General features: G+C 72.3%; 52 protein-coding genes, 2 tRNA genes, 1 pseudogene and 1 riboswitch (2 of these 56 running past the window's edge). Of the genes and pseudogenes, 36 read left to right on the top strand and 19 right to left on the bottom strand.

Annotation, left to right across the window (positions count from 1 at the left end; all coding sequences use genetic code 11):
• Positions 1–2,812 carry the 3' portion of a 2Fe-2S iron-sulfur cluster-binding protein gene (locus ACZ6X9_RS16065; protein ID WP_469778582.1) on the top strand. It extends 254 nt beyond the left edge of the window, so only the last 2,812 of its 3,066 coding nucleotides appear in the window; its start codon lies beyond the left edge, outside the window; the stop codon is at positions 2,810–2,812.
• 5 nt (positions 2,813–2,817) lie between these two features.
• Positions 2,818–5,184: a xanthine dehydrogenase family protein molybdopterin-binding subunit gene (locus tag ACZ6X9_RS16060; protein WP_469778669.1), complete on the top strand. Its 2,367-nt coding sequence runs from the start codon at positions 2,818–2,820 to the stop codon at positions 5,182–5,184.
• 276 nt (positions 5,185–5,460) lie between these two features.
• Here the strand turns inward: ACZ6X9_RS16060 and ACZ6X9_RS16055 are convergent, their stop codons facing one another.
• The 4 genes from ACZ6X9_RS16055 to ACZ6X9_RS16040 are packed head-to-tail and all read right to left on the bottom strand — an operon-like array spanning position 5,461 to position 8,594.
• The gene (locus tag ACZ6X9_RS16055; protein ID WP_469778581.1) at positions 5,461–5,862 is read right to left on the bottom strand and encodes a hypothetical protein; all 402 of its coding nucleotides are present in this window, start codon (positions 5,860–5,862) and stop codon (positions 5,461–5,463) included.
• 9 nt (positions 5,863–5,871) lie between these two features.
• Positions 5,872–6,984: a hypothetical protein gene (locus ACZ6X9_RS16050; protein ID WP_469778580.1), complete on the bottom strand. Its 1,113-nt coding sequence runs from the start codon at positions 6,982–6,984 to the stop codon at positions 5,872–5,874.
• Between the two features lie 4 nt (positions 6,985–6,988).
• Positions 6,989–8,251: a putative T7SS-secreted protein gene (locus ACZ6X9_RS16045; RefSeq protein ID WP_469778579.1), complete on the bottom strand. Its 1,263-nt coding sequence runs from the start codon at positions 8,249–8,251 to the stop codon at positions 6,989–6,991.
• Positions 8,252–8,300: 49 nt separating this feature from the next.
• Positions 8,301–8,594, bottom strand: a complete 294-nt coding sequence (locus ACZ6X9_RS16040; protein WP_469778578.1) for a hypothetical protein — start codon at positions 8,592–8,594, stop codon at positions 8,301–8,303.
• A 364-nt stretch (positions 8,595–8,958) separates the two neighbouring features.
• On the opposite strand from ACZ6X9_RS16040, the gene ACZ6X9_RS16035 reads away from it, so the two are divergent.
• The 3 genes from ACZ6X9_RS16035 to mycP are packed head-to-tail and all read left to right on the top strand — an operon-like array spanning position 8,959 to position 12,306.
• Positions 8,959–9,396: a hypothetical protein gene (locus tag ACZ6X9_RS16035; RefSeq protein ID WP_469778577.1), complete on the top strand. Its 438-nt coding sequence runs from the start codon at positions 8,959–8,961 to the stop codon at positions 9,394–9,396.
• A gap of 1 nt (position 9,397) precedes the next feature.
• Positions 9,398–11,074, top strand: a complete 1,677-nt coding sequence (locus ACZ6X9_RS16030) for a hypothetical protein (protein ID WP_469778576.1) — start codon at positions 9,398–9,400, stop codon at positions 11,072–11,074.
• 29 nt (positions 11,075–11,103) lie between these two features.
• Positions 11,104–12,306, top strand: coding sequence for a type VII secretion-associated serine protease mycosin (mycP, locus tag ACZ6X9_RS16025; RefSeq protein WP_469778575.1), 1,203 nt, complete (start codon positions 11,104–11,106; stop codon positions 12,304–12,306).
• Here mycP and ACZ6X9_RS16020 read toward each other — a convergent pair.
• The 4 genes from ACZ6X9_RS16020 to ACZ6X9_RS16005 form a co-directional block, all read right to left on the bottom strand.
• The gene (locus ACZ6X9_RS16020) at positions 12,290–14,431 is read right to left on the bottom strand and encodes a protein kinase domain-containing protein (RefSeq protein WP_469778574.1); all 2,142 of its coding nucleotides are present in this window, start codon (positions 14,429–14,431) and stop codon (positions 12,290–12,292) included. The two genes, mycP and ACZ6X9_RS16020, sit on opposite strands and share 17 nt — an antisense overlap.
• Positions 14,432–14,540: 109 nt before the next feature.
• Positions 14,541–14,891, bottom strand: a complete 351-nt coding sequence (locus ACZ6X9_RS16015) for a hypothetical protein (RefSeq protein WP_469778573.1) — start codon at positions 14,889–14,891, stop codon at positions 14,541–14,543.
• A 408-nt stretch (positions 14,892–15,299) separates the two neighbouring features.
• Positions 15,300–15,371: transfer RNA gene (locus ACZ6X9_RS16010), tRNA-Cys, on the bottom strand.
• A 112-nt stretch (positions 15,372–15,483) separates the two neighbouring features.
• Complete coding sequence (locus tag ACZ6X9_RS16005; RefSeq protein ID WP_469778572.1) at positions 15,484–16,422, bottom strand: alpha/beta fold hydrolase; 939 nt, start codon at positions 16,420–16,422, stop codon at positions 15,484–15,486.
• Between the two features lie 88 nt (positions 16,423–16,510).
• Here ACZ6X9_RS16005 and ACZ6X9_RS16000 point away from each other — a divergent pair, with 88 nt between their 5' ends.
• The 7 genes from ACZ6X9_RS16000 (at position 16,511) to ACZ6X9_RS15970 (ending at position 25,853) form a co-directional block, all read left to right on the top strand.
• Complete coding sequence (locus ACZ6X9_RS16000; protein WP_469778571.1) at positions 16,511–17,416, top strand: LysR family transcriptional regulator; 906 nt, start codon at positions 16,511–16,513, stop codon at positions 17,414–17,416.
• Positions 17,417–17,546: 130 nt separating this feature from the next.
• Entirely contained in the window at positions 17,547–18,101 is a 555-nt protein-coding gene (locus tag ACZ6X9_RS15995) for a cysteine dioxygenase family protein (protein WP_469778570.1), read from the top strand.
• A 124-nt stretch (positions 18,102–18,225) separates the two neighbouring features.
• On the top strand, positions 18,226–19,422 hold the full coding sequence (locus ACZ6X9_RS15990; protein WP_469778569.1) for a YeiH family protein: 1,197 nt from the start codon (positions 18,226–18,228) through the stop codon (positions 19,420–19,422).
• Positions 19,423–19,736: 314 nt separating this feature from the next.
• Positions 19,737–21,221, top strand: coding sequence for an MFS transporter (locus ACZ6X9_RS15985; RefSeq protein ID WP_469778568.1), 1,485 nt, complete (start codon positions 19,737–19,739; stop codon positions 21,219–21,221).
• 1,028 nt (positions 21,222–22,249) lie between these two features.
• On the top strand, positions 22,250–24,037 hold the full coding sequence (locus ACZ6X9_RS15980) for a DEAD/DEAH box helicase (RefSeq protein WP_469778567.1): 1,788 nt from the start codon (positions 22,250–22,252) through the stop codon (positions 24,035–24,037).
• A gap of 327 nt (positions 24,038–24,364) precedes the next feature.
• The gene (locus ACZ6X9_RS15975) at positions 24,365–25,006 is read left to right on the top strand and encodes an IclR family transcriptional regulator (protein ID WP_469778566.1); all 642 of its coding nucleotides are present in this window, start codon (positions 24,365–24,367) and stop codon (positions 25,004–25,006) included.
• Positions 25,007–25,049: 43 nt separating this feature from the next.
• Positions 25,050–25,853 carry a hypothetical protein gene (locus tag ACZ6X9_RS15970; RefSeq protein ID WP_469778565.1) on the top strand — a complete coding sequence of 268 codons (804 nt, stop codon included), beginning with the start codon at positions 25,050–25,052 and terminating at the stop codon, positions 25,851–25,853.
• A 227-nt stretch (positions 25,854–26,080) separates the two neighbouring features.
• Here the strand turns inward: ACZ6X9_RS15970 and ACZ6X9_RS15965 are convergent, their stop codons facing one another.
• Positions 26,081–26,548, bottom strand: coding sequence for an Lrp/AsnC family transcriptional regulator (locus ACZ6X9_RS15965; protein ID WP_469778564.1), 468 nt, complete (start codon positions 26,546–26,548; stop codon positions 26,081–26,083).
• A gap of 121 nt (positions 26,549–26,669) precedes the next feature.
• On the opposite strand from ACZ6X9_RS15965, the gene hppD reads away from it, so the two are divergent.
• Positions 26,670–27,815: a 4-hydroxyphenylpyruvate dioxygenase gene (hppD, locus tag ACZ6X9_RS15960; RefSeq protein WP_469778563.1), complete on the top strand. Its 1,146-nt coding sequence runs from the start codon at positions 26,670–26,672 to the stop codon at positions 27,813–27,815.
• A gap of 146 nt (positions 27,816–27,961) precedes the next feature.
• Positions 27,962–29,329: an FAD-binding oxidoreductase gene (locus ACZ6X9_RS15955; RefSeq protein ID WP_469778562.1), complete on the top strand. Its 1,368-nt coding sequence runs from the start codon at positions 27,962–27,964 to the stop codon at positions 29,327–29,329.
• Positions 29,330–29,391: 62 nt separating this feature from the next.
• On the opposite strand, the gene ACZ6X9_RS15950 is transcribed toward ACZ6X9_RS15955, so the two are convergent.
• The gene (locus ACZ6X9_RS15950) at positions 29,392–29,808 is read right to left on the bottom strand and encodes an SsgA family sporulation/cell division regulator (RefSeq protein ID WP_469778561.1); all 417 of its coding nucleotides are present in this window, start codon (positions 29,806–29,808) and stop codon (positions 29,392–29,394) included.
• A 151-nt stretch (positions 29,809–29,959) separates the two neighbouring features.
• Here ACZ6X9_RS15950 and ACZ6X9_RS15945 point away from each other — a divergent pair.
• Positions 29,960–30,331: pseudogene (locus tag ACZ6X9_RS15945) on the top strand (DUF2510 domain-containing protein); the annotation flags it as partial.
• A 636-nt stretch (positions 30,332–30,967) separates the two neighbouring features.
• On the opposite strand, the gene ACZ6X9_RS15940 reads toward ACZ6X9_RS15945, so the two are convergent.
• Complete coding sequence (locus ACZ6X9_RS15940) at positions 30,968–31,333, bottom strand: hypothetical protein (protein WP_469778672.1); 366 nt, start codon at positions 31,331–31,333, stop codon at positions 30,968–30,970.
• A gap of 27 nt (positions 31,334–31,360) precedes the next feature.
• On the opposite strand from ACZ6X9_RS15940, the gene ACZ6X9_RS15935 reads away from it, so the two are divergent.
• Both ACZ6X9_RS15935 and ACZ6X9_RS15930 read left to right on the top strand, forming a co-directional pair.
• Positions 31,361–32,071 carry an RDD family protein gene (locus ACZ6X9_RS15935; protein WP_469778668.1) on the top strand — a complete coding sequence of 237 codons (711 nt, stop codon included), beginning with the start codon at positions 31,361–31,363 and terminating at the stop codon, positions 32,069–32,071.
• 255 nt (positions 32,072–32,326) lie between these two features.
• Complete coding sequence (locus ACZ6X9_RS15930; RefSeq protein ID WP_469778560.1) at positions 32,327–33,007, top strand: RDD family protein; 681 nt, start codon at positions 32,327–32,329, stop codon at positions 33,005–33,007.
• Between the two features lie 37 nt (positions 33,008–33,044).
• Here the strand turns inward: ACZ6X9_RS15930 and ACZ6X9_RS15925 are convergent, their stop codons facing one another.
• Positions 33,045–33,311 carry a hypothetical protein gene (locus tag ACZ6X9_RS15925; RefSeq protein ID WP_469778559.1) on the bottom strand — a complete coding sequence of 89 codons (267 nt, stop codon included), beginning with the start codon at positions 33,309–33,311 and terminating at the stop codon, positions 33,045–33,047.
• 423 nt (positions 33,312–33,734) lie between these two features.
• On the opposite strand from ACZ6X9_RS15925, the gene ACZ6X9_RS15920 reads away from it, so the two are divergent.
• Complete coding sequence (locus ACZ6X9_RS15920) at positions 33,735–34,064, top strand: hypothetical protein (RefSeq protein ID WP_469778667.1); 330 nt, start codon at positions 33,735–33,737, stop codon at positions 34,062–34,064.
• 111 nt (positions 34,065–34,175) lie between these two features.
• Here the strand turns inward: ACZ6X9_RS15920 and ACZ6X9_RS15915 are convergent, their stop codons facing one another.
• Together ACZ6X9_RS15915 and ACZ6X9_RS15910 are read right to left on the bottom strand one after the other, a co-directional pair.
• Complete coding sequence (locus ACZ6X9_RS15915; RefSeq protein ID WP_469778558.1) at positions 34,176–34,763, bottom strand: isochorismatase family protein; 588 nt, start codon at positions 34,761–34,763, stop codon at positions 34,176–34,178.
• 317 nt (positions 34,764–35,080) lie between these two features.
• Positions 35,081–36,409 carry a nicotinate phosphoribosyltransferase gene (locus tag ACZ6X9_RS15910; RefSeq protein WP_469778557.1) on the bottom strand — a complete coding sequence of 443 codons (1,329 nt, stop codon included), beginning with the start codon at positions 36,407–36,409 and terminating at the stop codon, positions 35,081–35,083.
• Positions 36,410–36,578: 169 nt separating this feature from the next.
• Here ACZ6X9_RS15910 and clpS point away from each other — a divergent pair, with 169 nt between their 5' ends.
• The 8 genes from clpS (at position 36,579) to ACZ6X9_RS15870 (ending at position 42,707) form a co-directional block, all read left to right on the top strand.
• On the top strand, positions 36,579–36,881 hold the full coding sequence (clpS, locus tag ACZ6X9_RS15905) for an ATP-dependent Clp protease adapter ClpS (protein ID WP_223771435.1): 303 nt from the start codon (positions 36,579–36,581) through the stop codon (positions 36,879–36,881).
• Complete coding sequence (locus ACZ6X9_RS15900; RefSeq protein ID WP_469778556.1) at positions 36,881–37,486, top strand: DUF2017 domain-containing protein; 606 nt, start codon at positions 36,881–36,883, stop codon at positions 37,484–37,486. The genes clpS and ACZ6X9_RS15900 overlap by 1 nt, the downstream gene beginning before the upstream one ends.
• A 409-nt stretch (positions 37,487–37,895) precedes the next feature.
• On the top strand, positions 37,896–39,371 hold the full coding sequence (locus ACZ6X9_RS15895; RefSeq protein WP_469778555.1) for an amino acid permease: 1,476 nt from the start codon (positions 37,896–37,898) through the stop codon (positions 39,369–39,371).
• Between the two features lie 162 nt (positions 39,372–39,533).
• Entirely contained in the window at positions 39,534–39,956 is a 423-nt protein-coding gene (locus ACZ6X9_RS15890) for a M67 family metallopeptidase (RefSeq protein ID WP_469778554.1), read from the top strand.
• 178 nt (positions 39,957–40,134) lie between these two features.
• Positions 40,135–40,422: a MoaD/ThiS family protein gene (locus ACZ6X9_RS15885; RefSeq protein ID WP_469778553.1), complete on the top strand. Its 288-nt coding sequence runs from the start codon at positions 40,135–40,137 to the stop codon at positions 40,420–40,422.
• 2 nt (positions 40,423–40,424) lie between these two features.
• Positions 40,425–41,375, top strand: coding sequence for a PLP-dependent cysteine synthase family protein (locus tag ACZ6X9_RS15880; RefSeq protein WP_469778552.1), 951 nt, complete (start codon positions 40,425–40,427; stop codon positions 41,373–41,375).
• A gap of 134 nt (positions 41,376–41,509) precedes the next feature.
• The gene (locus ACZ6X9_RS15875; protein WP_469778551.1) at positions 41,510–41,716 is read left to right on the top strand and encodes a hypothetical protein; all 207 of its coding nucleotides are present in this window, start codon (positions 41,510–41,512) and stop codon (positions 41,714–41,716) included.
• A 238-nt stretch (positions 41,717–41,954) separates the two neighbouring features.
• Complete coding sequence (locus ACZ6X9_RS15870) at positions 41,955–42,707, top strand: MBL fold metallo-hydrolase (RefSeq protein WP_469778550.1); 753 nt, start codon at positions 41,955–41,957, stop codon at positions 42,705–42,707.
• A gap of 272 nt (positions 42,708–42,979) precedes the next feature.
• Here ACZ6X9_RS15870 and ACZ6X9_RS15865 read toward each other — a convergent pair whose 3' ends face one another.
• Together ACZ6X9_RS15865 and ACZ6X9_RS15860 are read right to left on the bottom strand one after the other, a co-directional pair.
• Positions 42,980–44,401, bottom strand: coding sequence for a PTS transporter subunit EIIC (locus ACZ6X9_RS15865; protein ID WP_469778549.1), 1,422 nt, complete (start codon positions 44,399–44,401; stop codon positions 42,980–42,982).
• A 234-nt stretch (positions 44,402–44,635) separates the two neighbouring features.
• A complete protein-coding gene (locus ACZ6X9_RS15860; protein WP_469778548.1) occupies positions 44,636–45,955 on the bottom strand; it encodes a PTS transporter subunit EIIC in 1,320 nt (439 codons plus the stop codon).
• On the opposite strand from ACZ6X9_RS15860, the gene ACZ6X9_RS15855 reads away from it, so the two are divergent.
• The 4 genes from ACZ6X9_RS15855 to rdgB all read left to right on the top strand — a co-directional run bounded on the left by ACZ6X9_RS15855 (position 45,837) and on the right by rdgB (position 48,433).
• Positions 45,837–46,382, top strand: a complete 546-nt coding sequence (locus tag ACZ6X9_RS15855; protein WP_469778547.1) for a PTS sugar transporter subunit IIB — start codon at positions 45,837–45,839, stop codon at positions 46,380–46,382. The genes ACZ6X9_RS15860 and ACZ6X9_RS15855 overlap by 119 nt on opposite strands.
• Before the next feature lie 98 nt (positions 46,383–46,480).
• Positions 46,481–47,212 (top strand): ribonuclease PH, encoded by a 732-nt coding sequence (rph, locus tag ACZ6X9_RS15850; protein WP_469778546.1) that lies wholly within the window; start codon positions 46,481–46,483, stop codon positions 47,210–47,212.
• A 96-nt stretch (positions 47,213–47,308) separates the two neighbouring features.
• Positions 47,309–47,728, top strand: a complete 420-nt coding sequence (locus ACZ6X9_RS15845) for a hypothetical protein (RefSeq protein WP_469778545.1) — start codon at positions 47,309–47,311, stop codon at positions 47,726–47,728.
• Between the two features lie 102 nt (positions 47,729–47,830).
• Positions 47,831–48,433 carry an RdgB/HAM1 family non-canonical purine NTP pyrophosphatase gene (gene rdgB, locus ACZ6X9_RS15840; RefSeq protein ID WP_469778544.1) on the top strand — a complete coding sequence of 201 codons (603 nt, stop codon included), beginning with the start codon at positions 47,831–47,833 and terminating at the stop codon, positions 48,431–48,433.
• Positions 48,434–48,546: 113 nt separating this feature from the next.
• Here the strand turns inward: rdgB and ACZ6X9_RS15835 are convergent.
• Positions 48,547–48,619, bottom strand: a tRNA-Leu gene (locus ACZ6X9_RS15835).
• 419 nt (positions 48,620–49,038) lie between these two features.
• Here ACZ6X9_RS15835 and ACZ6X9_RS15830 point away from each other — a divergent pair.
• The gene (locus tag ACZ6X9_RS15830; protein ID WP_469778543.1) at positions 49,039–49,527 is read left to right on the top strand and encodes a hypothetical protein; all 489 of its coding nucleotides are present in this window, start codon (positions 49,039–49,041) and stop codon (positions 49,525–49,527) included.
• A complete protein-coding gene (locus ACZ6X9_RS15825) occupies positions 49,527–50,798 on the top strand; it encodes a sensor histidine kinase (protein ID WP_469778542.1) in 1,272 nt (423 codons plus the stop codon). Before ACZ6X9_RS15830 ends, ACZ6X9_RS15825 begins: the two co-directional genes overlap by 1 nt.
• A gap of 40 nt (positions 50,799–50,838) precedes the next feature.
• Here ACZ6X9_RS15825 and bcp read toward each other — a convergent pair whose 3' ends face one another.
• Entirely contained in the window at positions 50,839–51,306 is a 468-nt protein-coding gene (bcp, locus tag ACZ6X9_RS15820) for a thioredoxin-dependent thiol peroxidase (RefSeq protein ID WP_004951099.1), read from the bottom strand.
• Between the two features lie 171 nt (positions 51,307–51,477).
• On the opposite strand from bcp, the gene ACZ6X9_RS15815 reads away from it, so the two are divergent.
• The 3 genes from ACZ6X9_RS15815 to ACZ6X9_RS15805 all read left to right on the top strand — a co-directional run bounded on the left by ACZ6X9_RS15815 (position 51,478) and on the right by ACZ6X9_RS15805 (position 52,849).
• Positions 51,478–51,804 carry a DUF3618 domain-containing protein gene (locus ACZ6X9_RS15815; RefSeq protein WP_469778541.1) on the top strand — a complete coding sequence of 109 codons (327 nt, stop codon included), beginning with the start codon at positions 51,478–51,480 and terminating at the stop codon, positions 51,802–51,804.
• 269 nt (positions 51,805–52,073) lie between these two features.
• Positions 52,074–52,376, top strand: a complete 303-nt coding sequence (locus ACZ6X9_RS15810; RefSeq protein WP_051072711.1) for a GroES family chaperonin — start codon at positions 52,074–52,076, stop codon at positions 52,374–52,376.
• Between the two features lie 55 nt (positions 52,377–52,431).
• Positions 52,432–52,497: riboswitch (guanidine-III (ykkC-III) riboswitch) on the top strand.
• 31 nt (positions 52,498–52,528) lie between these two features.
• A complete protein-coding gene (locus ACZ6X9_RS15805) occupies positions 52,529–52,849 on the top strand; it encodes a DMT family transporter (RefSeq protein ID WP_469778540.1) in 321 nt (106 codons plus the stop codon).
• A gap of 63 nt (positions 52,850–52,912) precedes the next feature.
• Here the strand turns inward: ACZ6X9_RS15805 and ACZ6X9_RS15800 are convergent, their stop codons facing one another.
• The gene (locus tag ACZ6X9_RS15800; RefSeq protein ID WP_469778539.1) at positions 52,913–55,192 is read right to left on the bottom strand and encodes a transglycosylase domain-containing protein; all 2,280 of its coding nucleotides are present in this window, start codon (positions 55,190–55,192) and stop codon (positions 52,913–52,915) included.
• Positions 55,193–55,499: 307 nt separating this feature from the next.
• Here ACZ6X9_RS15800 and ACZ6X9_RS15795 point away from each other — a divergent pair, with 307 nt between their 5' ends.
• A protein-coding gene (locus ACZ6X9_RS15795) for an ABC transporter permease (protein ID WP_469778538.1) crosses the window boundary here: on the top strand, positions 55,500–55,530 show its 5' end (the start). Its footprint extends 770 nt past the window's final position; the window shows 31 of its 801 coding nt (coding positions 1–31); its start codon is at positions 55,500–55,502; its stop codon lies beyond the right edge, outside the window.

Below are 55,530 nucleotides of genomic sequence, written 5' to 3'. Positions count from 1 at the left end.
CGGGCCGGGGCACGCGCAGGGCGGTCACCAGCCGGGTGGTCATCAGCCGGGGGGTCACCACCAAGGCGGCCATCCGGGCGGGCAGGAGACGGCCGGCCGGCCCGGGGCGCAGCAGCAGACGGGCGTGCAACAGCACTCGGGAGCACAGCCGCACTCGGGTGCACAGCCGCACTCGGGCATGCAGCAGACGGGTGTGCAGCAGCAGCCCGGTGCCCATCAGTACCAGACGGTGCCCCACCAGTCCGTGGCGCACCATCAGCAGCATCAGCAGGCGGGCGCGCACCAGCAGGCGGATCCGCAGCGGCACCAGGGCGCGTCCGTGCCGCAGCAGGGCGGTGCCCGCCCCGGGGACGCCGGGAGTGCGGCGCCGGCCGAGCAGGACGACTGGCCGGCCGGCCCGTACGTCTCCGGCATGGTCGACGGGCCGGCGGAGTGGGCGGCGCCCGCGGACGCCTACGGTTCCGGTGCCTCCGACACGTACGGCTCCGGTGTGCCCGGCGGCGACGGTCACGGCGCGGACGCCCACGCCGCCGAGGCGTACGGCGCCGAGGCGTACGGAGCGGACGGGTACGGCTCCGGCACCTACGGCTCCGGCGTTCCCCTGGCCGGCGGCCCCGCCGGCTCCCCGGCGCCCACCGCGCCGGACGCCTCGGGTGCTCCGGGCGCCTCGGGTGGGCCCGACGGCTCCGGTGGGCCCGACGGCTCCGGTGGGCCCGACGGCTCCGCCGGAGTGCAGGACACCGCGCAGTGGCCGCTGCCGTACCTCCCCGGCGTGGAACCGGACGCCGCCGCGCAGAGCGGCTCCACCGGCCGGTGGTCGGTACCGGCGGCCGGGGACGACCCGGTCGACGAGTCCGGCGAGTACGCGCCGCACGCCGCCCCGCGCCCGGCCGTGGAGTGGCCCGCGCCCGCGCCCGGTGACACCGCCACCGGGACCTGGCACCAGCCCGCCGATGGCGGGCCGGAGGGACCGGAGGGCACGGCCGGCCCCGAGGGGTCGACCGGGCAGTGGTCGGTGCCGGCCGCTCCTGCGACGGCGGGCGACACGCCCGACGCGTCGGGGGAGTACCGGGCGAACGTGTACGCGGGCGACGGGTTGACGCCGCGGCCCGGTACGGACGTCACCGATACGGGCGATCAGACGGCCAGTGGCGCGTGGGAGGTGGTGACCGACGGTCCGGGCGCCCCTGCCGCCGCTCCGCACGCCGACGGGCACCCGCAGCACACGGACGCGCATCCGTCCCACGCCGGTCCGTCCCACGCCGGCGCGCCCGCGCAGTACGCCGCCGCGCACCCGCACGCCGAGCCGCTGCCGCACGCCGTGCCCCAGGCGCACGGCGGCCACGGGAGCGGTGACGACGCCGCGCGCACGGACGCCCGGCAGGACGGGCACCCGAACGGGCACGCCGACGGGCAGTTGGGGCAGGACGCGTACGGCGCGTACGAGCAGCACGACGCTCCCGCGTACGAGCAGCATGACGTTCCGGTGGCGCACGCCGGGGCCGCCGCCGACGGACAGCCCTCGTCCGTCGGGCCGTCCGCCGCGCACAACGCCCCGGGCGCCGTCGAGGCCCCCGGTACCCCCGAGACTCTGGCTTCGAGCCCGCACGGTGGCCCCGTCGCGCCCGCCACCGCGTCCGTACCGCACGAGCCCGAGCGGCACGCGCCCGCGGGCAGTGCTCCGCAGGCGGGGTACGAGCCGACGACCGGGCCGGAACCCGTGCGCGGCCGGGACCCCATGGCCGGACCGGACGCCGGGCCCGGGACGGAGCCGACGTACGACGCGCACGCCTCCCACGACGCGCACGCCTCCCACGTCCAGGACCCCCCGCACGACGCGTCGGCCCCCGCCGAGCGCGCGGAGCACCTGACCGCTGAGCACCTGACCGCTGAGCACCTGCCCGCGGAGCACCTCCCCGCGGAGGGCGCGCCCGCCGTCTCGCAGGACCGGCCGGTCCACGCCGGCGGGGAGCCGTCCGAGCGGCTTGACGAGACCGAGCGGACCGGTCAGCCGGATCAGTCCGGTCAGTCCGGTCAGCCGGACTGGCACGAGCAGCCGGAGCCGGCGGGGACGTTCGACGACGCCTCCGCCGTCCCGCCGTCCGATGACCCCGGTCTCACCGAACCCGGCGAGCGCACCGACCGCACCGACCTCACCGACCCCGCTGATCCCACAGCCCTCACCGGCCCGTCGGCGCTCGACGAGCCGCAGGCCCCCGCCACCGAGCACCCCTGCGCCTCGTACGTCCTGCGCGTCAACGGCACGGACCGCCCGGTCACCGACGCGTGGATCGGCGAGTCCCTGCTCTACGTCCTGCGCGAGCGGCTCGGTCTGGCCGGCGCCAAGGACGGCTGTTCGCAGGGTGAGTGCGGCGCGTGTTCCGTGCAGGTGGACGGCAGGCTCGTGGCGTCCTGCCTGGTGCCCGCCGCGCTGACGGCCGGTTCCGAGGTCCGGACCGTCGAAGGGCTGGCCCAGGACGGGCAGCCCTCCGACGTCCAGCGCGCGCTCGCCGACTGCGGCGCCGTGCAGTGCGGCTTCTGCGTGCCCGGTCTGGCCATGACGGTCCACGACCTCCTGGAGGGCAACCACGCCCCCACCGAACTGGAGACCCGCCAGGCCATCTGCGGCAACCTCTGCCGCTGCTCCGGCTACCGGGGGGTCCTGGAGGCCGTCCGCCAGGTCGCCGACGAGCGCGCCGAGGCGGCCGCGGCGCTCGAAGAGCAGGTCTCCGAGGAACAGGACGCGGCGACGGGACGCATCCCGCACCAGACGGGCCCGCACGACGGCGGCAGTGGAAAGGCGACGGCATGACGGGGATGGGCGGCAACGCCGGAGCGGGCGGCTCGGGAGGGCCGGACGACGTGACGGGTGTGCTCGGCGCCCTGGTCACCTCCTCCGTCACCGCGCCCGCGCCGGTCCCCGACGGCCCCCCGCAGGGGATCGGCGCCTCGGTGCGGGCCGTCGACGCCGCGGCCAAGACGCAGGGCACCTTCCCGTACGCCGCCGACCTGTGGGCGGAGGGCCTGCTGTGGGCGGCCGTGCTGCGGTCGCCGCACCCGCACGCCCGGATCGTCTCCATCGACACCGCCACGGCCGCGGCCATGCCGGGCGTGCACGCCGTCGTCACCCACGCCGACGTGCCGGGGGACGCCGCGCACGGGCGACGGGTCGCGGACCGCCCTGTGTTCGCGTCCGACGTGGTGCGCCACCACGGCGAGCCGATCGCCGCCGTCGCCGCCGACCACCCGGACACCGCCCGGCTCGCCGCCGCCGCCATCGCCGTCGAGTACGAGGTGCTGGAACCGGTCACCGACCCCGAACTGGCCTTCTCCGCCGAGCCGCTGCACCCCGACGGCAACCTCATCCGCCACATCCCGCTGCGCTTCGGCGACCCCGAGGTCACCGGCGAGGTGGTGGTCGAGGGGCTGTACCGCATCGGCCGGCAGGACCCGGCACCCATCGGCGCGGAGGCCGGCCTCGCCGTGCCCCGGCCCGACGGCGGCGTCGAGATCTACTGCGCCTCCACCGACCCGCACGCCGACCGCGACCTGGCCGCCGCCTGCTTCGCCCTCGAACCGGAACGCGTCAAGATCGTCGTCACCGGGGTGCCCGGCGCGATGGGCGACCGCGAGGACTCCGGCGTCCAACTGCCGCTCGGCCTCCTCGCGTTGCGCACCGGCCATCCGGTGAAGCTCGCGGCCACCCGCGAGGAGTCGTTCCTCAGCCACGCCCACCGCCACCCGACGCTGCTGCGCTACCGCCACCACGCGGACGCGGAGGGCAAGCTGGTCAAGGTCGAGGCGCAGATCCTGATGGACGCCGGCGCGTACGCCGACTCCTCGTCGGACGCGCTCGCCGCCGCCGTGGCGTTCGCCTGCGGCCCGTACGTCGTCCCGCACGCCTTCGTCGAGGGCTGGGCCGTGCGCACCAACAACCCGCCGTCCGGCCACGTCCGCGGCGAGGGCGCCATGCAGGTCTGCGCCGCCTACGAGGGCCAGATGGACAAGCTGGCGGCCCGGCTCGGCATCGACCCCGCCGAACTGCGCATGCGCAACATCCTGGCCACCGGTGACATCCTCCCCACCGGCCAGACGGTCACCTGCCCGGCACCCGTCGCCGAACTCCTCGCCGCCGTCCGCGACTTCCCCCTCCCGGCCCTCCCGAAGGACGACCCCGAGGAGGAGTGGCTGCTCCCCGGCGGCCTGGAGGGCGCCGGCGAACCGGGCGCCGTCCGGCGCGGCGTCGGCTACGGCGTCGGCATGGTCCACATGCTCGGCGCCGAGGGCGCGGACGAGGTGTCCACGGCCACGGTGAAGGTCAGCGGTTCCGTCGCGACGGTCATCTGCGCCGCCGTCGAGACCGGCCAGGGCTTCTCCACCCTGGCCCGACAGATCGTCCAGGAGGTCCTGGGCATCACGGACGTCTACGTGGCGCCGGTCGACACCGACCAGCCCCCCTGCGGCCCGGCCGCCCACGGCCGCCACACCTGGGTCTCGGGCGGCGCGGTCGAGCGCGCCGCGCGCATGGTCCGCACACAGTTGCTGCAGCCGCTCGCCGCCCAGTTCGGCATGTCCACCGAGCTCCTGACGATCGCCGACGGGAAAATCACCTCGTACGACGGCGTGCTCAGCACCACCGTCGTCGAGGCCCTCGACGGCAAGGAACTCTGGGCCACCGCCCAATGCCGCCCCCACCCCACCGAGCCGCTGGACGAGACCGGCCAGGGCGACGCCTTCGTCGGCATCGCCTTCTGCGCGGTACGGGCCGTGGTGGACGTCGACGTCGAACTCGGCTCCGTCCGCGTCGTCGAGATGGCCGTCGCCCAGGACGTCGGCCGCGTCCTCAACCCCGCCCAGGCCCACGCCCGCATCGAGGCCGGCATCACCCAGGGCCTCGGCGCCGCCCTCACGGAAAACCTCCGCACCTCGGCCGGCCAGGTCCGCCGCCCGGACTTCAGCGGCTACGCCCTGCCCACCTCGCTGGACGCGCCGGACATCCGAATCGTCAAACTCGTCGAGGAGCGCGACGTCGTCGCCCCCTTCGGCGCCAAGGCCATCAGCGCCGTCCCGGTCGTCACCTCCCCGGCCGCCATCGCCTCCGCCGTCCGCGCCGCCACGGGCCGCCCGGTCAACCGCCTCCCGATCCGCCCGCAGGCGGCGGTGGCGGCGCCGACGGGGGCGTGACGGCGGGGCGGGTGGAGGGAGAACCAGTCGGCGTCGTTCGCTGCCGCGTCCGGGATTCCTTGTAGCACCGGAAGCGGCTTTGGCCGGCGTACCCATCGCCCCAGGACAGTGGCGGTGGCAAGCAGACACCGCCTCTTGTCGCGGCACTCGCCCTTGTCCGTTACACCCTCGTCGTCGGGTACGGCCGGTGACTCCGGCGGTCGGCAAACGGCTCGGGTACGAGTGCCTTTCAGGATGCCGGTGGTGTGTGTGGGCGCGTGCCGGTGGGAGCCGGCGTCAGCGCTGCCTCTTGCGGGCCTTTCGCGCGAGGTTTTCGCGGGCCGTTTTCTCGTCCTGAAACATTTCCTTTAAGACAGGAGAAAGCTGGGGAATCTTCGCACCCTCCTCCTCGGCGTCCACCAGGCGCCGCACATAGTCGCGGGCTTCTCCGGACAACGGCCGCAGACGGAAGGCGCGCCGGATGGCGAGGGTCCACAACCAAATCACGACAGGGGCGAGCAGGAAGGCTGCACGGCCTTCCGGGAAGTCCCTGCTGAAACCGAGCAGGGCGGCTATGAGGGGAAAAACGGCCAGAGTGCATCCTGCTTCGTCGTACCATCCCCCCTTGCCTGCGATCTGTTCATATGCGGCGACGTTCTTCGATTTGCTCGGGACCTGGCCGTTGAATTTCTCTGACATGGAGACCTCTCAAGCCTTGTCGATCGACGAGCGGTGTTCCGCCGGCGCCGCAGCCGGTCTCCGGCATGGACCTAGCACTTTGACGAGGACCCGTTGATGATCACCGGGAATGGGAGTCACGCCAAGGCGGTACCCTGAAGCGTGTGAGGCCGAGAAAAGATGATCCGTTGTCGCCCATGGATACTTCCGCTTCCATCCGCGTGACAGTAGAGCGCGTTCGGCGCGCCGGATCACATCGCTGGCGTTATCCGAAGTCGTCACACCGTTCACGGACCACTCATGCAAGAGGGAACACGGAACCGCGCCGTCTATCGATTGGCAGTCTGGGCAGACAACCTGGCTCAAGCGGTCCTCAGGACTGACTGATCCGTGCGCGGCCAAGGCATCCAGAACATTGCTGGATTGCAGGTATATCTCTTGCGCGGCAGCGGTGGACTTGTCGTCGGTGAGGGGGAACTCCTGAGACGGTGCCGTGAGGAAGAGTAGATCTTCCTCGGTCGACCAGGCCATGGTTTGGACAATGCCGGCGAACAGTTCGGAATAGAAATCCCAGTCATCCATGGCTGGAGTCCCGAGTTCCAGTACTATCATCTCGGATTCGTCGGGTGACGGGGCGTAGATCTGGATCACCCCCTTAACCAGTTCGACGGGGGTGCCAACGCCCGAAAAATCTGAAGGGACATGGAACGGTTCATCTCCTATGCGCACGACGACTCTGCCGCAGGGGAGATCGGAGAAACGTATGTCATCACACGGGTAGGTCTCCTGCAGAACCGCGGCCGTCTGGTCGAGGAGGCCCGTGGGTTGATAACCCTCAAGCGCGATTCGATACGCAGCCAAGGAGGCGGTGCTCTGCCTCCCCCCGCCCATATCCAGGGCGCAGAAGGCCACATATTCGGCTCCTGCATCACTGAAGCCTTCAAGGAGGCATCCGTAACCCACGCACATCCGGAGCCTCTCCTCAGCGGTGCCGGATGGCAAGAGGCTCTCGGCCAGAGAGTGAAGCCTGGCGACTGCCTCTTCGGCATCCGCGGAGTCCAGCGGAAGAGGGTGGAAGAAGGCAGGAGGTGCCCAGGTCATGTAAAGGTCGCCGCGTGCAGTCTCGGCCGTGGGAGTTTTCATCCGCCTAATAAGTGGCCAGCGCTTCGTGGAACCTGGCGGGTGTGCCTCTTCTGCCTGCGTAGGGAGCGGGTGCTTGGATGAGCGGTTCCCTCTCGCGGTGGCTGGAATATTCGCCATGTGTGATCAGCTTTTCGAATCCGTGTGCGGCGGACAGTGCCTTCACCGTACCGGAGATCACTGCAGGTTCGACCTCGGCGCCTTCCTCGATCTTTCCAATGATGTTCCTTCCCGAGATTCGGTTTGTGGCAGCGCCGGCTCCCTTGATACTGAGAGGGTTATTAAATCCTTCCAGGAGTCCATCCCTTGCCTTCTCGGACATTTTGAGCGCCTTTTCGCCCTTGACGCCCATCCTTATCCCTTGAATGGCCCCCTTGCCCGCTCCGAAGGCGGGGAGGAGGCCAAAAAAGTCCATTCCCATTTTAGTGAAACCCGTCTTGGTGCTGATGAGCCCGCGCTGCCATGCCATGTAGTGTCCCGCCATCGCCGCGCTGGCACAGGCAACCGACAAACCGCCAAGAACGGCTCCAGCGGGCGGGAAGACACTGGCCACGATGGCTGCCAAGGCCAATGCATTCGACATTGTGGAAAACAGGTCTGCGTGCTTGACGAGGAAGTTCTTGAAACCCTTCCAGGCCTTGTTGAGGCCGCCCGATATTCGCTCCCACACGCTGATGTCCGGCGGATGGTTCTTGGCGGCCTCGCGTATCGCCTTTGCGGCTTCCTCCGAGTGGCGCTCCCATTTCTCCCGTAGGCGCTCGGCCTCAGCGATGACCAGGTCGAGCGCGCGTGCGGCCTTGCTGGCCTCCGAGGCGGCCTTGCTGCTCTCGGCCGTCAGTTTGTCGGCTTCGGCTTTGGAGATCTGCACATGATTGCGGTTGATGTCGTCGATCTTTTGATTGATGGTTTTACTGGTTTCGACCGTCTCCTTTACTCTTGATCTCGCGGCAATCGCGTCGGTTTCCAGCCTCTTGGCCGTCTCCTGGTGGGTGTGGAGGTGCTCGCGCCACTGCTTGAGCGCGCGCGAGCAGTCATGCATGGACTTACTGCCCTGCTGTAAGTAGGTAGGCAGCTTGCCGAGCTGGCCTCTGAAGGCTGTGGCTGCCTCGCCTTTCCAAACTTTGTCCGACTTGCCGATCTTCTCTATCAGGCCGTGGAGTTCTTCGAGTTCGTCTGCGACTCGGCCGACATCGTGTGCAAGCCAATCGGTCGTTCTCACGCTGCCTTTCGCCGGGTTGAACCCCAGGCCAGGCCATGCGGAGTCGGACATGTCTCTCCTGTAGGTGGATTGCGCCTGTCGGACGCGTGGTGGCGACGGTTCACCGTTCCCGGGTACTGAACCCCTGACGTAGGCCGTGTTCGTATGCCGTGAACTCCTTCGAGGCCTCCTTCAGGGCGCTGTGGATGTGTTTGGAACCCTTGGCTATGCGCTTGATGCCGTCGTGCCAGTTGTCTTGGAAGTGATAACAGGCGGCGTCGAGCCCTTGGGTTCCCAGCCCCTTCGGTCCGACCTTTTTCAGGGCAGCGCAGGCATCGTGCATGCGCTCCGTCACCTCGTTCAGTCTCCGCAGCAAGTCCGCCATGCCGTCATCAGCGTGGCCAAAGTCGGACATCTTGCCTCCGCGGCTGGGTAGTTGGCACTGTCCATTTCCGTGGTGGTACGGCGATGCTCCCGCATGCGAGAGGTGACTGTAAGTCAACCGACTTCGCTGGGGCAAGGATTTGGCAGAGTCTGACAGTTTGGCGGTGTTGGGTGCGTTTCACACCAAGTACGCGCCCGTCTGTCACTTCGCTGACGGCGTTGGCTCGCCGACGGCGAGGGGTGTTGGTGCCTGATGGCCGGGCCGAGGTGCGCAACTCGTCCCACGTGACGGTGCAGTTACGGATGGCCCTGGTGTACACGTCAGTACCTGTCGGTAGGCTGGCGTGGCTTGATGTAGGGCTCACTGATGTGGCAGGCGAGGGGTGGGGACGGAAGTGGGGGAGCAGCCCGCGGGCGACAAGCTGAAGGTGGAGCTCGACACGCTGAAGACCTTCAAGGGGCGCATCGATGATGCGCTGGTCAAGCTGGTCGGCTCGGAGGCGGGCCCATCGCGCATGGTGGAGGCGACGTTCGACCAGGGGCATCTGGGCAAGGACTTCGACGCGGTGGGCGCGTTGTACGGCGCCTACCAGGCCGTCCACCAGGACCTGGCGACGCTCTCGAAACTGCTCGCAGACCAGATCGAGGCCATGAGCCTGGCCGTGCAAGGGGCCCGCAACGACTACCGGGAGACGGACCTGGAGCACCAGCGCCGCATGTGGAGGATCCAACGGGAGATCGAGAAGCACTACGACCCGAAGCTGGATCCGCACGCGCCCAAGGGCGGCGATCCGGAGCACTCGGGTGGCGACCACGACAAGGGGGGCATGTGACATGACGGGACAGGAGAGGAAGGGCGCGGGCGCCGAGTCGGCGCGGCCCACGTTCACCGCCGCGCCGGTTCCGGACTTCGGTACGTACTCCCACGAGCAACTGCTCGCCATGGTCGAGCACGCGAACGAGCACCGGATCAGGGCCGTAGGCATCAGGTTGCAGGAGGCAGCCCAGACGATCGGCGAGGTGGGGCAGCAACTCAAGGACCACATGAGCCGTCTGGAGTGGGACGGACCGGGGGCCCACGCCTTCCGTACCTGGGGCGCCGACATGTCCAACGCCACCCTGGACCTGAGCAGGTACAGCGAGAAGGTCGGCATGTGGGTCTGCGCCGCCGCCAACGCCCTGAGCGCGGCGCAGAAGATGCCGCCTTTTCCGGCCGATGCCAAGGCGAAGGTGGATGAGTTCGACCGTCTCCATCCCGGGCTTCGTGACAATCCCGCCAAGTTCAACGACGCGCGGTCCAAGGACGGTCCCAGCCCCGCCGCCGTCACGGCCGCGCTCAAGCAGCTCCGCAAGGAGCACGACCAAGCGGCCGAGGCGATGACACGGCTGGCCCAGGCGTACAACGACTCCGGTGACGAGATCACCAAGGGGGCGAGGCCGAACTTCCCACCGATGCCCGACGCGATGTTGCCCTCCCAGGGCAGGGCCGATTCCGAGGACGTCACGCTCGACGGACCGGGGGGCGGAGGCGGCGGTGCCGGCGGTGGCGCAGTTGCCGCCGGCATGGTGGATTCCGTCGGCCGCGGCGGGGCTCCCGGGGGAGGTGTCGCCGTGTCGAGCGGTCCGGTGACGGGTCATGAGTCGGGCGGGCAGGGCGGCGGCGCGTCCGGTGGTACGACGACCGTTCCGCCCGTCGACCGCCCCGACACCTCGACCAAGGTGGACGGTGGCGTGCCTGTTCCCACGGTTCCCACGATCCCGGATGGTGGACAACCGGCACCCACGCCGCCGCGTCCGGCGCCCACAGGGCCGACTCTTCCCCCGCACCACCCCACTGGGCACCTCCCCGGCGTCCCCGGAATGCCGCCGACGTGGCCCGGCCGAGTACCGCCGCTACCCAAGCCGGGCGGAGGCATGGGGCCCGGGGACACTCGGCGTGGACCTGCTGCCCCGACCGGGAGCGGCCCGGGAGCCGGACGCGCGGGCGTACCTGCCTCCCGTACGCCCGTTGTGCCGCGGCTGCCCGGAGGCGGTGATGTGCCTCCCTTCGCTTCCCGTGGGCCCGCCGACGGTGTGGTGGGCGGGCGGCCGAGTCCCAGGGGCCCTGGGCAAGGGCTGCCGGCGGGGCCTCGGGGCACGGTGGTCGGGGCGGAACCCGGCGTCGGTGGAACGGCGGCCGGCCAGGGGCGTCCGGGCATGGGGTACGGGCCCGGTGTCGGCGGCGCCTCGGGAGGACTGGGCACCGGACCGGGCAACGTGGGCGGGAGGACGGGCGGTCGCCGTCTGGCGTCCGAGCGCGGCGGCGTGGTGGGCGGCGGTCGGACGGCTCAGGGGGCCGTCTCGGGTGGGCGACCCTTCACCCAGGGCGGGTCGGGGCTGCTCCGCGGCTCCTCGGGTGCCGGCACCGGACGGGAAGGCGGTTCCGGCGGCCGGCGTCCCTCTTACCTGGTCGAGGAGGAGAATCCGCAGCCGCGAGGCGAACACGGCACCGTCCCGCCTGTCGTCGACTGAACCCGCGTAAGGAAGAGGGCATTCCGCACATGAGTGAACGCAGGCGCCGGTGGTGGGAGACGGCCGTGGGTGCCCTCGCCACGGGTCTCTTCCTCCTGCCTGCCACCACTGGACCGGCCCGGGCCGACACGGTACGGGATCACCAGTGGTACCTCGACGGCATGCACGCCGAGGAGATGTGGCGTACCAGCACGGGGACCGGGATCACGGTGGCCGTCATCGACTCGGGCGTCGACGACAGCCTTCCGGACCTCCGCGGACAAGTGCTCCCCGGAAAGGACTTCCTGCCTTCCGCGACCGGCTCCCACAAGGACGCCATCGGGCACGGCACCTCGATGGCGATGCTCATCGCCGGGACCGGCAAAGGGCCGGAGAAGTCCGCGACCAAGGGTCTGGCACCAGGGGCGAAGATCCTGCCGCTGCGCGTCCTGAGCCGCGCCGACGGGTGGGGAGCCCAGAGCGAGGCCGTCGTCCGAGCCATCCGCCACGCGGCCGATTCCCCGGCCAAGATCATCAATATGTCGTTCGGAAACCCGGGTCACGGTCGCGAGGTGGAAGAGGCGGTGCGGTACGCGCTGTCACGCGGCAAGTTGTTGTTCGCGTCATCGGGAAATGACGGGCGCGAGGGGAGCCCCGTCGAATACCCGGCGGCCTACCCCGGAGTCGTGGCCGTCAGCGCGATCGACAAGGATGCGCGCGTGACGGCCGAATCGGCACACGGGCCGCAGGTTTCGTTGGCAGCCCCAGGCGATGACATCTTCCACAGTTGCCTCGGAAGCACCGGCATCTGCCGAAGCCACGGCACCAGCGCCGCCAGCGCCCTTGCCTCCGCTTCCGCCGCCCTCCTCTGGTCCGTCCATCCCGACTGGACGGCCAACCAGGTACTCCGCGTCCTCATCAATACGGCCGGCGGCCCCAAGAGCGGTGAGAAACGCAGCGACACCCTCGGCTACGGAGTGGTCCGGCCGCGCATCGCGCTCAAGGACCCGGGCGATCCCGGGCCCGCAGACGTCAATCCCCTTACCGGGGCCACGGGTTCGGGGACGGTTTCCCGGCCGGTGCCGCGCCGTACAGAAGGTGGGGCCGGGGACGAGGCCGAGGCGGCCGGTCGTGGTGGGGGGACGAATGCCATGACCTGGGTGTTGGTAGCTGTCGGCGGTGCCGTGGTCGTCGGGGCGGGCGCCGGAGCCCTGGTCGTCGCGCGGCGGCGCCGGTTCATACCACCGGCATAGCTGTCAGGCCGCCGTCCGCTGACAGGAAGACGCGGTTGCCCGAGCCGATCAGCCAGGGGGAGAGGCTGCCGCGCCAGGGGTGGGACCAGAGGGGTTTGCCGGAGCGTTTGTCGAGGGTCAGGGCGGTGGCTCCGGTGCCTCCGGTGGCGAGCCAGAGGGTGTGGCCCTGGACGGCGGGGGGTGTGAGGGGCGGGTAGGGCCGGCCCTCGAGGTGGTGGGTCCAGACGGTTTCGCCGGTGCGGCGGTCGAGGCAGTGCATGAGGTCGAGGTCCAGGGCGTAGAGGAAGTCGCCGTCGACGAGTGGGGCCGACCAGCCGTTGTAGGCGTTCTTGCCGCCCATCGTGGGGCCGACCCGGTAGGAGGCCGAGGGGAGGGACCAGATTTTCTCCCCGGTGTCCAGGCGGTAGGCGGCGAGGATCTTGCCGCCGGCGTAGACCGTGTCGTCGCGGACGGCGGGCAGCAGGCTGTCGTGGGACTCGGGGCGGTGGTGGGCCTTCCACAGGGTGCGGCCGGAGGAGGTGTCCAGGATGTGGAGGACGCCGTCGCGGCCGTAGAGGACGAGGCGGTTTTTGACGGTGACGGTCAGGGTCGGGTCGATGGTCGACACTTCCGTGTCCGGGTGGGGCACGGTCCAGCGGATGCTCCGGGTACGGGTGTCGTAGGCGCAGAGGTTCTTCGGTTTGCGGTCCCGGTCTCCGTCGGCGAAGTACGCCGTCGTGTCGTCCACGGCGTGGACCTGGTCCGCGTCGACGTCCGCGCTCCAGCGTTCCTCGCCGGTGAGGCTGTCGAGGCCGACGAGGCGGCCGTCGAAGCCGAACGTGGTCACCACGGTGTCGGAGCGGCCTGCGAACCGGCCCGTCTGCTGGCTTTTCACCTGCCACTTGCGCCGGCCGTCCCGGACCGAGAAGGCCGCGAGGCCGTCGGTCCCCATGGTGATGACCAGGTCGTGTATGGGCAGCGGGGCGGGCGCGGAGTAGTACGTGGCGACCGGACCCCACAGCTCCGCCGGCGGGTGGCCCTCCTCGTACTGGCCGGCCGTCAGGGGCTTGGCGTCCCAGGGCTGGGGAGGGGGCGTGGGGTCGCCCTTGAGTGTCTTGCGCCCGGAGTTCCCGCCGTCGCGCAGGAACCACCACGCGCCGGTGCCGCCCGCCGCGGCCACCGCGGCGCCGCCCGCCACGAGGGCGGTGACGAGCCGGCGGCGGGAGGGGCCGGCGCCGGGGGCGGCCGTGGTGGCGCCGGTGAGGGTGGTCAGCTTCCGGGCCTCGGACTCGCGCCGGGTGACGTCGGCGGCGAGGGGGCCGCGGCGCCAGACGCGGTCGGCGCCCTTGGGCGGGGCCATGGCGGTGGCGATCAGCGCGGGCGGCGGCCGGTGTCCGGGCTCGCGGGCCAGGCAGGGCGCGATGAGGGCGTGCAACGGCGCCGGGAGACCCGCCAGGTCCGGTTCCTCGTGGACGACCTTGTACTGGACGGATGCCACCTCCGTACCGTCGTACGCCCGCCGGCCGGTGGCCGCGAAGGCCAGCACGGCCCCGAGCGAGAACACGTCGCCGGGCGGGCCGACGCGCCGGCCGAGCACCTGCTCGGGGGCGCCGTATCCGGGGGTGACGGGGTTCATGCCGGTCGCGGTGAGGGTGAGGCCGTGCTCGGGGCGGGCGATGCCGAAGTCGATGACGCGCGGGCCCGAGGACGTCAGGACGATGTTGGACGGCTTGATGTCGCGGTGGACGAGCCCGGCGGCGTGGATGTCCCGGAGCGTCGCGGCCAGCGCGGCGCCCAGCGCCCTGACCCCCGCCTCGTCGAACGGCCCGTGCCGCTCCACCGCCTCGTCCAGCGTCGGCCCGGCCAGGAACTCGGTGGCGATCCACGGCCGCCCGCCCTCCGTCCACGCCCCGAGCACCCGCGCGACGCCCCCGCTGGTCACCGCCTGCGCGGCCTGCGCCTCGCGCACGAAACGCCGCGCCATGTGCGGGTCGTGCGCCATCTCCGGGTGCAGCACCTTGACGGCGGCCATGCCCCCGGCGGCGTCCTGCCCGAGGTACACCTTGCCCATGCCTCCCGCGCCGAGCACGCCGACGAGACGGTGGGGACCGAGGCGGAGGGGGTCGCCGGCGGCGAGGGGATCCATGGAATGACGGCCTGTTCGAGCGGGGGCGGCGCACACGAGGTCGCCTCTTGCGCGGCCGATTCTCCCGGCGGCCGTCCGGGGGCGGGTGGGCGGGGGCGTCCCCGCGCCCTCACCGAGCGATCGAGAGGACGGCGAACCACGTCGCCATCAGCATCATGAAGGCGATCATCCAGGCCACCGGGCCGTTGTCGCGGCGGGAGGCCAGGCCCCAGGTGCCGAGGACGGCGGCGGCGGGCGCGACGAGGATGGGCGTCCAGACCACGGCGTTCTGACCCGCGCTCGTGCAGATCACACTGGTGTCGCCGGTGTCGCAACCGTCGCTCGCCATCACGGAGATGGGCAGGGCCGTGAAGGTGAAGGCGGCGAAGAGCCACAGCGCCACGCCGCCGAGCAGCTTGAGGAAAGCCGTGCCGGCGCCGGACGCGCCGTCCGGTGCCTGGTGGGTGTCGGCCGATGTCATGACCGTCACGCTACGAGCGGGGGGTCGACCCGGGCATCCGTACGATCGCCTGAGGGTGGGGGCTCGGCGTGAGTACGGGTACTCAGTCGCCCGGAGTTCCTCGGAATGGGAACGGGTTGAGGCCACGGCCCGGGACCGAACCGGTGGGACGGCGGGGGACCCACGCGCCTTCCGGACGCCGCCGCAGCGCGTTCGCCTTGAAGTACGCCGCCACGCGTTCGCCCTGAAGTACGCCGCCGCCATGCGCTCGCCGTGAAACACGCGACCGACTGGTGCCCCACCGCTTCGGCGAGGGCGACAAGCGAGGGCGACAGTCGAGGGCGACATCGCCGACGCAAGGTCATGTGCGACGTCCCGCCCCCTGGTGACACGGCACCAGGGAGGCCGGTTCGACGCTTCTGACAGAAGAGGCCGTGGCGGGAATCGAACCCGCGTAACTCGCTTTGCAGGCGAGTCCCTGAACCACTCGGGCACACGGCCGTGTCGTGCTCCGTCATCGACGATAGGGGGGGCCGGCGGCGGGTCACAACGGCCTTGCGCGGCGTGCCATATGACCGTCATGCGCCGTTCACGAGCGAGCGGGCGGGGACGTTCACGAGCGAGCGGGCGGGGACGTTCGGTGGTGCGGCTCGGGGTGGGGGCGGAGGAAGTCCTCGACGATCGGGCGGAACATGTCCGGTTCGTCGACCCAGGGGTAGTGGCCCACGCCGTAGAGCGTGCGGACCTCGGTGCGGGTGGTGGCGGGGAAGGACGCGGCGACGAGCTCGCCCGCCCGGACGCCGGTGATGGCGTCGCGGTCGCCGGTGAGGACGAGGAGCGGGAAGGCGGCGGAGCGGAGGTGTTCGAGGAGGGCGCGCCGGGCCGCTTCGTCCACGCCCTGCCAGAAGGCGATGCGGGGGACGGGGTGGAGCTGGCCGTCCTCCGTGGCGGCGTGGGCCTGCTGCGGGGCGTCCCAGCGGCCGTAGCCCATGGGGGCGGCGCGCCGGAGGAGGGCGCGGGCCTCGGGGAAGTCGTGGGTGTCGGCGAGGGAGTGGACGGCGACGTAGGCGTCCACCCACCAGTCCTCCGTGGCGCGTGACTCGAAGATCTCCTCGGCGTCCGTGGGGAGTTCGCCCTGGAGGCGGGAGCCGGGGGCGACGAGGACGAGGTGGCTGACCCGGTGCGGGTAGAGGGCGGCGTACGCCTGGGCGGTGGCGCAGCCGGCGTCGTGGGCGAGGAGGGCGAAGCGGTCGAGTCCGAGGTGGCCGCGGAGGGCCTCGACGTCCTCGGCGAGGGCCGGGAAGGCGTAGCCGCGCGGGTCGTCGGCGGGAGGCGAGTCGCCGGTGCCGCGGCTGTCGGGGATGACGAGGGTGTGCCGGGCGTTCAGGCCCCCGAGGTCGCCCAGGTAGGCGGCGTCCCGGCCGGGGCCGCCGGCGAGGCAGACGATCGGCGGGCCCGGGGCGTCGGCGGTGCGCGCTTCCAGGACGCGGTAGGCCAGTTCCGCCGCGTCGTAGGAGACGTAACGTGCCGGATGAGCTGCGTGAGCCGCCATATGTCCACCATGCCCCAAAAGTCCGTTGATCCAGAAGTCATTCAAGCCGGATCTGCCCGCTACCCCAAATTCCGCTTATGATTCCGGCGTGTTCGACTCGCGGCACATCAAGACGTTCCACGCGGTGGTCCAGGCCGGCTCGTACTCCGCCGCCGCGCGGGCGCTCGGCTACACCCAGCCCGCGATCACCCAGCAGATGAAGGGCCTGGAGCGGGCCGTCGGCACCCCGCTGTTCACCCGGGTCGGCCGCCGGATGCGGCTCACGGAGGCGGGGGAGGCGCTCGCGCGCCACGCCGAGACGATCCTGGACACCCTCACCGTCGCCCAGCAGCAGATGAGCTCCCTGACCCGGCTGCGCGCCGGGCGGGTCCGGGTCTGCGCCTTCCCCAGCGCCGGTGCCACCCTCGTCCCGGAGGCCCTGGCCCGCCTCGCCGCCGACCACCCCGGCGTACGGGTCGAACTGCTGGAGGGCGAGCCGCCGGACTCGCTCCGGCGGCTGGTGCGCGGCGAGTGCGACATCACCCTCGCCTTCACCTACCCCGGGCTGCACGACGAGGTCTCGGACGAACTCGCGGAGATCCCGCTGCTGGAGGACCAGCTCACCGTGCTGCTCCCCGCCGGGCACCCGCTGGCCCGGCGCCGCGCCGTGGGACTGGCCGACCTGGCCGACGAGCGGTGGATCGCCGGCTGCCTGCGCTGCCGCACCAACTTCCTGCACGAGTGCGCCGAGGTCGGCTTCGCCCCCGACATCGCCTTCACCACCGACGACAACCTGGTCGTGCAGTCCCTCGTCGCCGAGGGGCTGGGGGTGGCGATGATGCCGGGGCTGGTGCTGTCGTTCCTGCGCCACGACCGGATCACCGGACGCGCGCTCGACCCCGCCTCCCGCCGCCGGGTCTCCGCGTACGTCCTCCGCGACCACCTGCGCGTTCCCGCCACCGCGCTGGTCCTCGACGAACTCAAGGCCGCGGCGGCGCGGCGCGAGGGGTGCTGAGCGGACGGCCGAGGGCGTCCGGTCCGGCCGGCCCCCGCCCGGCGCATCCGCGGGATCCATAAGCGGAAATTTGCACCCGACCAACAAACTGTCGTTGGACGTGATGGATCACGGCCTCGACCCTGCCCGTATGACCACTCCTACCGCAGCCCCGACGACCGCCCGCCTCCGCGGGCTCATCGACGACGTCCGGGAGGCAGTGGGCCGCGGCCTGCCGCCGGACACGACGGCCTATCTCGTCGGTGAACGCCTCGCCGTCCACCTGGGCGCCGACGATCTGCTCACCCCGGAGCAGTGCGAGGGCGACCCCCGGCGGTACCGCCAGCACATCCTGCACGCGGAGCCGGACGGCAGCTTCTCCCTGGTCGCCCTGGTCTGGCTGCCGGGGCAGCAGACCTCCGTCCACGACCACGTCTCGTGGTGCGTGACCGGCGTCCATCAGGGGGCGGAGAGCGAACGCCGGTACCGGCTCGTCCCCGACGGCACGGGCTGCCGGCTGGTCGCCACCGAGGACGTCGTCAACGTGCGGGGCGACGTCTGCGGCTTCGCGCCCCCCGGCGACATCCACCGGGTGCGCAACGCCTGCTCGTCCACCGCGATCTCGATCCACGTCTACGGCGCGGACATCGCGCGGCTGGGTTCCAGCGTGCGGCGCGTCTACCACCTGCCCGCCGAGGAGCTGTGAGATCCGCCGGGCGGCGGGACGGTGCGGGGGACGGCCGGATCACGCAGATGATCGGGTCATATAGGTTTTACCGGTTGTATCGGTTGTATCGGCCGGAATGGGAAGAGCAGGGGGAGCAGCCGTCATGGCGGTGATCAACGCGCGGCCGGGCGATGCCCGCACCGGAACGGCCGCCGCGCCCCCCGGCACACTCCCCGGCCTGGTCATGGCGGTCCTCGGCGTCGCCCTCGCCTGGACGGTCCACCGGCTGGTCCCCGCCGTGCCCATGCTCACCGCGGCCGTCGTGCTCGGCATCACCGCCGCCCACCTGCCGGGGGTCAAGGCCCGGGTGCGGGGCGTCGGACGGCCGGGGCTGACGTTCGCCGGGAAGCGGCTGATGCGCGTGGGCGTCGTGCTCCTCGGGCTGAAGCTGAGCATCGGCGATGTGCTCGGGGTCGGCTGGGCGACGGTGGCGATGGTGCTCGCCGTCGTCACGGCCACCTTCTTCGGCACGCTCTGGCTCGGCCGCAAGCTCGGCCTGCGCGGCGACCAGCCGCTGCTGATCGCGACCGGTTATTCGATCTGCGGGGCCTCCGCGATCGGGGCGGTCAGCGAGGTGTCGGGCAGTGATGAGGAAGACGTCGCCACGTCCGTCGCCCTCGTCACGCTGTGCGGGACGCTCGCCATAGCCGTGCTGCCGCTGCTGCACCACCCGCTGGGGCTGGACGACACCCAATTCGGGCGCTGGGTCGGCGCGGGCGTGCACGACGTCGGCCAGGTCGTGGCGACCGCGCAGACGGCCGGGCCGGCGGCGCTCGGCGAGGCCGTCCTGGTGAAGCTGATGCGGGTGGCGCTGCTGGCTCCGCTGGTCGCGGCCGTCGCCGTCTCCGTCAGCCGGCGGCGGGCCCATGCGCGGGCGGCTTCGGCCGCCGGCAAGGCGCTCGCCGGCAAGGCCGCCGCCGGCCGGGGACCCACCGCGAGGACGCCCGACGGGAGGCAGGCGTCCGCCGCCGAGACCTCCGCCGCCGAGACCTCCGCCGCCGAGGCCCCCGCCCACCATGCCACCGCCGACCAGGGGAAGCGGCCCCCGCTCATCCCCCTGTTCGTCCTCGGCTTCCTCGCCATGGTCGCCGTGCGCAGCACCGGGGCCGTCCCGGGCGCGGTGCTCGACGGCGCGCAGCACGCCCAGGAACTGCTGCTCGCCGCAGCCCTGTTCGGGCTGGGCAGCGCGGTCCACCTGCCTTCGCTGGTACGGACCGGGGGGCGGGTGGCGGCGCTGGGGCTGTGCTCGTGGGTGGTGATCGCGGGCGTGTCCTACGCGGGTGTCCTGCTGACGGCGTGAGGGGCACGCACAGTCCCCGCGTGACGGTGTCGGGGGGCCCTGGCTGGAGGGTTCAGAAGACTCCCCGAGTGACGGCCCCGGCGAGGCCCCGCGAGCCGGCCTCGGCAAGTCCCCGCGAGCCGGTGTCGGGGGGCCTCGCGGGGACGATTCGGGAGATTCCCCGCGTGACGGTCCCGGTGAGCCCCCGAGAGCCGGCCTCGGCAAGCCCCCGGCTTCCGGGGCCCGTGTGACTCCGGAGGTAGGGCGAAGGGACGAGGACGAACCGGTTCCGCGGTCAGAGGCGGTCCGGGCGTCCCCTGCCTACGCTCCCTGACATGAGCACCGCCGACTCCATACCCCCTCCGCCGGGCCCCGCGTCCCCGTCCCCCTCCCCTTCGCCCGCCCCCGGGTCCGCGTCCCCCGCGCCCCCGCCGGACGACGAAGGCGGTGTGCTCGGCCGCCGCTACCGGGGTCTCACCTTCGGCATCATCTCCGTCATCTCGCTCATCGCCTTCGAGGCCAGCGCGGTCAGCACGGCCATGCCCATCGCCGCCCGCGCGCTCGACGGCATCGGCCTCTACGCCTTCGCGTTCTCGGCCTACTTCACGGCGAGCCTGTTCTCCATGGCGCTCTCGGGGGAGTGGAGCGACCGTTCCGGTCCGCTCGCGCCGCTGTTCACCGGGATCGCCGCGTTCGGCACCGGACTGGTCCTCGCGGGCTGCTCGCAGAACATGTGGATGTTCGTCGGCTCCCGCTTCGTGCAGGGGCTGGGCGGCGGCCTGGTGGTCGTCTCGCTGTACGTGGTCGTGGGCCGCGCCTATCCGGAGCGGCTGCGGGCGAAGATCCTCGCCGCGTTCTCGGCGGCCTGGGTGGTCCCGGTGCTGGTCGGCCCGGTGGTCGCGGGGTCGGTCGCCGAGCGGCTGAGCTGGCGCTGGGTGTTCCTGGCGATCCCGGTGCTGATCCTGCTGCCGCTGTTCGTCATGCTGCCGGCCCTGCGGAAGCTGCCGCGGACCGACCGGGGCGGCGCCGTCGACCGGCGGCGCGTCCTGCTCGCCCTGGCCGTCGCGGCCGGCGCCGGGCTGCTCCAGTACGCCGGGCAGGACCGCAGTTGGCTCGCCCTGGTCCCGGCCGTCGCCGGGCTGGCGCTGCTCGCGCCGTCCATCGTCCGGCTGGTCCCCAGGGGCACGTTCCGGGCGGCGCGCGGGCTGCCGTCCGTGGTGCTGCTGCGCGGCGTCGCGGCCGGTGCCTTCCTCGGCGCGGAGAGCTTCATTCCGCTGATGCTGGTCACCGAGCGCGGCCTGTCCGCCACGGCCGCCGGCCTCTCGCTGACCGGCGGCGGACTCGCCTGGGCCCTCGGCTCGTTCACCCAGAGCCGCTCGGGGCTGGAGCGGCACCGGCACCGGCTGATGGGCCTGGGCATGGTGCTCGTCGCGGTGTCCGTCGCCATGGTGCCGCTGGTGCTGGCCGACGGGGTGCCGGTCTGGCTGGTGGCCGTCGCCTGGATCGTCGGCGGCTACGGCATCGGTCTGACGATCTCCAGCAGCGGCATCCTTGTCCTGTCCCTGTCCCGCCCGGGCGAGGAGGGCGTCAACTCCGCCGCCCTCCAGCTCTCCGACGCCCTCGGCAACATCGTCCTCGTCGGGGCGGGCGGCGTCCTCTTCGGCGCCTTCGGCGGCGGGACCGTGGCCGCGGAGGGCGACGCGGCCGAGGCGGCGGCCCCGCCGGCCGCCTTCGTCTCCGTCTACGTGACGCTGGCGGCGGTGGCCCTGGCCGGTGCCTGGATCACGACCCGGCTGCGGCCGGCGGCGGAGGCCGGGTGACCGCTCTGGGGATACGCGAGAGGGGCCAGGAGTCGAAAACCGGTACCACGCCCGCCCCTTGAAGCTGCCGTGCGGTCGTCGTGTCCCTGGTCCTCCGCCTCGACGACGACCGCACGGTCACCCTCCGCGAGCACGCCCGCCGGGAAGGCGCCCCCCCAACGGGCCGCCACCCCGCGCGCGGTGGACGAGCACCCGTCCGCGACCGGCCGCCGGGCCCGCGACCGGCCGCCGGGCCCGCGGCCGGTGGCCGGTCGGGCGGCCAGGCGGAGAGCCGGCGCGAGCTCCCGGACCGGCCCCCACGTGACGACCGCCCCGACGGACGACCTGACCCCCGACGGACGACCCGGCCTCCGACGGACGACCCGGCCCCCGACGAACGACCCGCCCCCCGAGGAGGCTTCGCCCCCCGAGGAGGTCCCGCCCCCGAGGGCGCCCCGCCCGTGGCCGGCCGCGCCCGCGCCGGCGACACCGAGGCCGTCGTCCGCGACATCCGGGGGACCGGCGCCGGCCCCGCACCGCCCGGCGGGGGGAGAGAGAAGGGGGGAGACGTGCGGGCACGAGATGTACCCGGACCGCCCGGCAAGGCCGCGTCGCTGTCGCGAGAGCCGGAGGCCGGCCGCCCGCCGGTCGTCGGGGGCGAACGCACCGCGCCTGGCCTGCCCGCGCGATACTCCTCGCCCCGCGCGGGGTGGAGCCCCGCCGGGACGCCGACGCCGCCGAGCGGCTCGTCCTCGACGTCACGGCGGGCCGGGCGCGCGACGTGGCGGAAGTCTCACGCCGGCCGCGGGAGCCGGTCGCCGGCCGACGGGCAGGCGGCCCCGGACCCCGGAACCGCCCGGCCACCAGCGGGTCCGCCACGTCCGGCCGCGGCCCGTCGCCGGCCCGTACGAAACCGTCCGGAATCGGTCATGAACGTCCGGAACCGTCCGCGCGCCCGCCGACGCGGACGGTCTCGTCCCGGCCCCCGGTAGGCTGACGCGGTTGTCGTTTGTCGATTTCTCAAGGCCCCGATCCAGCCGACGGAGACCGTGACTACCACCACAGCCAACCACCATCTCTCGCCCGCCTTCCCCGGCCGGGCCCCTTGGGGTACCGCGAACAAGCTGCGCGCCTGGCAGGAGGGCGCGATGGGGAAGTACATCCAGGAGCAGCCGCGCGACTTCCTCGCCGTCGCCACCCCCGGCGCCGGCAAGACCACCTTCGCGCTCACCCTCGCGTCCTGGCTGCTGCACCACCACGTCGTCCAGCAGGTGACCGTCGTCGCACCGACCGAGCACCTGAAGAAGCAGTGGGCGGAGGCCGCCGCCCGCATAGGCATCAAGCTCGACCCGGAGTACAGCGCGGGCCCGCTGGGCCGCGAGTACCACGGCGTCGCCGTGACGTACGCGGGTGTCGGCGTACGTCCGATGCTGCACCGCAACCGGTGCGAACAGCGCAAGACGCTCGTGATCCTGGACGAGATCCACCACGCCGGTGACTCCAAGTCCTGGGGCGAGGCGTGCCTGGAGGCGTTCGAGCCGGCCACCCGGCGGCTCGCTCTCACCGGCACGCCGTTCCGTTCCGACACCAACCCCATCCCGTTCGTCACCTACGAGGAGGGCAACGACGGAATCCGGCGGTCCGCCGCCGACTACACCTACGGCTACGGCAACGCCCTCGCCGACGGCGTCGTCCGCCCGGTCATCTTCCTCTCCTACAGCGGCAACATGCGCTGGCGCACCAAGGCCGGCGACGAGCTGGAGGCGCGGCTCGGCGAGCCGATGACCAAGGACGCGATCAGCCAGGCGTGGCGCACCGCGCTCGACCCGCGCGGCGACTGGATGCCCAACGTGCTGCGCGCCGCCGACCGGCGGCTCACCGAGGTCCGCAAGAGCATCCCGGACGCGGGCGCCCTGGTCATCGCCTCCGACCAGGACTCGGCCCGCGCCTACGCCAAGCTGCTCCGGGAGATCACCGGCGAGGGCGCGACGGTCGTCCTCTCCGACGACTCGGGTGCCTCGCAGCGCATCGACGACTTCGCGGCGGACGACTCCCGCTGGATGGTCGCCGTCCGCATGGTGTCCGAGGGCGTGGACGTGCCCCGGCTCGCGGTCGGCGTCTACGCGACGACGATCTCGACGCCGCTGTTCTTCGCGCAGGCGGTCGGCCGCTTCGTGCGGTCGCGGCGGCGCGGCGAGACGGCGTCGGTCTTCCTGCCGACCATCCCCATGCTGCTGAGCTTCGCCAACGAGATGGAGGTGGAGCGCGACCACGTCCTCGACAAGCCCAAGAAGGAGGGCGAGGAGGACCCCTACGCCGAGTCCGAGAAGGAGCTGGCGGAGGCGGAGAAGCAGCAGGACGAGGACACCGGCGAGCAGGACATGCTCCCCTTCGAGGCTCTGGAGTCGGACGCGGTCTTCGACCGGGTGCTGTACAACAGCGCCGAGTTCGGCATGCAGGCGCACCCCGGCAGCGAGGAGGAGCAGGACTACCTCGGCATCCCCGGGCTGCTGGAGCCGGAGCAGGTGCAACTGCTGCTGCAGAAGCGGCAGGCGCGGCAGATCGCGCACAGCAGGCGGAAGCCCGACGAGGAGGCCGACCTGCTGGAGATGCCGGCCGAGCGCCGGCCCGTCGTGACGCACAAGGAGCTGCTGGAGCTCCGCAAGCGGCTGAACTCCCTGGTCGGCGCCTACGCGCACCAGAGCGGCAAGCCGCACGGCGTGATCCACACCGAGCTGCGCCGCACCTGCGGCGGCCCGCCGAGCGCCGAGGCCACGGCCGGACAGCTCAACGAGCGCATCAAGAAGGTGCGCGAGTGGGCGACGCGCATGAAGTGACCTGACGGCCCGGGCCGGCGGTCCGGGCCGACGGTCCGGGCGCCCGCGGGGGAGCACGACGGCCGGTACACCGATCGTCTCTTGCTCAATTACTCTGCGCGGCGCCCGGATTGTGGGCAGACTCTTCCGGAGAGCGGACCGGCTCGCTACCGTGCCGGTCACGTACACGCCCCGTGGCAGCGCCGCCGCGGAGCGCGGCCGGTGGTATGCGTCAAGGAACGTATGCGTCAAGCGACCCGGCGGCCTCTCCTCGCGCGCTGCCGGACGGGACCGGAAGCGCAACCCCACCGCGACGAGAGCCCGCCTTTCATCGGAGGAGGGGGCGTCGTGACCGCGGAGACTTCGCAGACGCTCGACAGAGGACTGCGTGTCCTGAAACTGCTCGCCGAGACCGATCACGGGCTGACCGTCACCGAGCTGGCCACCCGGCTCGGCGTCAACCGCACGGTCGTCTACCGGCTGCTCGCCACGCTGGAGCAGCACGAACTCGTCCGACGGGACATCGGCGGCCGGGCCCGCGTCGGGCTCGGCGTCCTACGGCTCGGACGCCAGGTGCACCCGCTCGTCCGGGAGGCCGCGCTGCCCGCGCTGCGGGCGCTCGCCGAGGACGTCGGGGCCACGGCCCACCTCACGCTCGTCGACGGCGCGGAGGCGCTGGCCGTCGCCGTCGTCGAGCCGACCTGGACCGACTACCACGTCGCCTACCGCGCCGGGTTCCGACACCCCCTGGACCGCGGCGCGGCCGGCCGGGCGATACTGGCCGCCCGCGCGGGCGAGGTCGACAACCCCGGGTACGCCCTCACCCACGGCGAACTGGAGACGGGGGCGAGCGGCGCCGCCGCGCCGCTGCTCGGCGTGAGCGGCATCGAGGGCAGCGTCGGGGTCGTCATGCTCACCGACACCGTGCCGCACCGGGTCGGGCCCCGGGTGATGGAGGCGGCGAAGGAGGTGGCCGACGCGCTCCGGTGAGGCCGCGGGTCCCGGTGGTGCGGTGGTGAACTAGATTCGCGGTATGCCACTTCCGTCTCCGTCCGCGTGGTCCCGCCGCACCCGGGCCCTCGCCCTCTGCGCCGTGCCCGTCCTGGCGCTGCTCGTGACCGCCGCGTTCGCACCGCTGCCGTTCACGATCGCAAGACCCGGCTGGACGGTGAACGTCCTCGGCGACCACCAGGGCAAGCCGGTGATCACCGTCAGCGGCGCCGAGGCCCGGCGGACCAGCGGCCAGCTCCGCATGGTCTCGATCATCGCGACCGGGCCGGACGCGGAGGTCACCCTGCCCGAGGTCGCCTCGGACTGGTTCCGCACGGACCGGACGGTGATGCCGCACGACTCCGTCTTCCCGCCCGGGAAGTCCGACAAGGAGACGGAAGAGCACAACGTCGAGGAGATGAAGAAGTCGCAGGACTCGGCCGTGCGGGCCGCTCTGCGCCACCTCCACCGGTCGCCGTCCGAGGTGAAGGTCAGTCTGAGCCTGGGGGACATCGGAGGGCCCAGCGCCGGGTTGATGTTCACCCTCGGCATCATCGACAAGCTGGATGGAGACGGGCGCGGCGGTGATCTCACCGGCGGGCGGACGATCGCCGGGACCGGGACGATCGATCCCGACGGGACGGTGGGGCCGGTGGGCGGTGTCGGGCTGAAGGTGCAGGCCGCCGGGCGGGATGGGGCCGGGGTCTTCCTTGTGCCGAAGGCGCAGTGTGCGGAGGCTTCGGCGGGGGCGCCTTCCGGCTTGCGCCTTGTTCCGGTGCGGAAGCTCGGGGATGCGGTGGAGTCGTTGCGGGCGTTGGAGTCGGGGGGCTCGGTGCCGCGTTGCTGACGCGGTGTAGTTGCCCCGGCCCCTCCCCCAGAGGGGGCACCCCCACTTCACCGTTTCTTGCGGGGGCGAGCCCCCGCGTCCCCGAAACCGCGCTCCGCACGGTTGTCCTCAAGCGCCGGACGGGCTGATATAGCCCGTCCGGCGTTTGAGGACGAGCGGCGGAGCCGCGACAAGGGGGGGCCGGGGCGCAGCCCCGGGAAACGGCGAAAGGGCGGGGTCGGGGCCCCTCACCCCCCGGCCGCCTGCCGCACCAGCGGGATGATTCGCAAAGGCACCGCGTTCTCCATCACGATCGCCGTGGAAGCCCGCACGATCCCCTCGATCCCCACCACCTTGTCGATCACCCGCTGCAAGTCCGCGTTGGACCGCGCGACCAGCCGGCACAGCATGTCCCCGTGCCCGGTGATGGTGTGCAGCTCCAGCACTTCCGGCACCCCCGCCAGATGCGAGCGCACATCAGGCCCCTCGCCCTGCTTGATCTCCAAGGTGGCGAAGGCCGTCACGGGATAGCCCAGGGCCGCCGGGTCCACGTCCGGCCCGAAGCCGCGGATGACGCCCTGGGAGAGCAGCCGGTCCAGCCGGGCCTGGACGGTGCCGCGGGCCACCCCCAGCCGCCGGGAGGCCTCCAGGACGCCGATGCGCGGCTCCTGTGCCAGCAGTTCGATCAGCCTGCCGTCCAAACGATCGATCGCCATAGCCGACCCCTCGTAGTCACCATGTACAGAACGCCCGGCGGTTCCGGGGGCCCACTGGGCAGATTGCCCAGTGAACACGGAAACTATTGCGCACCTTGTGGATCGGCGAGACGCTGCGCGTATGACGCAGACCACAGATCACACCTTTGACACCGCTCGGCAGGCCGACCCCTTCCCGGTCAAGGGGATGGACGCGGTGGTCTTCGCCGTCGGAAACGCGAAGCAGGCCGCGCACTACTACTCCTCGGCCTTCGGCATGAAGCTGGTCGCCTACTCCGGACCGGAGAACGGCAGCCGGGAGACGGCGAGTTACGTCCTGGAGTCGGGCGGCGCCCGGTTCGTGCTCACCACGGTCATCAAGGCCACCACCGAGCGCGGCCGCTTCCTGGCGGAGCACGTGGCCGAGCACGGCGACGGTGCCGTGGACCTGGCGATCGAGGTGCCGGACGCCCGCGCCGCCTACGCCTACGCGGTCGAGCACGGCGCGCGGGGCCTGGAGGAGCCGTACGAGCTGAAGGACGAGCACGGGACCGTCGTCCTCGCCTCCATCGCCACCTACGGCCAAACCCGTCACACCCTGGTGGACCGCTCCGGTTACAACGGCCCGTACCTGCCCGGCTTCGTCGCCGCCGAGCCGATCGTGGCGCCGCCCGCCAAGCGCAACTTCCAGGCCATCGACCACTGTGTCGGCAACGTCGAACTCGGCCGCATGGACGAGTGGGTGGAGTTCTACCACCGGGTCATGGGCTTCACGAACATGAAGGAGTTCGTGGGCGACGACATCGCCACCGAGTACTCCGCGCTGATGTCCAAGGTCGTCGCGGACGGCACCCGGAAGGTGAAGTTCCCGCTCAACGAGCCGGCGATCGCGAAGAAGAAGTCGCAGATCGACGAGTACCTGGAGTTTTACGGCGGCCCGGGCCTCCAGCACATCGCCCTCGCCACCAACGACATCGTCACCACCGTGCGGCAGATGAAGGCGGCCGGCGTTCAGTTCCTGGACACCCCGGACAGCTACTACGACACCCTCGGCGAGTGGGCCGGCGAGACCCGGGTGCCCGTCGAGACGCTGCGCGAGCTGAAGATCCTGGTGGACCGCGACGAGGACGGCTACCTGCTCCAGATCTTCACCAAGCCGGTCCAGGACCGCCCGACCGTCTTCTTCGAGATGATCGAGCGCCATGGCTCCATGGGCTTCGGCAAGGGCAACTTCAAGGCCCTCTTCGAGGCCATCGAGCGCGAGCAGGAGAAGCGCGGCAACCTCTGAGCCACCCCCGGGAGCCTGAGCCCACCCCCGGGAACCTCCGACCAACCCCCCACCGGCGCGGTCCCGCCCTCCCACCGGCGGGGCCGCGCCGCGCCCGCGCGGTCCGCGATCTACCCCCGGCCGTGGCTGGGTGGGAAGGTGAACGCATGGGCGATCTGATCAGTCTCCTGCGCGAAGGGCTCCCGGACGCGGCGGTCCTCACCGATCCCGACGTCACCGCCTCCTACGCCAACGACATGGCGGGCTTCTGTCCCGCCGGCGCACCCGCCGCCGTCGTCCTGCCCCGCACCGTGGAGCAGGTGCGGCACGTGATGCGGACCGCGACCGCGCTCCGCGTCCCCGTCGTCCCGCAGGGCGCCCGCACCGGGCTGTCGGGCGCGGCGAACGCCGTCGACGGCTGCGTCGTGCTGTCGCTGGTCAAGATGGACCGGATCGTGGAGATCGACCCGGTCGAACGCATCGCCGTCGTCGAACCGGGCGTCGTCAACGCCGTGCTCTCCCGCGCCGTCGCCGAGCACGGGCTGTACTACCCGCCGGACCCGTCGAGCTGGGAGCAGTGCACCATCGGCGGCAACATCGGCACCGCCTCCGGCGGCCTGTGCTGCGTCAAGTACGGCGTCACGGCGGAGTACGTGCTCGGGTTGGACGTCGTCCTCGCCGACGGCAGGCTGCTCACCACCGGCCGTCGCACCGCCAAGGGCGTCGCCGGGTACGACCTGACCCGGCTGTTCGTCGGCTCCGAGGGCAGCCTCGGCATCGTCGTCCGGGCCGTGCTCGCCCTGCGGCCCGCGCCGCCGCCGCAGCTCGCGCTCGTCGCCGAGTTCCCGTCCACCGCCACGGCCTGCGAGGCGGTCCGCCGGATCATGGCGAGCGGGCACGCGCCCTCGCTGCTGGAGCTGATGGACCGCACCACGGTCCGGGCCGTCAACGCGTACACGGGCATGGGCCTCCCGGAGTCCACCGGGGCACTGCTCCTCGCCGCCTTCGACACCCCGGACCCCCGCCCGGACCTCGCCGCCGTCGGCGAGGTGTGCACCGCGGCCGGGGCCACCGACGTCGTCCCCGCCGACGACCCGGCCGAGTCCGAACTCCTGCTTCAGGCGCGGCGGGTGTCGCTGCCCGCCCTGGAGCGGCTGAGCGCCGCCACCATGATCGACGACGTGTGCGTTCCGCGCGGGCGCCTCGCCGCGTTCTTCGACGGCACCGCCGCCATCGCCGACCGGCACGGCCTCACCATCGGCGTCTGCGCCCACGCAGGTGACGGCAACACCCACCCCGTCGTCTGCTTCGACCCCGCCGACGAGGACGAGGCGCGCCGCGCCCGGGAGTCGTTCGACGAGATCATGGCGCTCGGGCTGGAGCTCGGCGGGACGATCACCGGGGAGCACGGTGTGGGGCTGCTGAAAAAGGAGTGGCTGGCGCGGGAGGCCGGGCCGGTGGCGATGGAGATGCAGCGGGGGATCAAGGCGGTGTTCGATCCACTGGGGATCCTCAATCCCGGCAAGGTGTTCTGAGGGGTACAAGGTGTTCCGGGGCGGTACGGGGACCGGGCCCGGCCCCCGTACCGCCGCTCCTCTCAGGCCCCCTGCGCCAGCAACTCCCGCAGCCCCTCGTCCAGTCCGAGCAGTGCACGCTCCGCCCCCAGCGGCACCAGCCGCAGGGTGCCGGCCAGCCAGCCCGCTACCTCCTCCGCCGGCGCCTGGAGCAGCGCCTCGCCGTCCGGCGAGGTCAGCCCCACGCAGACGACCGACCGTCCCCCGCTCCGCGCGGGCCACACGCGGACGTCGCCCGTACCGCTGGCACGGCGCAGCCCCTCCGTCAGCAACTCGCGCCCGAAGGTCCAGTTGACCGGCTCGTCCGACGTCACATGGAAGGAGATCCGCACGGCGTACGGATCCTCCGCCCGGTAGTGCAGCCGGGCCGGCACCGGAACACGGTGCCCCGGCGACAGCACCAGGTCGATCTCCAGGTCTCGTTCCACCACGGAATACATGAAGTGCGCCCTCTCGCTCCGTTCCAGTGCCCGGTGCGCGGTCTCTCGCGAACCGGGTCCGCACTGAACAGAGCGGACCGGCCCCGGGTCATGACGCGACTTCGCACCGCCTCCTCGCCTGCTCGCGCGTCTCACCCTCCACACCACCCGCATGCGGCACCGCGCGGTCTTCCCGGTCGCACGTGTGAGTGGTTCCGTCGGCAACGCATCCCATGGAGGAATGCCGTCTGGTAGACCTGTTGGCCGCGCCCCGGGTTGTCTTTTGCGCATAGATGTCACAGGGAACGCGCCCGCAGTCGCGAGCACGGGCACCGGAGCGGTACACAGGACACCACGCCAGTGCGGCAGACTGCCTGACATCCCAGCAGGGCCGAACAGATACGGGACACCGGAGACCATGAGCGCACCCATCCCGGGATCCGCCGGCAGCAGCCCCGGCGCCGGCTTCTACCCGGACCCGTCCATCCCCGGCTACATCCGCTACTGGAGCGGCACCGCCTGGGTCCCCGGGACGAGCCGGCCCGCGCCCGCCGCCGGCGAACCGCTGCCCGCGCCGCCGCCCGGTCAGCCTGCCGTGGCGCCGCCGCCCGTCGTGCCCTCCGTGCCGCACGGCCCGGGCCCGGGCGGACCGCGGCGGGGCGGCGCGCCGTCGACGGACGAGACGGGGCCGGTGTTCCTGGACGAGGAGCCGGTGCGGGGGACGGCGTCCGGCTCCGGCGATGACCGTGCTGTTCGAGAGCCCCGTGCGTCCGGCGAGGTTCGCGACGTTCGTGACGCCTGGGGCGGCGGGAGCGGCGGAGCGGACGGCCGCGCCGCAGGGAGCGGTTACGGGGCCGGCTACGACCGGGGGTACGGCGGTGGCGTGCCGTCGATGCCCGAGGCGCGTGGCGGCTGGGGCGGTGACGGACCCACGGCGGAACGGTCTGTTCCGGGTACCCGTGACCCCCGCCCGGCCGAGCCCGCCGGTCCGCGGGCCGGCGGCGGCACGGTCGACCTCGGAGGACGCGGGGGACGGCAGACCGGCCGCCCCGCGCACGACCCGTCCGGTGGTGAGCCCCGGCGGCCGGGCGAGGAGGCGTGGCGGCCGGACGCCGAGGACTGGCGGCGGGAGCCCGACCCGACGCCCCGGCCGGTGACGGCACACCCGCTTCCGCAGCAGTCACAGCCCCAGTCCCCGCCCCAGCCTCAGCCCCAGGCGCAACCCCAGCCTCGGGCTCAGGTGCCGCTTCGGTCTCCGGCCGGGCAGCAGGGGCGAGGTCAGGGGCAGGGTCAGGGCCAGGCCCAGGGGTCGGCGCAGGCCGTTCCGGGCCTCTCGCCCTACGCGGGGTGGACGCCGCAGGAACAGCCCCGGCAGCCCGAGCAGCCCAGGCACCCCCGTCAGCCTCAAGCCCAGCCGCCGGCCCAGCCTGCCCACCAGCACCAGGCCCAGCCGCATCACCCGTCCCCGCACGCACAACAGCCCGTCCACCCAGCGACCCCGCAGCGACAGCGGCAACCGCAGGCCCAGCCGCAGCCGCAGGTCCACCAGCAGCCACAGGCACAGTCCCTGCCCGTGCAGCAGACGGCCGCCGCCCCGCAGCCGGTTGCTTCCGCCCCGCAGCCCGCCCCCGCCTCGCAACCGGCGTCCGCCGCGCAGCCCCTCCCCGCCCAGCAGCCCCTCCCCGCCCAGCAGGCGCCGCCGGCCCAGCAGCCCGCGCCCGGCCGTGACGTCGCGGCGCCCGCGCCGTGGAAGCCGCCGGCGGAGAACCCGTTCCTGCTCGCGGCCCGGCAGGAGGGCCGTCCGGCGGGGCTCGGACGGCGCCTCGCGGCCCGGCTGGTCGACACGGTCGTGCTCGGCGGTGCCGTCGCCGCCGTCGCGGTGCCGCTCTGGAACAAGGCCGTCAGCCACATCGACGAGAAGGTGGACCGGGCCAAGCGCTCCGGCGAGACCGTCACCGTCTGGCTCCTCGACGGCACCACCGGCACGTACCTCGCCATCGTCCTCGCCGCGCTCCTGCTCGGCGGTGTGCTCTACGAGGTGCTGCCGACCTCCGCCTGGGGCCGTACCCCGGGCAAGAAGCTGTGCGGCGTGCGCGTCCTGGACATCGAGTCGCACGACACCCCGCCGTTCCGCTCCGCCCTCCGCCGCTGGCTGGTGTACAGCCTGCTGGGCGTGGCCGTCGTCGGGGTGCTCAACGTGGTGTGGTGCCTGTTCGACCGCCCCTGGCGGCAGTGCTGGCACGACAAGGCGGCCCGCACCTTCGTCGCGTCGGGCCGGAGCTGAACACCGGACGGGACGCCGGAACCGGGCGCCTGACCGGAGCGGGACCGGACGCCGCAGCCGAACGCCGGGGCCGGACGCCGGACGGGACGCCTGACCGGCCGCCGCAGCCGGACACTGCGGCGGAACCCCGGGCCCGATCCCGGGCCCAATCCCGGGCGCCCGCCCCGCCCCGCCCCGACGCCGATCCGTCCCCGAGGCAACTCGAACGGCATACGGTCGGATGCGGCGCCCCGCGCCCCGAGGTGTACTCGGGCCATGAGCACGGACCAGCCGCAGGACAACGACCCGTTCGGCAAGAAGCCGCCGGAGGACCTTCCGCCGTACGGGGGAGCGCCCGGCGGCGGCCCGCCCGCCGGCGGGCCCTACGGGGGCGGCCAGTACGGATCCGGACCCCGCCCCGGTGGCCCCTACGACGCCGGAGGGCCGCCTCCGCCCGGCGGCCCGGGGAACCCCTACGGGGACGGGTACGGCGCGGCGGACCCGCTGGCCGGCATGCCGCCGCTCGCGAGCCGTTTCAAACGGCTGCTCGCGCGGATCGTCGACTTCCTGATCGTCTTCGTCCCGGTCAGCCTGATCTACTCGGCCTTCTTCTGGAACCACTGGGATCCGGCCGAGGACAACACCAAGAACACCGGTCTCAGCGTCCTCGTCGCGATCGTCTACTTCCTCTACGAGGGCCTGATGCTGACGGCCCGTGGGCAGACGGTCGGCAAGATGGCGACGGGCATCCGCGTCGCGATGCTGGAGGACGGCGCCGTGCCGCGGAGCGCCGCGGGCTGGATCCGGGCCGCCGTCTACTGCCTGCCCTGGATCGTGCCCTGCTGCGGACCGCTTTTCTGGCTGGTCAACGTTCTCTGGTGCACCTGGGACAAGCCCTATCAGCAGTGCATCCACGACAAGTCGGCCAAGACGGTGGTGGTTTCGGCGGTGCGGTGAGCGCTCACCGCGGGCAGCGCTCGGCGAGCCGGCGCGCTCACCGCAGTGAGTGCTCGCCCACCCGCGCGCCCGCCGGCCGCGCCCCGGCGGTCCGGCGTACGGAAGGCTCCACCGCCGCCGCCCGTGGACTCCGGCGCGCGCCGGGCACGAGCGCGGCCACGAGCAGGCCGAGCGCCAGCGCGCCCAGGGCGACGACGGCGATCCCGACGCCCGAACCCGTCCGCGTCAGCAGCAGCATGACGAGGGTCGAGAGAACAACGGTGGCCGAGCCGTAAACGATCTGTGCTGACGTCGGACGCGGCATGACGGAATCCGTCCTCGGGGGGATGGTGGGGTGCAGAGCCGACAGGTACGTACCGCAAAAAGACTCTACGGTCCTCTCTGCCCTAGGGGAACGGCCGGTAAGCACCCCCTTGCCCACCGTCCCGAGGCGTGAGAGGCACGGGGAGCGACCGGCTCGCCCGGGGGGTGGAACGAACGCGCCCGCGTGTCCGCCCGCCGCGGGCGCCCCCACTACTGACAGCCACCCCGCCCCGGCCGGAGGGCGCGGACGGCCGCCGGGGCGCGGGAGCCCGCAAGATCGCCGCAGTGCCGGGTAAACCTCCAGGTCAGAGCCGTATTTCCGGATTTCCCTGGCGGGTCGTCGCCGATCGGGGTTGGATGCGTGAGGGGCGTTTTCTTATTGACACGGATACCGACTCGGAGTGCTCCACGGAGGGTGATGCGGATGGCCGGCGGCGGTTTCGTCAAGCTCCCGGACGGCAGTGTGGTCGTCGCCCTGTCCTTGCCCAGTCCGCCCGGCGGTGAGGCGCGTCCGGGGTCGCGGGTACGCGTCCTGGTGCACGCCGCGAACCGTCAGCGGGCCCTCACCCGGGTGCGGAATCTCGGCCTCCGGGCGGTCTTCCTGCGCGGGAACAGCGAACCGCCGACTCCGGACGAGGTGAGCGCGGCGCTCCACCACCCGGACGGGCTGGTGTGGCGGTCGGCCCCGGAGGACGAGACGGAATGGTGGCATCCGATAGCGCGGCTGCTCCGCCGCCCGGCCGGGGCCGCCTGAGGACCCGGCCCTGGGGCCGGCAGCGCGGGCGCAACCGCGTGCGCCCGCGCACGGGTGCGAACGGAGGCGCACACCCCCGCAGGGGGCCGCGGAGGGACCGGACGGGCCCGCTCAGCCCACCACGGGCTTCCCCACCAGCTCCACGCCCGCCCCCCGCAGCTCCTCCAGGGCGGCGTCGACCGTCTCCCGCGCCACACCGGCCGTCAGGTCCAGCAGGACGGTGGTGACGAACCCCTGCCGGCGCGCGTCCAGCGCGGTCGCCCGGACGCAGTGGTCGGTGGCGATGCCCACCACGTCGACCTCGGTCACGCCCCGGGCGTGCAGCCAGTCGGCGAGGCCGGTGCCGTTCTCGTCCGCGCCCTGGAAGGCGCTGTAGCCGGCCGCGTAGGCGCCCTTGTCGAACACGGCGCCGATCGCGCCCGAGGCGATGGCGGGCGCCAGGTTGGGGTGGAAGCCGCTGCCCTCGGTGCCGGCCACGCAGTGGACGGGCCAGGAGTCCACGTAGTCCGGATGGTCCGAGAAGTGGTCGCCGGGGTCGATGTGCATGTCGCGGGAGGCGACGATGTGGGCGTAACCGGCGGTGGCCTCGGCCACCAGGTCGGTTATCGCCGCCGCCACGTCGGCGCCGCCCGCCACCGCGAGGGCGCCGCCCTCGCAGAAGTCGTTCTGCACGTCGACGATGATCAGTGCACGGTTCATGGCGCTTGATCCTTTACGGAAGGGCCCTCGGCCGACGATGCGGACGACGCTGCTGAATCGACTGTTCCGGTACGGTCCGGTGCTCCCGGGACGCCCGGTGCGCCGGTGACGGTGTGCCACGGACGGGACCGCGGCGGCTGCGCTGCTGTTCGACTCTCTGTGACCGAGGGTAGTGAGTCCCCTGGGACGGGGGGAGGGGCACAGGGGGCGGTCGGAGGTACGCCGACGGTGCGTCGGCGACGGCCCGGCCCCCTCGGTGGCCCGCCGGGGCCCCTACGGGACGGGGCGAGGCCCCTGGGGGCCGTGCGGGGCCTCGCTCAGACGTACTCCGTGGGCAGCACCGGCTCGCCCTTCGACAACTGTGTGGCGGAGAGCGGCAGCCCGCCGCGGGCGGCGATGTGCCGGTCCCGGGCCGCGTCGAGGGGCTCCCGGGCGACGACCTCGCCGCCCCGGACGAGCTCCACGAGCAACTGCCGCCCCGCCAGCTCCTCCGGCACCGGCCCGGTGCCGACGACCTCGGCCTCGGCGACGCCGTCCGCGTCGGTGCGCCGGGCGGCCCACTTGCGTCCGCCGAGCGACATCTTGCCGCCCATCGACTTCTTCGCGACCGGCCGCAGCGGGGCGTCCCGGTCCGCCGAGTCGGCGCGGGCGACCAGCTTGTAGACCATCGAGCAGGTGGGGTGGCCGCTCCCGGTCACCAGTTGGGTGCCGACGCCGTAGGCGTCCACCGGGGCGGCGGCCAGCGAGGCGATGGCGTACTCGTCCAGGTCGCTGGTCACGACGATCTTCGTCTTGTGGGCGCCCAGGTCGTCGAGCTGCTGGCGCACCCGGTGGGCGAGCAGCAGCAGGTCGCCGGAGTCGATGCGGACGGCGCCGAGCTCCGGCCCGGCGATCTCGACGGCCATCCGGACCGCCTCCGTCACGTCGTAGGTGTCGACGAGCAGCGTGGTGCCGCCGCCCAGCGAGTCGACCTGCGCGCGGAACGCGTCGCGCTCGCTGTCGTGCAGCAGGGTGAAGGCGTGCGCGCTGGTGCCGACGGTCGGGATGTTGTAGCGGAAGCCGGCGGCGAGGTCGGAGGTGGTGGCGAAGCCGCCCACGTAGGCCGCGCGGGCCGCGGCGACGGCGGCCAGTTCGTGGGTGCGCCGGGCGCCCATCTCGATCAGCGGGCGGCTGCCGGCCGCGACCGCCATCCGGGAGGCCGCGGCGGCCACCGCGGAATCGTGGTTGAGGATCGAGAGGATCACCGTCTCCAGCAGCACGCACTCGGCGAAGCTGCCCTCGACCCGCATGATCGGCGAACCGGGGAAGTACACCTCGCCCTCGGGGTAGCCGAAGATGTCGCCGCGGAAGCGGTAGTCCGCCAGCCAGTCCAGGGTGGGCGCGTCCACGATGCCGCGGTCGGCGAGGAACTCCAGGACGCCGGGGTCGAAGCGGAAGTTCTCGACGGCGTCCAGGACGCGGCCGGTGCCGGCGACGACGCCGTACCGGCGGCCCTCGGGCAGCCGGCGGCTGAAGACCTCGAACACCGACCGCCGGCCCGCGGTCCCGGCGCGCAGCGCGGCCTGCACCATCGTGAGTTCGTACCGGTCGGTGAAGAGCGCCGTCGACGGCACAGCCACCGGCAGCCCCAGGTCCGCAGCGTTCACTTGGTCCTACCTCGCATTCCCGTTCTGGCGTCGTCCGGATGCTACCGCGAATACTCGTCAGAGTGACGATTTCAGGGGGCCGTTTGTGCGCCGGGAGCCGCGAAGTGGCAGCATGGGAAGTGCGTATGGACCGCCGTGTCCCGACGGAGAAGCGAGGCGTGGAGCGGGCGTGAGTGTGGCACCTGTCGAGATCGAGCGTCCGGAGACGGGCGAATCCCCCTTCGCCGTGACCGAACCGGACGTTCCCTGGGTCACCCTGGTCCACAACGACCCCGTGAACCTCATGAGCTATGTCACCTACGTCTTCCAGGCGTACTTCGGTTACTCCAAGGACAAGGCCCGCAAACTGATGCTCGACGTCCATCACAAGGGCCGCGCCACGGTCTCCAGCGGATCGCGCGAGGAGATGGAGCGCGACGTGCAGGCCATGCACGGCTACGGCCTGTGGGCGACGCTGTCGCAGGACCGTTGATGTCCGGCCACTTCGAGCCGCTGCCCGGCGGCGGGGCGGCCGTCGCCCTGGACGAGATCGAGATCTCCATCCTGCGCAACCTGACCGTGCAGCTCCTGGAGCTGATCGGCCCCGGGGACGGGCCCGCGGAAGCGGACGAGGACCCGCTGGCGCGCCTCTTCGCCGAGGGGCCCAGCGAGCCGCCCGCCGACCCGGCGCTCGCCCGCCTCTTCCCGGACGCCTACGGCACCCCCGGCGCCGAGCAGGACGAGCAGGCCCGCGCGTACGCCGCCGAGTTCCGCCGCTACACCGAGAACGACCTGCGCGCCCGCAAGCGCGAGGACGGCCTGGCGGTCGTCCGCTCGCTGGACGGTCTCTCCGCCTCGGACGGCCCCGACGGCGGCGCCGCCGTGCTCCGGCTCTCCCCTGAGGGCTCCCGGCAGTGGCTGGGCACCCTCAACGACCTCCGGCTGACCATCGCCGCCCGGCTGGAGATCACCGACGAGGACGAGAGCGACGCCCTGTTCCGACTGCCGGACGACGATCCGCGCAAGCCGATGGTGATGGCCTACCTGTGGCTGGGCGGCCTCCAGGAGACGCTGATCGAGACGCTGGGCCCCCGCTAGCCCGCCCCCGCGCTCACCGCGGCCGGGGCGCTCCGGCCCGGGGCACCGGCCACGGTCCGTGGCCTCGGGTCTGCGGTCTCGGGTCCGGCCTCGGGTCTGCGGCCTGTACGGACGATCTCCGTCCGCTTTCCGGGTAAGAGTGTCCGCATAACGATCGCATTACCGCAGTGGGGTACACGCCCCTGAATACGGCGTTTGCCCCGCTTCGGCTGTGGCCTGCGGCACATTCGAACTGGCGATCTACGTATTACCCGTGATAAATCTTCACGACCTGCATCCACCGACGCCACCCATGTCGTGGAGCGGGAGCGCTATAGCCGACCGACCGTCGGCACGTGCAGGACTCCATCCGGGGGGATCGGAACCCGATCCGGACGATCCGGATCGGTATGGAGAAAGGCGTTCCACCATGACCTCTGAGCAGGTCGCGGACCGCGACGCCGGCGAGGCCGGCGAGCGGGACGGAAGCGGCGAAGCTTCCGAGGGTTACCAGCGGGGGCTGGGCAACCGACAGATCCAGATGATCGCCATTGGTGGCGCCATCGGCACCGGGCTCTTCCTCGGCGCCGGCACGGCCATATCCAAGGCCGGACCGAGTCTCATCCTGGCTTACGCGATAGCGGGCCTGGTCATCTTCTTCATCATGCGGGCGCTCGGCGAGCTCCTCATGTACCGCCCGGTCTCGGGCTCCTTCTCGGACTACGCCCGTGAGTTCCTCGGGCCGTTCTGGGGCTATGTGACCGGCTGGACCTACTGGCTGTTCTGGGTCGTCACCGGCATCACCGAGGTGACCGCGGCGGCCAAGTACGTGCAGTACTGGGACAAGGACATCCCCCAGTGGGCCTCGGCCCTGGTCTTCACGGCCGTCCTCTACCTGGCCAACCTGATCTCCGTGAAGCTCTTCGGCGAGCTGGAGTTCTGGTTCTCCATGGTCAAGGTCACCGCCATCATCGGCATGATCCTGATCGGCGTCGGCGTCATCACCCTCGGGTTCTCCGACGCCGGTGACACCGCGTCCTTCTCGCAGCTCTGGTCGCACGGCGGGTTCTTCCCCAAGGGCATCGGCGGCACGCTGATGACGCTGCAGATCGTCATGTTCGCCTTCCTCGCCGTCGAGCTCGTCGGCGTCACCGCGGGCGAGGCGGCCGACCCCAAGAAGACGCTGCCCAAGGCCATCAACACCGTGCCGTGGCGCATCGCCGTCTTCTACCTGGGTGCGCTGATCATCATCCTGTCGGTGGTGAGCTGGACCGTCTTCGAGCCGGGCGTCAGCCCGTTCGTCGAGGCGTTCGCCAAGATCGGCCTGCCGGCCGGTGCCGGAATCGTCAACTTCGTGGTCCTCACCGCGGCGCTGTCCTCCTGCAACTCCGGCATGTACTCCACCGGCCGCATGCTGCGCGACCTGTCCCTCAACGGCCAGGGCCCGAAGTTCTTCGCCGCCCTGACCAAGCGCGGCCTGCCGCTGCGCGGCACCACCGTCTCCGCGGCGTGCATGCTCGTCGGTGTCTGGATCAACTACCAGTGGCCGGGCAAGGCGTTCGAGTACGTCGTCTCCTTCGCGACCATCTCCGGCATGTGGGCCTGGATCATGATCCTGGTGGCCCAGCTCCGCTACCGCCGCAAGGCCGACCGGGGCGAGCTGCCGCAGTCGGAGTTCAAGGCCCCCGGAGCGCCCTGGACGAGCCTCTTCGCCCTCGCCTTCATCGGCATGGTGATCGTGCTGATGGGCATCGACAAGGACTCGCGGATCTCGCTGTACTGCGCGCCCGTCTGGGCCGCGATCATGGCCGTGTCGTACTTCGTGCTCAAGGCCCGCAACCCGCAGGCCTTCGAGCGCAAGGACTACTCGGCCGCCGCGCGGGAAAGCGTCGACCAGGCCGCCTGACGCCGGCGTTCCGCCGGGCCACGGGCCCGCCCGCACCCTCCCCCCTGGTGCGCGGCGGGCCCGTCGCGTTTCCGGCGGTGCGGCCGGTACGGGAACGGACGGCGAGTGGCGTCCGTCACGACCCCGGCGGGGCCCCGCGCGCCCCGACCTATGCTGGCCCGCATGCTGACGCTCACCCAGGCCCTGTACGACCGGATCGTCGGGCACGCCCGCGCCGACCACCCCGACGAGGCGTGTGGTGTGGTCGCCGGCCCGGCCGGCAGCGACCGCCCGGAGCGGTTCATTCCCATGCTCAACGCCGCCCGCTCGCCCACGTTCTACGAGTTCGACTCCACCGATCTCCTCAAGCTGTACCGCGAGATGGACGACCGCGACGAGGAGCCGGTGGTCATCTACCACTCGCACACCGCCACCGAGGCGTACCCGTCCCGCACCGACGTCTCGTACGCCAACGAGCCGGGCGCCCACTACGTGCTGGTCTCCACGGCCGACACCGACGGCTCCGGCCCCTTCCAGTTCCGCTCGTTCCGGATCGTGGCCGGGGAGATCACCGAGGAGGAGGTCCGGATCGTCGCGGCGTACTGAGCGGTGGCCCGGCCGTCCCGGCACCTGGGACGGGCCGTCCCGCCCACCGGGACGACCTTGGGGGAGCGGGGCGGGGAATCGATAGCATGCGCCCACGGTTGTCCCGGGGGAACACCCGTTCCGTCCCCGCGTCCCGGACGTCCCGAACGCCTCTCCGCATCCGACGAGGAGCACCACCATGGCCATCGAGGTACGCATCCCGACCATCCTCCGGACCTACACCGACGGCGCGAAGGCCGTCGAGGGCGCCGGGGCCACGATCGACGAGCTCTTCAAGAACCTGGACGCCCGCCACCCGGGCATCCGCGAGCGGCTGGTGGACGAGCAGGCGGGCGGCGCGCTGCGCCGGTTCGTCAACGTCTACCTGAACGACGAGGACGTCCGCTTCCTGGCCGGCCTGGGCACCGAACTCGCCGACGGCGACAGCGTCACCATCCTCCCGGCGGTCGCCGGCGGGGCGGACTAGGCATGCGCTACGACAGCCCGCTGGCCGCGGTCGGCGACACCCCGCTGGTCCGACTGCCCCGGCTGTCCCCCTCCGGGGACGTCCGGATCTGGGCGAAGCTGGAGGACCGCAACCCCACCGGCTCCGTGAAGGACCGCCCCGCCCTGCACATGATCGAGCAGGCGGAGAAGGCCGGCCGGCTGACCCCCGGCTGCACCATCCTGGAGCCCACCTCGGGCAACACCGGCATCTCCCTGGCCATGGCCGCCCGCCTCAAGGGCTACCGCATCGTCTGCGTGATGCCGGAGAACACCAGCGAGGAGCGGCGTCACCTGCTGACGATGTGGGGCGCCGAGATCGTCTCCTCGCCCGCGGCCGGCGGATCGAACACGGCCGTGCGCGTCGCCAGGGAACTGGCCGCCGAACACCCCGACTGGGTGATGCTCTACCAGTACGGGAACCCGGACAACGCCGGTGCGCACTACGCCACCACCGGCCCCGAGATCCTCGCCGATCTCCCCGGGATCACCCACTTCGTGGCCGGTCTCGGCACCACCGGAACCCTGATGGGCGTCGGCCGCTACCTGCGCGAACACGTCCCGGACGTGCAAATCGTCGCCGCCGAACCGCGCTACGACGACCTCGTCTACGGCCTGCGCAACCTCGACGAGGGGTTCGTTCCCGAGCTCTACGACGCGACGGTCCTCACCACCCGCTACTCCGTCGGCTCCGAGGACGCCGTGCGCCGCACCCGCGAACTCCTCGCCGAAGAGGGCATTTTCGCGGGCGTCTCCACCGGCGCCGTACTGCACGCCGCGCTCGGCGTCGCACGGAAGGCCCAACGGGCCGGAGAATCCGCCGACATCGTCTTCATCGTGGCCGACGGCGGCTGGAAGTACCTCTCCACCGGCCTCTACACCGCGCCCACCACCGAGGCCGCGGTGGCGGCGCTGCACGGGCAGCTCTGGGCCTGAGGCCCCGCCCGGCACGCGCCCGGGCGGCGGGGGAGACTGCCTCTACCGATGTTGGCGACCGGCTGACATCATCCCGTGGGAGACGAACGTGACCTGTCCCGTATGCGGATCTTCGGACATGAGGCAACTCAACAATGGAAACTGGCAGTGCGGAAACTGCGGCGCAGTCACGGCTGGATAAGGCGGCCTGGGACGCGCTCGCCCCGGAGACGCGTGAACGGCTGGCGGCCGTGATGTCGCCGGAGGAGTTCACGGTGACCGCCGGAAGCGAGGAGTCCGCCGAACGCTTCCGCCGTTTCATGGACACCCTCGACCGGGCCGAGCGGATCCGGCCGCTCTAGCGGCCCGCCGCGGCCCCACCGCACCCGCGGACCCCGCCCGAGCCCTCAGGGGCGCGGGCGGGGTCTCGTGCGCTCCGGCGTGCCCCTTTCCGCCGGGCGCTCTCCGGCGGCGTCCGTCCTGGTGATTCCAGCCACAGACCCGGCGCACGATGGAGCGGCCGCCCCGTTCCCGCCTTACCCTCGACGCACCGCACGGTCACCGGCCCCCCGTCACCGGCCCACGGAGGTTCAGGCCCGCATGAAGCTCACCGTCGTCGGATGCGCGGGCTCGTTCCCGTCCACGGAATCCGCCTGTTCCAGCTATCTGGTGGAGGCCGACGGCTACCGGCTGCTCCTCGACATGGGCAACGGCGCGCTGGGCGAGCTCCAGCGCCACATCGGCCTCTACGACCTCGACGCCGTGCTGCTGTCCCATCTCCACCCCGACCACTGCATCGACATGTGCGGCTACTTCGTCGCCCGCTACTACCGGCACGACGGCGGCCGGGCCGGCGCCCTCCCCGTGTACGGCCCCGAAGGCACCGAACAACGGCTGCTCACCGCCTACGGCGACGTGCCGCACCCCGCCTGCATGAGGGAGGTCTTCGACTTCCGCACCCTGGAGCCCGGCTCCTTCTCCGCCGGCCCGTTCACCGTCTTCACCGACCGTGTCAACCACCCCGTCGAGGCGTTCGCCTTCCGGGTGGAACACGGCGGCTCCGCCCTCGTCTACTCCGGCGACACCGGCCCCTGCGAGGCCCTCAACTCCCTCGCCAAGGACGCCGACCTGCTGCTCTGCGAGGCCTCCTTCACCCACGGCAAGGAGGACATCCCCGACCTCCACCTCAACGGCCTGGAGGCCGGCCACCTCGCCGCCTCCGCCCGCGCCGGACGGCTCGTCCTCACCCACATCCCGCCGTGGACCGACCCACTGCGGAACCTGCGCGACGCGCGGTCGGCGTACGAGGGCCCTGCGGAGCTCGCCCACGCGGGGGCGGTGTACGAGGTTTAGGGTGCCCCGGACCCTCCCCCAGAGGGGGGACCCCCATTTCGCCGCTTCCTGGGGCTGCGACCCAGACCCCCTTGTCCTCAATCTCCCCCAGAGGGGGGACCCCCAACGGGCTGCATCAGCCCGTCCGGCGTTTGAGGACAGCGCGCGCAGCGCGCTTCGGGGGTGCGGGGGCTCGCCCCCCGCAAGAAACGGTGAAAGGGAGGGACCGGGGCAAGGCAAAACCCCCGGGACCGAGCACGGTCCCGGGGGCTCACCACACGCTCAGCGCAAGATCAGCGCTTCGCCTTCGCCGCTGGCTTCCGCTTCCCCTGCGGGGGCGTCTTCTTCGCCCCGCCCTTGGCGGCAGCCGACTTCGCCGCAGCCGGCTTGGCGTCGGCCTTCGCGCCGGCATTGGCCGCAGCCGGCTTAGCCTCAGCCTTCGCCTCGACCTTCGCCGCCGCCTCCGCGAACTCCGGATCCACCTCACGCCCCGGCGTCATCAGGTTGAACTTGATGATCGCGAACCGGAAGACGAAGTAGTAGATCGCGGCGAAGCCGAGACCGACCAGGATCAGAGCCCACGGCTTGCTCGCGATCCCCCAGTTGAGCACGAAGTCCACCGCGCCCGCCGAGAACCCGAAGCCGTCCTTCATCCCGAGCGCCCAGGTGAGCGCCATGGAGATACCGGTCAGCACCGCGTGGATCGCGTACAGCACCGGGGCGACGAACATGAACGTGAACTCGATCGGCTCGGTGACACCGGTGACGAACGCGGTGAGCGCGAGCGAACCCATCATGCCGCCGACGACCTTGCGGTTCTCGGGGCGGGCGCAGTGCACGATCGCCAGGCAGGCGGCCGGCAGGGCGAACATCATGATCGGGAAGAAGCCGGTCATGAACTGGCCCGCGGACGGGTCCTTGGCGAGGAAGCGGGCGATGTCGCCGTTGACGGTGCCCTTGGGGCCGTCGAACGAACCGGCCTGGAACCACGGGAAGGAGTTGAGCAGGTGGTGCATGCCGATCGGGATCAGGCCGCGGTTGGCGACACCGAAGATGCCCGCGCCGACGGCGCCGGAACCGACCAGCCACTCACCGAAGTTGTGCAGACCCGTGCCGAGGACCGGCCAGATGTACCCGAAGACGATGCCGATGAACAGACCCGCGAAGGACGACAGGATCGGCACCAGGCGGCGGCCGCCGAAGAAGCCCGCCCAGTCCGGCAGCTTGGTCCGGTAGAAGCGCTGGTAGAGCAGCGCGACCACCAGGCCCATGACGATGCCGCCGAGCACCTTGGCGTCGACGGTCTGCTCGACCAGGGCGACCTTGTGGTCGACCACCGCCTCCTTCTTGGGGAGGCTGCTGTCGGTGAAGGTGGCGAGCACCTTCTGGAAGACCAGGTAGCCGGCGACGGCGGCGAGCGCGGTCGAACCGTCCGACTTCTTGGCGAATCCGATGGCGACACCCACGGCGAACAGCAGCGCCATGTTGTCGAGGATCGCGCCGCCACCGGCCGACAGGAACTGGGCGATCTTGTTCAGGAAGTGCGGGAACGACGCCTTGCCCAGCATGTCGTCCTGGCCCAGGCGGACCATCAGCGCCGCTGCGGGCAGCACCGCGACCGGCAGCATGAGGCTGCGGCCGATACGCTGGGCCACAGCCATCGCGCTTTTGCCGAAGCCCTTTTTCTCGGCCGCTGAGGCGCTAGCCGTACTCATCGGATTCCTCCAGGTGCGGCGGGCGCTCGGAGTCCGGGGCGACGGCCCTCAGGATGTGCCCGCTGGAAACGCTGAAATTTTGGTCTACACCACAAGTGGTTTAGACCTGTTGTAGCACGTGAAGCGGGCATAAAGGAATCCGTCAATGACGGTGGGGTGCGACACACGGGGCCTGTGAGGCGAATCACGCCTCTCCCGCCCCACGGCCGCCCCGTTAATGGACCCTTCGGCCCTTTAATCCGTCTTCTCCCGCGCGCCCTCGTCCACGTCCCGCACGAGCTCCTCCGGCTCGCGCCCCGGCGTCGGCAGGTCGAACCGCGTGATGGTGAAGCGGAACACCGCGTAGTAGACGACGGCGAACCCGAGGCCGATCGGGATGATCAGCCACGGCCGGGTCGCCAGTCCCCAGTTGATCACGTAGTCGATCAGGCCGGCCGAGAAGCTGAAGCCGTCGTGGACGCCGAACGCCCACGACACGGCCAGGGACACCCCGGTGAGCACCGCGTGCACCGCGTACAGGGCCGGCGCGATGAAGAGGAACGAGTACTCGATGGGCTCCGTCACGCCCGTCACGAACGACGTCAGGGCGACCGACAGCATCATGCCGCCGACCATCTTCCGGTTCTCCGGCCGGGCCGTGTGGGCGATCGCCAGGGCCGCCGCCGGCAGGGCGAACATCATGATGGGGAAGAAGCCGGTCGTGAACTGGCCGGCCGACGGGTCACCGGCCAGGAAGCGGTTGATGTCGCCGTGCACCACCGTCCCGTCCGGCTTGGTGTAGTCGCCGAACTGAAACCACATGAAGGTGTTCAGGAACTGGTGCAGACCGACCACCAGCAGCGCCCGGTTGGCCATCCCGAAGACGCCCGAGCCCGTCCAGCCCAGGTCGCTCAGCCACTGGCTGAAGCTCGTCAGCGCGTCGCCGACCGGCGGCCACACCCACAGGCAGACCACCGCGAACAGCAGGGCGACGAACGACATCATGATCGGGACGAGTCGTCGCCCGTTGAAGAAGCCCAGCCAGTCCACCAGTCGCACCCGGTGGAAGCGGACCCAGAACCAGGCGCTGAGCAGGCCGATGACGATGCCGCCGAAGACTCCCGGGTTCTGGTAGCCGGCGAGCGTCGCCGTGCCCGCCCCCGAGACGCAGACGCCGCTCCACAGTCCCGCCCCCGCGAACTTCGCCGTCTGCGGGCAGTCCTGCGGGAACTGGTGGAGCACGGAGAAGTAGACGAGGAAGGCCACGACCGCGGCCAGCGCCGTCGAGCCGTCCGCCTTCTTGGCCATGCCGATGGCCACGCCCACGCAGAACAGCAGCGCCAGCCCGAGCGCCGAGTCGAGCAGCGCCCCGCCCGCCCCGGCGAACACCTTGGCGACGTCCGTCCAGCCCAGGCCGTCGGCGCCGAAGACGTCGGGCTGGCCCAGCCGGTTGAGGATGCCGGCGGCCGGGAGGACCGCGATCGGCAACTGGAGGCTGCGGCCCATCTTCTGCAGCCCGCCCAGCAGGCCCTGCCACCGCTTCCGTCGCGGCGGGCTCGCGGCCTCCGCACTCATCTGCGTCCTCCCGGGGCTGGCATACTGGTGTAGACCACTTGGGGTACGTTTTCGGTCCTCCGGAACGCGGGGCCCGGTGGCCGCCATCCTTCGCCAGATGACGGACATACGCCCGCATAGTTGCTCTGAACGTGGGTTACCGTGTGAAAGCCGGTCGGCGGGACAGCCGAGGGCCGAGACAACAGGAGTGCACATGGCCAGCAAGGCAGAGAAGATCGTCGCCGGTCTCGGCGGGCTCGACAACATCGAGGAGATCGAGGGCTGCATCACCCGTCTCCGCACCGAGGTCAACGACCCCTCGCTGGTCGACGAGGCCGCCCTGAAGGCCGCCGGCGCGCACGGCGTCGTGAAGATGGGCACCGCCATCCAGGTCGTCATCGGCACCGACGCCGACCCGATCGCCGCGGAGATCGAAGACATGATGTGAGCCGCTGAGCTCCCACGAAGGGCCCTGTTCCGGTCGGTGAGGCGTGATCCGCATCGAACCGGAACAGGGCCCTTCGCGATCCCGATAGGCTCATCACCATGTCTCGCATCGACGGCCGTACGCCCGACCAGCTCCGCCCCGTGACCATCCAGCGTGGCTGGAGCAAGCACGCGGAGGGTTCCGTCCTCGTCTCCTTCGGCGACACCAAGGTCCTCTGCACCGCCAGCGTCACCGAGGGCGTCCCCCGCTGGCGCAAGGGCAGCGGCGAGGGCTGGGTCACCGCCGAGTACGCGATGCTGCCGCGCGCCACCAACACCCGCGGCGACCGCGAGTCCGTCCGCGGCAAGATCGGCGGGCGCACCCATGAGATCTCCCGCCTCATCGGCCGCTCCCTGCGCGCCGTCATCGACTACAAGGCGCTCGGCGAGAACACCGTCGTCCTCGACTGCGACGTCCTCCAGGCCGACGGAGGCACCCGCACCGCCGCCATCACCGGCGCCTACGTCGCCCTCGCCGACGCCGTCGCCTGGGCGCAGCGCAAGAAGCTCGTCAAGCACGGCCGCCACCCGCTGACCGGCACCGTCGCGGCCGTCAGCGTCGGCATCGTCGACGGCGTCCCGCTCCTCGACCTCTGCTACGAGGAGGACGTCCGCGCCGAGACCGACATGAACGTCGTCTGCACCGGCGACGGCCGCTTCGTCGAGGTCCAGGGCACCGCCGAGGCCCAGCCCTTCGCCCGCGCCGAGCTCGACGCCCTCCTCGACCTCGCCGTCAAGGGCTGCGCCGACCTCGACGCCGCCCAGCGCGCGGCGCTCGAACAGACGCTGTAGCTCCCCGCGCGGGGTGGCTACCATGCTGGGGGCGCGGCGACGGGGCCGTGCCCCCAGTGACCACGGGCAGCAGCCCACCGGAGGGGAAACCGTCGCATGGCCCCGCGCCACCACCGTCCGCGTCGCACCACCGCCGTCGCGGCCCTCGCCGCGGCGGCCCTCGCACTGCCCGCCGTGGCCGCCTGCTCCCAGGCGCGGGCCGCCGCCGACTGCGGCGCCCTCGCCAAGGACCTGCGCCGCGACGTGGCGGACCTGCGGCGCGCCATCGCCGACGACTCCAGGGATCCGCAGAGCGCCCAGGAGTTCATCGACAAGATCAACCGGGATCTGGGCGAGATCACCCGCAGGACGAACACCGACACGCGGGGCGGCGCCGGGGCGGTCAAGGACGCGGCCGGCGCGGTCACCGCGGCCGTGGACGACATCCAGGACAGCGTCGGCGACGGCGAGCGCCCGGACGTCGCCCCCCTCACCAAGGCGGCCGGCTCCCTCACCACGGCCTGCACCAAGAGCTGAGCGCCGCCCCGGCCGAGTGCCGCGCCCCACCCGGCGGCCGGAGGGCCGAGGGACCCGGGGCGGACCGGGGCGCAGCGCGGCCGGCGGGGATAATCGGGCCTCATGAAGCGCCTGATCCTCGCCACCCGCAACGCCCACAAGGTCACCGAACTGCGCGCGATCCTCACCGGATCCGGCCTCGACGTCGAACTGGTGGGCGCCGACGCCTACCCCGAGATCCCCGACGTCAAGGAGACCGGCGTCACCTTCGCCGAGAACGCCCTGCTCAAGGCGCACGCCCTGGCCCGGGCCACCGGACTGCCCGCCGTGGCCGACGACTCGGGCCTCTGCGTGGACGTCCTGGGCGGCGCCCCCGGCATCTTCTCGGCCCGCTGGGCGGGCCGGCACGGCGACGACCAGGCCAACCTGGACCTGCTCCTCGCGCAGCTCTCCGACATCGCCGCCCCGCACCGCGCCGCGCACTTCGCCTGCGCCGCCGCCCTGGCCCTCCCGGACGGCACCGAGCGGGTCGTCGAGGGACGGCTGCGCGGCACGCTCCGCACCGAGCCCGCCGGCGGCGGCGGCTTCGGCTACGACCCGATCCTCCAGCCCGACGGCGAGACGCGCACCTGCGCCGAGCTGACCGCCGACGAGAAGAACGCCATCAGCCACCGCGGCCAGGCCTTCCGCGCCCTGGTACCGGTGGTACGGGAGCTGCTGGGCTGACGCGCGGAACCTCCCCGGCGGGAGTTCCGGCGACGGAGTGTCCCGGCAGGGCCTTCCCGGAGACGCCGACGGCCCGGCTCGCAGTCGACTGCGAGCCGGGCCGTCGGCATGGGTGCGCCCGGTCGGATTCGAACCGACAAACACGACCACCTAAAGATCGCCGCTCAGCCCTTGGCGTACGGGCGCCGGTGCCGTGCCTACTGTACTGGGCCGGGCGGGGCACGGGAGAGGGCAGTCCGGCCATGCGCTCCGGGCCGTCCGCCGCCGGGCGGGCGCCCGGTGACGGAGCGTCGGCCGGCCGGTCCTCCAGGGGAGCCGGTCGCGGGACCCCCGTCCGGGAACGCCGAACGCGCGTGCGGCGCGTCACACGCGGATGTTCCCCCGCCGTTCCCTCGCGAACCCGTCGCCCCCGGAAGGGAACGCGACCTCCGATTTACCCGTCCCTCACACCGGGGGAGAGACAGGCGCACCGCGCGGCAGCCTGCCACCCGACCGCTCCTGTCATTCGCCTCCGACCGTCCGCCCGCGGTCCGACCGAGGAAGAGAGTCCGATGACCGACCGTGCCGTGCCCCGTCGGCGGGTCCGCGTGCGTACCCTCCTGGGGATGTCCGGCGGGGTCGCGGTGCTGGCCCTCGGGGGCGTGTGGCTGGGGCAGGGGGCGGACCGGGCGAGCGCCGTGTCCGATGCGCCGCAGACGGCGCGGGCCAAGAAGGAGCAGCAGGAGCAGCGGGACCGGGCGACGGCCTCGGCCGAGTTCGCGCCGGGTACCGCTCGGGATCTGCCGGGCGTCCGGGACTGCGGCTACGGCGAGCTGCTGCTGGAGCCGAAGATCATCACCTTGAGCTGTGCCAACGGCGGTGCGGTGGCGAGCGACATCGAGTGGGACGAGTACACGACGGACAAGGCCGAGGGTGACGGCGTGGTGCTGGTGTCCAGCGGCGCGAACGGCTCGGCGCGCACCTCGTTCCCGGCGCGGCTGACGCTCTCCCGGCCGCGGAAGGTGGACGGCATGCTGGCGTTCACCTCGGTCGAGGTGGTCTACACGGGACTCACCCCGGCCGGGAAGACGACCGAGACGTACTCGATCACGTGATGGGCATCCGTGGCCGGATCGCGCTGGCGATCTCCTCCGTCACCGCGCTGGCGGTCGTGCTGCTCGGCGTGGCCGTGCACCACGTCTCCGGGCTGGAGCGGGACCGCCAGGCGCGGGCCCAGCAGGACCGGCTGCTGAGCTCTGCCCTCCAGTTGTACCAGCGGGAGGGCCAGGTGACGCTGAACGCGCAGCTCGACGACGCGGCCCTGCCGGCACCGCTGGCCAAGGCGGTGGCGAAGGGGCGTTCGGGGACGTACATCAGCGGCGGCGAGGACCCCCGCGTGTGGGCGGCGACGGGCGTCGGCTCCGGCAAGGTGCTGTCCGTCTCGGCGTCCTACCCCAAGCGCGACGCGTTCCAGCGCGCCCTGGACTGGGCGCTGTTGCTGGCGGGCGCGGTGACCGTGGTGCTGATGGCGGTGGTGAGCTGGTTCGTGGCGCAGGGTCTGTCCCGGCGGCTGCGGCTGACCGCGGCCGAGGCCCGGAGGATCGCGGCGGGCGAGGCGCCCTCGGGCGGCTCCGCGCCGGCCGGCGGGGACGAGGTGGCGGAGCTGGAGCGCTCGGTGCGGGCGATGGCGACGGCGCTGGCCGCCCGGGTGGAGGCGGAGCGCGAGTTCACGGCCGACGTGGCGCACGAGCTGCGGACGCCGGTGGCGGGCCTGGTGGCCTCGGCGGAGCTGCTGCCGCACCCGCGCGCCGTCGAGATGGTGCAGGAGCGGTCCCAGACGCTGCGGGCGCTGGTGGAGGACCTGCTGGAGGTCTCGCGGCTGGACGCGGGGGTGGAGAGCGCCCAACTGGACGCGGTGGAGCTGCCGTCCCTGGTCCGGGGGGTGGTGAAGCGGGCGCGGGGCCAGCGCGGGGTGGACGACGTGGCGGTCCGGGTGGTCGGCGAGGGCCGCATCGTGGCGACGGACGCCCGCCGGGTGGAGCGGATCCTGGTGAACATCCTGGCCAACGCGGCGAAGCACGGGAAGCCGCCGATCGAGGTGCGGGTGGAGGGCACCCGGATCGTGGTCCGCGACCACGGCTCCGGCTACCCGCCGGAGCTGGTCAGCCAGGGGCCGCGGCGGTTCCGCACGGCCGCCCCCGAGCGGGGCACCGGGCACGGGCTGGGGCTGACGATCGCCGTGGGCCAGGCGGCGGTGCTGGGCGCCCGACTGGAGTTCGGCTCCGCGGAGGGCGGCGGCGCCCAGGCCGTCCTCGACCTGCCGGAGGCCGAGGACGAGCCGGAGGACCGTCCCATGGTGCGCGGGGAGGAGGCGTACGGGCGGTGAGCGCCGGGCGTACGGCCGGTGGGCCGGGCGCCTCGGAGCTTCAGAGCCCCAGGTCCTTGATGATCTTCGCGACGTGGCCGGTGGCCTTGACGTTGTACAGCGCGCGCTCGACCTTCCCCTCCTCGTCGACGATCACGGTGGAGCGGATGACGCCGGTCACCGTCTTGCCGTAGAGCTTCTTCTCGCCGAAGGCGCCGTACGCCTCCAGGACCTTCTTCTCGGGGTCGCCGACGAGGGTGACCCGCAGCTCCTCCTTCTCGCGGAACTTCGCGAGCTTCTCCGGCTTGTCGGGCGAGACGCCGATGACGTCGTAGCCGTGGCCCGCGAGGAACTCCAAATTGTCCGTGAAGTCGCAGGCCTGCTTGGTGCAGCCGGGGGTGAGGGCGGCGGGGTAGAAGTAGACGATGACCTTGCGGCCCTTGTGGTCGGCGAGGGAGACGGGCCGGCCGTCGGCGTCGGGCAGGGTGAAGGCGGGGGCGGTGTCACCGGGCTGGAGTCGCTCGCTCATGGTTCTCCTGTGCTTCGGGGCGGTGGGCGGGTCTGCCGGTGCCCGAGCCTAACGACCGCCGGTCATCGCGGTGCGGGCCCACCGGGGGTGCCATGGGGCGGGGCGCCGAGCGAACTGACAGACTGTTGTCATCACTCGTCATCACTCTTATGAGACTACGGAGGCAGCGCGGTGCCGGAAGCCAGGACCCCTGCGCAGATCGAGGCCGACATCGCCCGCAGGCGCAGCGAGCTCGCCGTGACGCTGGACGAGATCGGTGTGCGGATGCACCCCAGCACCATCATCGGCGACGCGAAGGCGAAGGCGGCCTCGAAGGTGGACCACACCCTCGGGCGGGCCTGTGCGATCGCGAACCGGGTGGTCTCGGACGTGCGGGCGCAGTTCGTGACGGACGAGGGCGTGCCGCGTCTGGAGCGGATCGTTCCGGCGGCGATGGTGGCCGTCGGCGTGGTCGGCCTGCTGACGGTCTCCTCGCGCCGCGGCAAGAACAAGAAGTAGCGGACGCCGCACGGACCGGCGGGTCCGTACGGCGGCCGTCCGCGCGCGGCCCCGTACGGCATCCGCCGGTCCCGTACGGCATCCGCCGGTCGCGGGAAGTGACGGGCGGGACGCGGACCGTGGCGGACCGGGCGTCCGGACCGCCGGCCGCGTCCCTGTTCCCCGGAAGCCCCTCCCGTTCCGGTCCCGGACTGGTCTCACGGGCCCGCCGGTCCGGGTACGGTCGTGCCGTGCGTACGAACACGACCCACGACAAGCTGCCCATCCGGATGCTCCACGACCGGGTGCTGGTCCGGACCGACATCCCCGAGGGCGAGCGCCGCTCCAGCGGCGGCATCGTCATTCCCGCGACCGCGGCGGTGGGCCGCCGGCTGGCCTGGGCGGAGGTCGTGGCCGTGGGCCAGAGCGTGCGCACGGTGGAGCCGGGCGACCGGGTGCTCTACGACCCCGAGGACCGTGCCGAGGTCGAGGTGCGCGGCGTGGCCTACGTGCTGATGCGCGAGCGCGACCTGCACGCGGTGGCGGCGGAGCGGCTGGAGGGGTCGGACGACTCCACCGGGCTGTACCTGTAGCGCCGTCCCGGTGAGCCCGCGGCGCCGTCCTCGCGGCCGAGCGCTGCCGGCCGGCCGTTTGCTACCGTCGGAGGAACCCCGACGAGACGCGCCGTACCGGGTCAGGACAAGACGACGCACCCCTGGAGAACCGATTCCACGGAGGTGCCGTCATGGCATGGATCCTGCTCGTCGTCGCCGGCCTGCTGGAGGTCGGCTGGTCGGTCGGCATGAAGTACACCGACGGCTTCACGCGGCTCTGGCCGAGCGTCTTCACCATCGCGGGCATCGTGGCCAGCATGCTGCTGCTCTCGCGGGCCGCCCGGACGCTGCCGATCGGCACGGCCTACGGCGTGTGGGTCGGGATCGGCGCGGCGGGCGCCGCCGTGCTCGGCATGACGGTGCTGGGCGAGCCGGCCGGCGCGGCCCGGATCCTCTTCGTCGTCCTGCTGCTGGTGGCCGTGGTCGGCCTCAAGGCGACGTCCGGCCACTGACCGCCCCGCGGACAGCGGTGTGCCCCGGCCCCGCCCGGGACCGGGGCACACCGCCGTCCGTGCTCAGTAGTCGTACCCCAGCAGGTCGTGCTCGTTCGACCGCGCCTCGCGCCCCGGGTTCGGCCCGAGCGTGATGATCGGCAGCGAGGGCGGCCCGGTCGGCTCCGGCGGCTCCGGCGGGAACGACGGGCGCGCCGGCCGGGACGGGGGCGCGGTCGTCGGGGGCCTGCGCGGGGGCGTGGAGCTGGGCGGGGGCGGACTGGCGGACGGCTCCGGCGGCGCGGAGGTGGCGGGCGGCTCCGGCGGCGGGCTCTCGGCGCCCTGCTGGAGCTCCAGGTCGAAGTCGTGGGCCGGGGTGCCCTCCAGCGCGTCGGCGGTGTACGCGGCCCAGATCTGCGCCGGGTAGCCGCCGCCGTTGACGCGGGGCAGCCCGGTGGCGCCGTACAGCGGCTTCTGCTCGCCGCTCTCGGAGTCCTGGCCCATGACGGCGACGACGGTGGCCAGGTCGGGGGTGTACCCCGCGAACCAGGCGGCCTTGTCCTCCTCCGCGGTGCCGGTCTTGCCGGCCGCCGGCCGCCCGGCGGCGCGCGCGGCGGCGCCCGTGCCGCCCGGGCTCTCGACCACGCTCCGCAGGACGGAGGTGGTGGTGTCGGCGGCCTCCCGGGACACGGTCTGCTTCCGCTCCTGCCGGTCGGGCAACTGGAGGTTTTCGCCGCCCTTGGTGGCCTTCTCCACCAGCGTGTACGGGCCGTGCCGCCCGTGGTTGGCGAGGGTGGCGTACGCCTGTGCCATGTCCAGCACGCTGGCGGTGGCCGGGCCGAGGGCGATCGAGGGGGACGCGGTCAGGTCGGGTGTCTTCGCGGGGACGCCGAGGGCGACGGCGGTGGCCTTCACCCGCGACGGGCCGACGTCCTCGGCCATCTGCGCGTACACGGCGTTCACCGACAGGTCGGTGGCCTTGGTGACGGTGATCGGACCGTAGCTCCGGTCGTCCTCGTTGGCGGGGGCGTAGCCGACCGGCCCGTCCGGCCCCTGCACCGGCCGCTTGTCGGTGCCGTCGTACACGGTGTACGGGGTGATGGGCCGGCCCTGCTGGGTGGTGGAGTCGTTCTGCACGGCCGAGGTGAAGACGAACGGCTTGAAGGTGGAGCCGACCTGGTAGTCGCGGCGGGTGGCGTTGTTGACGTACTGCCGGGTGTAGTCGATGCCGCCGTAGAGGGCGACGATCCGGCCCGTGCGCGGGTCGATGGAGGCGCCCCCGGCGCGGACGTAGGAGTCGGTCTTCCGGGAGTCGCTGAGCTGGTCCATCAGTTCGGACTGCACCGCGTCGGTGAACGCCTTCTGCTTCTTGCGGTCGATGGTGGTGGTGATGCGGTAGCCGCCGGCGGCCAGCGTCTGCTCGTCCACGATCTTGTTGCTGGTGAGGTAGTCCTTGACGGCCTCGACGAGGTAGCCGCGCTGGCCGGACATGCCGAGCCGCGGCCGGCTCTTGCCGGGCGCCGGGAACTTCACGGCGGCCCGCTGGGCGGGGGTCAGCCACTTCTTCTTGACCATGCCGTCGAGCACGTAGTTCCAGCGGGCCAGGGCGCGCGGTTTGTTCTCCGGGTGGGCGCCGACGTCGTAGGCGCTCGGCGCGTTCAGCAGGGTGGCGAGGTAGGCGCCCTGGGCGACGTCGAGCTTGTCGGAGTCCTTGCCGTAGTACGCCTGGGCGGCGGCCTGGATGCCGTAGGCGTTGCGCCCGAAGTAGCTGGTGTTGAGGTAGCCCTCCAGGATGTCGTTCTTGCCGGACTCGCGGTCCAGCTTGATGGCGATGAAGAACTCCTTCACCTTGCGGCTGATGGTCTGCTCCTGGCCCAGGTAGTAGTTCTTCACGTACTGCTGGGTGATCGTGGAGCCCGACTGTTTGCCCTTGCCGGTGACGGTGTTCCACGCCGCGCGGACCATCGCCTCGGGGTTGACGGCGGACTCCCCGTAGAAGTCGCGGTCCTCGGCGGCGAGCACCGCGTGCTGGACGGCCTTGGGGATGCGGCTGAGCGGCACGCTCTCCCGGTTGACCTCGCCGTCGCGGGCCAACTGGCTGCCGTCCGCGTAGAGGAAGACGTTGCTCTCCGCGGTCGCCGCCTTGTTGGCGGCCGGGATGTCGACCAGCGTGTACCCGGCGATCAGACCGCCCGCGACGAGGAGGACGACCAGCAGGAACCCGCCGAGCACCATGCGCCACGTGGGCAGCAGCCGTCGCCAGCCGGTGCGCTTGCGGGGGCGGGCGGCGTCGCCTCTCGGTGCCCAGCCCGGCGGGTCGCCACCCCTGGCGCGGGTGCGGTGCTGTGACTGCTCGTCGCTCATCTTTCCCGGAACTCCTCGGCCCGTCGCCGGGGTCGCGCGGCCACGGCGGACGGTGTCGGTCAGGCGGTGCCGCACGACCCGGCAGCGCTGCCGTGCTTCCCGGAAGCACTGTCGCACCACCGGTCCCGGCCGGAGGGATCCAGCGCCCCCGTACGGCGCGGTCAGGGCCGTTCGGCGGCGGCCGACCACTCCGAGGGGTGAATAATCCATGGCACGGGACTGAGGGTTACGGCTACGCTCCTGCGCTTCGGGTTCGGCCCGGCCGGTCGGCGGACTGACAAGGTTCAACGAGTCGAGGGGGCGTGGGATGCGGCTGTACGCCGCCGTCGCGGTGAGCG

This window comes from Streptomyces sp. NPDC052910, from assembly GCF_055585605.1.
Note: the sequence above shows the minus strand (reverse complement) of the source record. Positions and strands in the feature narration are given on the sequence as shown.

Coding starts and splice junctions, on each gene's coding strand:
- ACZ6X9_RS15965 (WP_469778564.1), bottom strand. CDS start 26,548: ATGGCGATCGATCGTTTGGACGGCAGGCTGATCGAACTGCTGGCACAG.
- ACZ6X9_RS15950 (WP_469778561.1), bottom strand. CDS start 29,808: ATGTATTCCGTGGTGGAACGAGACCTGGAGATCGACCTGGTGCTGTCG.
- ACZ6X9_RS16045 (WP_469778579.1), bottom strand. CDS start 8,251: ATGTCCGACTCCGCATGGCCTGGCCTGGGGTTCAACCCGGCGAAAGGC.
- ACZ6X9_RS15900 (WP_469778556.1), top strand. CDS start 36,881: ATGTCCGGCCACTTCGAGCCGCTGCCCGGCGGCGGGGCGGCCGTCGCC.
- ACZ6X9_RS15875 (WP_469778551.1), top strand. CDS start 41,510: ATGGAAACTGGCAGTGCGGAAACTGCGGCGCAGTCACGGCTGGATAAG.
- ACZ6X9_RS15985 (WP_469778568.1), top strand. CDS start 19,737: ATGAGCACCGCCGACTCCATACCCCCTCCGCCGGGCCCCGCGTCCCCG.
- ACZ6X9_RS15855 (WP_469778547.1), top strand. CDS start 45,837: ATGCCGGCGGCCGGGAGGACCGCGATCGGCAACTGGAGGCTGCGGCCC.
- ACZ6X9_RS16020 (WP_469778574.1), bottom strand. CDS start 14,431: ATGGATCCCCTCGCCGCCGGCGACCCCCTCCGCCTCGGTCCCCACCGT.
- ACZ6X9_RS15845 (WP_469778545.1), top strand. CDS start 47,309: ATGGCCCCGCGCCACCACCGTCCGCGTCGCACCACCGCCGTCGCGGCC.
- ACZ6X9_RS16055 (WP_469778581.1), bottom strand. CDS start 5,862: ATGTCAGAGAAATTCAACGGCCAGGTCCCGAGCAAATCGAAGAACGTC.
- bcp (WP_004951099.1), bottom strand. CDS start 51,306: ATGAGCGAGCGACTCCAGCCCGGTGACACCGCCCCCGCCTTCACCCTG.
- ACZ6X9_RS15810 (WP_051072711.1), top strand. CDS start 52,074: ATGCTCCACGACCGGGTGCTGGTCCGGACCGACATCCCCGAGGGCGAG.
- mycP (WP_469778575.1), top strand. CDS start 11,104: ATGAGTGAACGCAGGCGCCGGTGGTGGGAGACGGCCGTGGGTGCCCTC.
- rph (WP_469778546.1), top strand. CDS start 46,481: ATGTCTCGCATCGACGGCCGTACGCCCGACCAGCTCCGCCCCGTGACC.
- ACZ6X9_RS15885 (WP_469778553.1), top strand. CDS start 40,135: ATGGCCATCGAGGTACGCATCCCGACCATCCTCCGGACCTACACCGAC.
- ACZ6X9_RS15860 (WP_469778548.1), bottom strand. CDS start 45,955: ATGAGTGCGGAGGCCGCGAGCCCGCCGCGACGGAAGCGGTGGCAGGGC.
- ACZ6X9_RS15870 (WP_469778550.1), top strand. CDS start 41,955: ATGAAGCTCACCGTCGTCGGATGCGCGGGCTCGTTCCCGTCCACGGAA.
- ACZ6X9_RS16015 (WP_469778573.1), bottom strand. CDS start 14,891: ATGACATCGGCCGACACCCACCAGGCACCGGACGGCGCGTCCGGCGCC.
- rdgB (WP_469778544.1), top strand. CDS start 47,831: ATGAAGCGCCTGATCCTCGCCACCCGCAACGCCCACAAGGTCACCGAA.
- ACZ6X9_RS15895 (WP_469778555.1), top strand. CDS start 37,896: ATGACCTCTGAGCAGGTCGCGGACCGCGACGCCGGCGAGGCCGGCGAG.
- ACZ6X9_RS15970 (WP_469778565.1), top strand. CDS start 25,050: ATGCCACTTCCGTCTCCGTCCGCGTGGTCCCGCCGCACCCGGGCCCTC.
- ACZ6X9_RS16005 (WP_469778572.1), bottom strand. CDS start 16,422: ATGGCGGCTCACGCAGCTCATCCGGCACGTTACGTCTCCTACGACGCG.
- hppD (WP_469778563.1), top strand. CDS start 26,670: ATGACGCAGACCACAGATCACACCTTTGACACCGCTCGGCAGGCCGAC.
- ACZ6X9_RS15920 (WP_469778667.1), top strand. CDS start 33,735: ATGGCCGGCGGCGGTTTCGTCAAGCTCCCGGACGGCAGTGTGGTCGTC.
- ACZ6X9_RS16060 (WP_469778669.1), top strand. CDS start 2,818: ATGGGCGGCAACGCCGGAGCGGGCGGCTCGGGAGGGCCGGACGACGTG.
- ACZ6X9_RS15880 (WP_469778552.1), top strand. CDS start 40,425: ATGCGCTACGACAGCCCGCTGGCCGCGGTCGGCGACACCCCGCTGGTC.
- ACZ6X9_RS15995 (WP_469778570.1), top strand. CDS start 17,547: ATGACCACTCCTACCGCAGCCCCGACGACCGCCCGCCTCCGCGGGCTC.
- ACZ6X9_RS15805 (WP_469778540.1), top strand. CDS start 52,529: ATGGCATGGATCCTGCTCGTCGTCGCCGGCCTGCTGGAGGTCGGCTGG.
- ACZ6X9_RS15990 (WP_469778569.1), top strand. CDS start 18,226: ATGGCGGTGATCAACGCGCGGCCGGGCGATGCCCGCACCGGAACGGCC.
- ACZ6X9_RS15830 (WP_469778543.1), top strand. CDS start 49,039: ATGTCCGGCGGGGTCGCGGTGCTGGCCCTCGGGGGCGTGTGGCTGGGG.
- ACZ6X9_RS15825 (WP_469778542.1), top strand. CDS start 49,527: ATGGGCATCCGTGGCCGGATCGCGCTGGCGATCTCCTCCGTCACCGCG.
- ACZ6X9_RS15930 (WP_469778560.1), top strand. CDS start 32,327: ATGAGCACGGACCAGCCGCAGGACAACGACCCGTTCGGCAAGAAGCCG.
- ACZ6X9_RS16040 (WP_469778578.1), bottom strand. CDS start 8,594: ATGTCCGACTTTGGCCACGCTGATGACGGCATGGCGGACTTGCTGCGG.
- ACZ6X9_RS15915 (WP_469778558.1), bottom strand. CDS start 34,763: ATGAACCGTGCACTGATCATCGTCGACGTGCAGAACGACTTCTGCGAG.
- ACZ6X9_RS15955 (WP_469778562.1), top strand. CDS start 27,962: ATGGGCGATCTGATCAGTCTCCTGCGCGAAGGGCTCCCGGACGCGGCG.
- ACZ6X9_RS15890 (WP_469778554.1), top strand. CDS start 39,534: ATGCTGACGCTCACCCAGGCCCTGTACGACCGGATCGTCGGGCACGCC.
- ACZ6X9_RS16030 (WP_469778576.1), top strand. CDS start 9,398: ATGACGGGACAGGAGAGGAAGGGCGCGGGCGCCGAGTCGGCGCGGCCC.
- ACZ6X9_RS15925 (WP_469778559.1), bottom strand. CDS start 33,311: ATGCCGCGTCCGACGTCAGCACAGATCGTTTACGGCTCGGCCACCGTT.
- ACZ6X9_RS15865 (WP_469778549.1), bottom strand. CDS start 44,401: ATGAGTACGGCTAGCGCCTCAGCGGCCGAGAAAAAGGGCTTCGGCAAA.
- ACZ6X9_RS16050 (WP_469778580.1), bottom strand. CDS start 6,984: ATGAAAACTCCCACGGCCGAGACTGCACGCGGCGACCTTTACATGACC.
- ACZ6X9_RS15800 (WP_469778539.1), bottom strand. CDS start 55,192: ATGAGCGACGAGCAGTCACAGCACCGCACCCGCGCCAGGGGTGGCGAC.